Here is a 45,489-nt window from a genome sequence, read left to right as displayed (position 1 = left end):
ATCAGCCCGGGGTTGCCACCCCGCACCCCGCCAAGCTGAGTCAGCTTGACCACATTTGGTTTTTCGCCCCCCAACCCCCGCCGGGGGCTTCCCCCCTCCCGTCCCCCTGGGGGAGCCCCGCCTTCCTTTTTCAACCCCTCGGGCATCGTCCTGACTTTCCACACTCACCATCATCACAAGTCTCAGAAAATGAAAAAATCTTGAAGTGAACTTCAAATTACCCTTGACTGCCTTCTCATGGAAGGCGCAGCACCGCAAATCCGACCGAACTGCCGAGTCGGAGATTGACTGGAGGAGGGGACGTGGTAGAAGGAGTGAAAGCGTGCTGAGTCGGTCGGATTTGGTGTACTGAAACGTTCGCCTCAAAAAATGACGACATTCTTCGCAGCGGTTTCAGTGATTGCGGGCGTCTTTATGATTGCATCGATGTCGCGAGGAAGATTCCCGTGTTTTCTCGGCGGATGCGCAGCAATTCTGACAGGAGTATTTACCTTGGCACTACCCTACTTGGATGCCGTCCAGCCGATCGGATGGCTCTGGTTTTGCATTTGGATCGCATCCTTGCCGGCTTTGGTGGCCTGCGTTGTTTCGCTGATTATTCTCACAACCAAGGATAGGAAGCTTTTAGCCGTGACTGTCTTTGGTGTGATCGCGATGCTTTCCAACGTTTCTCCGACTCTGGCTTTCATTGATGCAGCTGCATCCGGAGTAGTGGACGCTGGAGACAAAACCAACGCGAATCGGGTAGGTGATGGGTTCTAACCATCACCCCCCACACCACCGGACATGCGGCTTTGCTTGTGCTTCGCTGCGGCCATGCGCTTTTCGCTTCGCACAAAGATGAGGTCGCTTCACTCCGTTGGGCGACCGGGCATTGCATCCGGAGCCCCTTGGTCGAAAAGCCAGCGTCGACTACCTCCACACGCTCCGAGTTCCTTTGGGCCAGTCTCCCATGTTTTTTGTGGTTCTTGGAGGCTTTGGTGAACTCCTCACAGCGATTCGCGGAGGCCTCGGCGAGGCCTCCCTACCGCGACTCCTTCGGCGGAGCTCCTTGACAGGTTTCGTAAGCTCAGTGACTGCAAGCCCGCTCCTTTCAAATAGAACTGGTCGGGACGATCACCGCCCCCAAGAAATCCAACTCGAGAAATGCCTGTAGAAGCCACCATTGGAAAAGCGCGTGCAGAGCTTGCTGCGGGTAATCACAGGAGGGCGAAAGAAATCGTTCACTCCAGTCTCGGCAACTACGGGTATTCTCCAAAGCTGTATCGGTTCTACGGTGAAATCCTTCTTTCCATGGGCGATGAGCTTCAGGCAGGACGCTACCTTTTCTACTCTGTCGACAATCCGAACACCGTTGAGCGCGAGGCAATCGACCTATTTCTGGAGCGGCATGGGGGTGAGAATTTCAAGGCCTTGCTTGCTGCAGGTCCGAAATTCCACGCTCAATCTCTCAGTGATTTTCCCTCTTTTGCTAGAAGGCGGCTTAGTGAACTGGGAGCGCCGGAGAATTTGGAACGGGCCATGAAGTCAGACAATCTCGGCTGGCTCTGGTTGTCCGGATGTCTTCTAGCAGCCTTGGTGATAATGGTTCTCGCGGTGATTGGAGCGTTCACAGTCATTCAACATCTCTTCTGACCAGAAGGTCGCATCGGGGAGGCGGGGAAGAAAGGCATCGGGGGAAGAAAGGCATCGAGTTTTTTCCTGCATTCCCCTAGGCTCGGGCCATGAATTTGTTTTCGCAAAGGGGATGGTTCCGTCGCTTAGGCCGGTCCTTCAAAGGTATCGTGGCGGGGCTGGTCCTGGCCCTCGTGGCGGTGGTGATGCTGGTGGCCAATGAGCGCAATGCGGTGCGCGACCTGCGGGCCAATAGTGAGCTGGGCCGGGAGGTGGTCTCCATCCCCAGCGAGACCATCGATGCCAGCAAGGAGGGACAACTGGTGCACCTCACTGGCCAAGCAAAGACCGGGGATCGGGTCGCCAATGAGGAGTTCGGGATCAGCGAGGAGGCGGTGCGTTTGCGTTGGCAGGCAGAAATTTTCCAATGGACGGAGCGGTCGAAGAGCCGCAGCGACATTGGGGAAGAAGAAACCGAGGGGAGCGGGGCAGGCTATGTTTACGAGAAAAAATGGCTGCCAGAAGCGGTCGACTCCAGCGAGTTTGTGCAGCCGGGCCACGAGAATCCCGGCCCGGCCCGGTTCCGCTCGGGCGCGGCGCAGGCCGAGACGGTAACGGTGGGAGCCTTTCGTCTGCCGCCCGCGTTGATTGCCAAAATCGCCAGCGAGGAGCCCTATGCCCTGGCCGAAATCCCGACCAGCTTGGCCGACGAGTCGGCCCGCTTGCACGAGGGTGCCTTCTACACCGGCGATCCGGAGGCCCCGGCCATCGGAGACGAGCGGGTGAGCTTTACACTGACGCGCCCGGGACCGGTCTCGGTGATGGCCGTGCAAGAGGGCGGGAGCTTCGTGCCCTTCCGCGCGAAAAACGGCAAGACGCGCTTTTTGCTGAGTGAAGGCACCTTGGGTGCGGAGGAGATGGTGCAGCAGGAGGAAAAAAAGGCGGCTGGACTCCGCTGGGGACTGCGGGTCACGGGTTTCATCCTAATGACCATCGGTCTCGGTCTGGTGCTCAAGCCTCTCTCCGTGCTGGCGGACCTCATTCCTCTTCTCGGGAATCTCGTCGGAGCGCTCACCGGCATCGTGGCCGCCCTTCTCGCGGGCTGCCTGTCGCTCCTCATCATAGCGCTCTCCTGGGTCACCTTTCGTCCCCTCATCGCGATACCACTCTTGCTGGGGGCGGGGGTCATCCTCTTTTTTGCGGTCAAAATACTTCGCCGGGGCCAAGCCACTCCCCCGCCCCAGCCAGTCCCGTGACGCGGGCTTGCCTCCCCTGCCGTTTTCGCTTTCACTGGGCCCGACATGAAATTGATCATTCCGTTCTTCTCCCTCTTTTTGGCGGTTTCCTGCATCAAGGCCGACGAAAAACAAGAGTCCAAAGAATCCACTCCTGCCACCGCCGAGACCCCGGTCCTGGCGGAGGGTGAACCCCATCCCGCGCTGAAAGATCCTTCGCTGGCGAAGGAAAAAGCTCCCGAGACCTTCGAGGTCGTCTTCGAGACCACCAAGGGTGAGTTCGAGGTGAAGGTCAACCGCGAGTGGTCTCCTCTCGGCGCGGACCGCTTTTACAATCTGGTTAAGATTGGCTACTTCGAGGACATCGCCTTCTTCCGCGTGATCGAGGGCTTCATGGCCCAGTTCGGCATCCATGGCGACCCGGCCGTGAACAAGGTCTGGCGCGATGCCAACATCAATGACGACGGTAAAGCGGTGGTCTCCAACACTCCCGGCCGCATCACCTTTGCCAAGACCGGCGCTCCCAATTCGCGCTCGGTGCAGTTTTTCATCAACTACGGCAACAATGGCAACCTCGACGGCATGGGCTTCACCCCCTTTGGCGAAGTGACCAAGGGCATGGACGTAGTGAAGTCCATCTACTCCGGCTATGGCGAAGGTGCGCCTCGTGGTCGCGGACCAGACCAAGGCATGTTCCAGGCCCAAGGCAACGCGCTCTTGAAAAAGAGCTTTCCGGAGATGGATTACATCAAATCCGCCAAGCTCAAGTAAACCGGGCCTGACAATTCACCCCAGAGAAAGGCGGGTTGACGAAACCCGCCTTTTTCTTTCTCAAAAATCCCACTAGTCTCCCTTCCATGCCCTTCGCGCTCCCTCTCATTGCCTTCATCGTGGCAGCTACCCCCTTCGGCCTCATCATTGGCCGTCTGGTCAAAGGAATCGACATCCGCGAGCATGGCTCGGGAAATATCGGCACCACCAATGTCTTTCGCGTGCTGGGAAAAGGCCCCGGCATCGTCTGCCTCATTCTCGACATTCTCAAGGGCTTCCTGCCCGTGGTGGCAGCCATTAACCTGCTTCAATTCGTAGGACGCGAGCCCGTGCCCCACGTGGCCTTTCTCGACTCCTTGGCCCAGGTTCGTCCCGCCTCCGAGCAATTTTTCGTGCAACTGATTCACATCGTCACCGCCCTCTTTGCCATTCTCGGCCACAATTACTCCCCTTGGCTCAAGTTCAAGGGCGGCAAGGGCATCGCCACCTCTGCCGGAGTGCTCCTCGCCCTCATGCCCGCCGCCGTAGCCCTGCTCATCCTCATCTTTCTCGCGGTCTTCCTCACCAGTCGATACGTCTCACTGGCCTCCATCACCGCCGCCGCCTGCCTGCCCCTCCTCACCTTCTGGGGCTCTTGGTATCACGGCCGCATCGCCGATGGCACTTGGAACAAGCCCCTCTTCATCTTCAGCATCGTGGTGGCCGTGCTGGCCATCTGGAAGCACCGCTCCAACATCGAACGCCTCCGCAACGGCACCGAAAACCGCTTCGGAAAAAAGAAGCAGCAGTCGAGCACTGAGAACTGAATCCCCCCTGGCAATACCTTTTCCGACATGAAAACCACCATCATCGGCGCGGGTTCCTGGGGCACCGCCCTCGGCATCCTCGCCGCCTCCAACGGCCATCAAGTCACCCTCCTGACCCGCGACCCTGAGCATGCCGAAACCATGGGAGCGACCCGCGCCAACGAGCGCTATCTCCCTGGGGTGGGCCTGCCAGAGCCCGTCACCGCCAGCGCCCAGCCGGCGGAAGCCCTGGCCGGGGCCGAGCTCGTCCTCTTCGTCATCCCCACCTCCGGCTACCGGGAAACCGCGCAGAAGCTGCGCGACCTGATGCCCCCGCAAGCCGTCCTCCTCACCTGCGCCAAGGGCATCGAGCGCGGGAGCGGCCTGCGCATGTCGCAAATCCTGAGCGAAATCTATCCCGGGCACGCCATCGCGGTGCTCTCCGGCCCTAATCATGCGGAGGAAATCGCCCGTGGTCTTCCCGCCTGCGCGGTCATCGGTGCGGCCGAGGAAGAGCTCGCCATCCGCTTGCAAGACCAGTTCTCCACCGACACCTTCCGCGCCTACACCTCCACCGATATTGCCGGGATCGAACTCGGTGGCGCCATCAAGAATGTCTACGCTCTCGCCGCCGGCATTGCCACCGGTCTCAAGCTCGGCGACAACGCCCTCGCCGCTCTCGCCACCCGCTCGCTGGCGGAAATGACCCGGCTGGGAATGGCCTTGGGCGGACAAGCGGAGACCTTCGCTGGGCTTTCTGGCGTGGGCGATCTCATCGCCACCTGCTTCTCCACCCACTCGCGGAATCACCAGGTCGGCCTCGCCCTCGCTGCCGGAGACACCGCCGAAGAGGCCGAGAAACGCCTCGGTATGGTCGCGGAAGGCGTCCCCAACACCCTCTCCATCTACGAGACTTCCCGGAAAATCGACGCCCGCACCCCCCTCGTCGATGCCATGCACGCCATTCTCTATCAAAATCAACCTGCCCCTGCCGTGCTCCACCAACTCCTCACCCGCGACCATCGTGCGGAAGCCGATTGATGCGTCCTTGCCATGACTCCCAAAAAAACTCGGCTTCTCCGCCTAATTAAGACCCTGCCCATGATTCTGGGTATCGCCCTCCTCACTGCCGGGCTGAACTCCACCTACCACAACCGGGGACGAGAAGCCACTTATCGCAAAGTCGTCGACCCCATCCTCGACACCTACCTCCTCAATCCCACCAGCTCAAAGCTTCCCGAAAAAGAACGCATTTCCCTCCACCTCAAAATTATCGAAGCCCGCACGCACGCCACTCCCACACACCCCTCCTGGCTCATTCGCACCCTGCTTCTTACCGGCCTCATCCTCATCATTATTGGAGGACCTCTCAACAAGACCGAATCCCCTTCCTAAGCTCTCCCGCCTCTCTCTACTTTCACTAATTTCTGAAAAAACGTTTGCTTAGGTGACAACTTTGTGAAAAGTTCTTCTTAAGCCATCCGGAACTTTCAATATGAACCGAAAATTACAACTCCCCGGCCGCGCCAATCTCTTGGCTCCCTTTGACCTCGTTCGCCCTCACTTGAAAAAAGTGGAGTCCCTTCTGAACGAGCAGGTCAAAGCCTTCGACCCCGGGGTCGCGCCCTATGTGGACTATGTTTGTAATGCCTCGGGCAAGCGCTTGCGACCGGCCCTCGCCGTGCTCACTGGCGGCGCCCTCGGCCCGGTCACCGACGACCATCGCAAGCTCGGCAGTATCCTGGAGCTCATTCACGTGGCCAGCTTGGTGCATGACGACATCATCGACGGGGCCGACATCCGGCGCAAGCTGGCCACCCCCAATGCCAAGTGGGGTGATGGCTTGGCCGTTCTTCTCGGGGACGCCCTCTTCTCGCACGCCCTCATGATGAGCACCGAGTTCGATGACCTGCATCTGAGCCGCGAGATCGCCAAAGCCGCCCGCGAAGTGTGCCAGGGCGAGATTCTCCAGACCCAGCGACGCTTCGACCTCACCATGTCGCGACAAGAGTATTTCCGCCTGCTGGAAATGAAAACGGGCGCACTCTTTGCCGCTGCCACCGGTCTCTCCGCCTACCTCAGCGGAGCGGACAAGGAGACCCAGGAAGACCTCTATCAATTCGGCCTCAAGCTCGGCACGGCCTATCAGCTCTACGACGATTGCCTGGACTTGGTGGGCGAAGAGGAAGAGTTCGGAAAAACCCTCCGCACCGACTTGGAAAAAGGCAAACTCACCCTGCCCATTCTCCGTTTGCTAGAAAAAGCCAATCCGGCCCAGCGGGAGAAGTTGCAACAACGCATCATCAATCAGGAGCCCCTCGACCTGAGCATCCTTTCCGGCATTGCCGACTACGAAGGAGCCATCGATTACTCCATCGAGACCGCCATCAAGCTCCTCGGCGACGCTCGCGATCCCCTGCACTTCCTCCCCGATAACCAGTATCGGGCCGCCCTCTTCACCCTCGCGGATTACCTCCTCGATCTCCTCCAAAAACTGCGCTGAACGCGATTTGCTTTAGTTCTCTTAACTATTTGGAACCCTCGATTCTCAGCAATGGGAACGGGGGTTTTTTTGTGCCAAGAGCGCCAAATGAGTGGAACGGCAGGATTTCCCTAGCGGAAAAGTTTAAAAAAAGAGAGCCGTTGAGTCATAACGTCATTATAGCACGATTTTCCCTTTCGCCTTCCGCCCAGGTATCAAGACTCGCTCTTGCCTCCTCGGAGGCCCAGCCATGCGATGTGTTCAATGTGGTTCTCTCAAAGACAAAGTCCTCGACTCCCGGATGTCGAAGGATGGCACCTCGATCCGTCGACGGCGCATGTGCTTGGAGTGCGAGTATCGCTACACCACTTACGAAACGATCGAGCGCACCGAGCTCCAAGTGGTGAAGAAAGATGGCACCCGCCAACCTCTCAATCGGGAAAAATTGACCCGCGGCTTGACCAAAGCCTGCGAAAAGCGGCCCGTCCCACTCAACCGCATCGACCGGGCGGTGGAGGAAATCCTCACCGAATTGCACCACGATCATCTCGCCGAAATTCCCTCGGAAGTGATCGGGGCCAAAGTGATGGACAAACTGCACCAAATCGACCCGGTCGCCTACGTGCGCTATGTCTCGGTCTACCGCGAATTCGACGATGTCGGCGAATTCATCGCCGAGATTCAGAATCTCTCCCAACGCGCCAAACGCGATCCGCTGCAGCGCGACCTCATTCCCGTCAACCCCAATCCCTCCTCCAAAGCCCGTTGACATGATTTGCCTCGTTGGAAATCGTCCCATCCTGCAAGTTGGCAATCACCAGATTGTCGGCTATGAGGTGGATTGGATCGAGACCGCTCTGCGCCGGGCCTCCCTGGCCGCCGACCGGGATGATTTCCCCTTCATTGAGGAGGTTCGCGATGGGGTCATTTATTATCTGGAGCACAAGTGCTCACTGCGCCTTCTGCCTATTGAAGATCTTTACGGCCGCATGCGCCACATGCTGGATAAGATTGGTTGCAGCGCCATCGCCCGCGAACTGCGCGTCTTGACTCCCCCCTTGACTCTCTCGCTGGCGCGCACGGCGCGAAAGATACCCGCCGGATTCGAGCTCGGCTTTTTCCAGGAGCTGCGCAAGCTGCTTGATGAAGTGCACCAGCTGGGGGCCGAAGAAGTGCGCTTTACCGAAATCCAAGAGGCCACCCTCTTGCTCGCCGGCACCCGGGACTGGGACTCCCGGTGCGAAAAAATGCAGCGCGAAGTTCTCGATTTTCTCGAAATGACAGCTCAGGGCAAAGAGACTGCTAACGGAAAGCTAGCCCTCAAACTAGAAGCGGCCTGAGACAAAAGTCTTAGGCCGCGCTACGCGGTCGAACTAGCAAAGGTCTCCAGAAGACTACTTGATCTTGTTCTTTAAGCCTTCATACTCTTCCTCCATCCGGGCCAACTCCTGGCGTTTAGCCTCGATGGCGGAGTGCAAGTCGGCAAGGCGCTGGAAGACTTCCACCGCAGTAGCATTTTTCGGCAAAGGCAAAGTCGGACCAGATTCCTTCATGGTTCTCAACCAGCCATTTACAGTTATCGGAGAGATTCCGAATTTGCGCACTGCGGCGGAGACACCTCCCCTTCCCTTCTCCTGATTGACTTGGTGGACATACCGTAGAATGTTGGCTTTTTCCTCGTCGGTATAGCGCTTTGCCGTCCTCTTTTTCAATTTGTTCGTCATGCTGCAGTCAGCATTTCACATTTTTTATTAACATCAAGAACTAAAATTAATACGACACGATTCGAATGATTTTGATACGAAAAAGGGAATACCGCTGCCAGAAGGATACAAATATTTTGTAGATCTTCATCCAAAAGGAAAGTCTGGAAATTAGCGAGAGAGTGGTCACTATTTCAGGTCATGAGTGACCAGACCCTGTTTGAGAAGATCGTCGCCAGAGAAATCCCTGCCGAAATCATCTACGAGGATGAACAGTGCTGCTGCTTCCGCGACATCAGCCCCCAGGCTCCCACCCACCTCCTGCTGGTGCCCAAGCGAGTGATCCCCCGCATTGCGGCTGCGACGGAGGGTGATGCAGCCATCCTGGGACACCTCTTTTCCCGCATTCCCGCCATTGCCGCTCAAGAAGGCTTTGCTGAAGACGGCTTCCGGGTCGTGGTCAATAGCGGCCCCCACGGCGGGGAGACGGTTCCCCATCTCCACATCCACCTTCTCGCCGGCCGACCTCTGCAATGGCCTCCCGGTTAATCTGTTAGATTGAGAAAGAAAGTTCCCGGCAGGGTTTTCTCGACTCCCCGAAGCCATTTGGAATAGGGTGATCCTTGATGATCATGGATCTCTCGACTCACAAACTGATGGCCGCTAACCGCGGGGAAATTGCTATCCGGATCTTTCGGGCTGCCAACGAGCTGGGCCTCCGCACGGTCTCCATCTATGCGGAGGAAGACCGCTTTTCCCGCCATCGCTTCAAAGCCGATGAGGCCTATCAGCTCGATACCAGCAAGGGCCCGGTGGGGGCCTACCTCGACTACGAGGGGATCGTCGCTCTCGCCAAGAGCAAAGGGGTGACCATGATCCACCCGGGCTATGGCTTCCTCTCCGAGAACCCCGCTTTCGCGAAAGCCTGTGCCCGGGAAGGCATCATTTTCATCGGCCCCAATAGCGATTTGTTGGGCTCCATGGGAGACAAGACGGCAGCCCGCGCCCAAGCCCTCGCGGCCGGAGTGCCCGTGCTCCCCGGCACCGAGTCCGCCATCGCCGATCCGGATGAAGCCATTTCCGTGGCTCAGGAAATTGGCTTTCCGCTCATCATCAAGGCAGCCTTCGGAGGAGGGGGCCGAGGCATGCGGATCGTGGAAAAACCCTCTGAGCTCCCGGCCCGGCTGGCGGAAGCCCAGGATGAAGCCCAGAATGCCTTCGGCAATCCAGCGGTCTTCCTCGAGCGCTACATCAAGCGAGCCAAACACATCGAAGTTCAGGTCCTGGGTGACCAGCACGGCAACGTGGTCCACCTCCACGAGCGCGATTGTTCGGTGCAGAGGCGCTACCAAAAAGTGGTCGAAATCGCCCCATCCATCGATCTACCCGGCGATCTCCGCCGGGATCTTTGCCAATCGGCAGCCACCCTGGCCAAGGCCATTGGCTACGACAATGCGGGCACCGTCGAGTATCTCTACGATATGGATAGTCAGGAATGGTTCTTCATTGAGATGAATCCCCGCATCCAGGTCGAGCACACCGTGACCGAGTGTGTGACGGGCATTGACCTCGTGCAGTCGCAGATTCTCGTCGCCCTGGGCCACGACCTCCATGGGGAAGAGATTGCCATCCCGGCCCAGGAGGAGATCCCCTGCCATGGCTATGCCATCCAGTGCCGCATCACCACCGAGGATCCTGAGAAAAACTTTGCCCCCGACTACGGACGCATCGTCAACTATCGCTCGGCGGCCGGTTTTGGCGTGCGGCTGGATGCGGGCTCGGGCGACGCCGGCTCGGTCATCACTCCTTTCTACGACTCCATGCTGGTCAAGCTCACCACCACGGGCCGGACCTTTCACCGGGCCTGCCGCCGCATGGACCGGGCCCTGCGCGAATTCCGCATCCGCGGAGTAAAAACCAACATTCCCTTTCTGGAGAACATCATCAATGATCCGCTCTTTCTGGCTGGCGGGGCCCACACCAAGCTGATTGACGAAAAGCCCGAGCTCTTCCGCTTCACGCCCCGGCGGGACCGGGCCACCAAGTTGCTCAACTATCTGGCCGACCGCACCATCAATGGCAATGCGGAGGCCAAGAACTGGCGCCCGGCGCAACCCTTTGCCCGTCCGCGCATCCCCCACCCTTCGCGGGAAGCCTCCCCTGCCCCCGGCTCCCGCACCCTCCTTTTGGAAAAAGGGCCGGAAGCCTTCGCACAATGGATCCAGCAAGAGAAGCGCCTGCTCATCACCGATACCTCTCTGCGCGACGCCCACCAAAGCCTCATCGCCACCCGCATGCGGACCTACGACATGCTCGCCATTGCGGAATCCGTGGCCCGGCGCACCCCCAATCTGTTCTCACTCGAAATGTGGGGCGGGGCGACCTTCGACACCGCGATGCGCTTCCTCAAGGAAGATCCCTGGGAGCGACTCCGCGAGCTGCGCGACCGGGTGCCCAATATCTGCTTCCAGATGCTTTTCCGTGGTTCCAACGCGGTCGGCTATTCCAATTATCCTGACAACGTGGTGGCCGGCTTTGTCAAACATGCCGCCGACTCCGGGATGGATATCTTCCGTATCTTCGACTCCCTCAACTACCTCCCGAATATGAAAGTCGCGATGGAAGCCGCCCGGGAGCACGGCCAGGTCCTCTGCGAAGCGGCGGTCTGCTACACCGGAGACATCACCGATCCCGACCGGGCCAAATACTCGCTGCAATACTACGTCGACAAAGCCCGGGAACTGGAAAAAATGGGGGCCCACATCCTTTGCATCAAGGACATGGCCGGTCTTTGCCACCCCGCCGCCGCCCGCAAGCTCTTTGCCACCCTGAAGGAGGAAATCGGCATCCCCCTCCACTTCCACACCCACGACACTTCGGGCATCAATTCCTCCTCCGTGCTAGCAGCCGCCGAGGCCGGGGTGGACATTGCCGACCTCGCCATCGCTTCCCTCTCCGGCTCGACCAGCCAGCCCAATCTCAACTCAGTGTGCGCGGCGCTGCGAGGCCATGAGCGCGATCCGGGGCTGGATTTGCAAACTCTCAACGAGTTTTCTGATTATTGGGAGGAAGTGCTCACCCACTACACGCCATTCAACTCCGCCCCCCGGGCAGGCACGGCAGAGGTCTATCTGCACGAGATGCCAGGTGGACAATACACCAACTTGAAGGAGCAAGCCCACGCCATGGGGCTGGGCCACCGCTGGCAGGAGATCGCCCACACCTACGCCGACGTCAACCGGCTTTTCGGTGACATCATCAAGGTCACTCCTAGTAGTAAAGTGGTCGGCGACCTCACCATGCTGCTCGTCACCCGGAACCTGCAAACCGATGACCTCCTGACGCAAACGGATAAAATCGACTTTCCTGAAAGCGTTATCGACATGCTCATGGGCGGTCTCGGCCAGCCCGACGGCGGTTGGCCCCGCGAAGTGCAAAAAGCCATCCTCGGCAACCGCACCCCCTACACCGTCCGTCCCGGAGAACTGGCCGCGCCCGTCGACCTCGAGGAGACCCGGACCCAGCTCAGCGAGCAGCTGGGCCGCGAGGCTAACGAGGACGATCTCTACTCCCACCTGATGTATCCGCAGGTATTCGCCGCCTATCAACAGAGCCTGGCAGACTATGATCGACTGACCGTGCTCCCCACCCCGGCCTTCTTTTACGGCATGGCCATCGGGGAAGAAATCCATGTCGACATCGCCCCCGGCAAGACCCTCTTTATCAAACTCCTCTCCATCAGCGAGCCCGACGACGAAGGTCGTCGCACCGTCTTTTACGAGCTTAACGGCATGCCTCGCGAGACCACGGTGGTCGACCAAGCGCTCGGCAAGGAGGTGGTGGCCAATCGCAAGGCAGAGGACGGCAATGGCCGCCACATCGCCGCTCCCCTCCCCGGCATGATCAGCGAGGTGGCGGTGGCGGAAGGAGACTCCGTGGCCGAGGGCGACAAACTGGTCGTCCTCGAGGCCATGAAAATGCTCACCACGGTCTCCGCGCCTCAAGCCGGATTGGTTAAAGAGATCGTCCTCTCCAAGGGCAAACAGGCTGACACCAACGACCTGCTGATTGTCCTGGAATAGGGGGACCATCTTCCAGCAGTCATCGGGAGGCCTCCCCAGCCTCCCCACCTTTTAGCGAATCTCTCCGTGCCTCCCGGATTGGCGGTTCTCCTTTCGCTAAGAAAAATCCAGCTCTCCCTGGGAAACGGTGGAGAGCGCGGGAGGCTTGCGAAAAAGCACGATGCGATTGGTGTTTGTTCCCTTCGACAAGTTATCCACCCCCCAGCAATTAGCGGTTTTGGTAAAGCTTTGTTGATTCACAAGAACGAGCTCCACCGCCAGTCCGGCCGCGCGACCGGCAGGAATGGCATGGTCTTCGAGCAGAATCGCCCCCTTCTTCACCTCCCCCACTTCGAAGGCGAGGTGACCGCCGGGCTTGAGAACCCGCACCAACTCCCGAAGCACTTTTTCCATCGCCGCTTGCCAATCACTCACACGCCGGAATCTTGAAATCGGCACCTTGCTCGCATTGATGCCATTGAACCAGCACCGCAGCCAATTGTCTCCCTGATAGTCAACCACATCCAAGAACGGAGGCGAGGTCACGATCAGGTCCACGCTGGCGGTGGCCAGTTCCGGAGTGCGGGAGGCATTCCCCGTGAACAGCCGGGCCGATTGCCCTCGCTGGAGAAAGTCCCCATCTTCCTCGTGATTGACATGCTTGAGCAGAAGGCGGCTCTTCTTGGCCAGAATAGCGGGAATATCCCGTGGTTCCGGCACCTGATGGCGCTTGGCATTGATCTTTCGCTGCGCGATGAGCGAAGCCGCTTGATTGGGAGGCAGGGTGTAGACCGAAAAAAAGCCGACGGAATGTCCGGTGAGGCGATTGGTAGCCACCATGCGCAGCCAGTGATCAACGGCATCTTGCTCCTCGCCCTTCTCGCGAAAATACCGCTGCAGCGCCCGCAACCCGGTCAAGGTCTTGGGATGAAAAAACACCGTCAGGTCTTCTTTCCATCCCCGCGATCGGCCCTCAAAGGAGAGTTCGCTAAGCCGCTTCTGAACCTCCGCAAGGCGAGGAGGTCGCAAGCGCGGTGCCAGCAGGAGCCGGGACAAGGGATTGACATCACACCCCACCGCCTCGCGCCCGAGGAGGGCCGCCTCCAAAACGCTGGTGCCCCGCCCCATGAAGGGGTCATAAACCGTCCCCCCCGCTGTAGTGAGCCTGGTGATGAAAAAGCGCGGCAGCTGGGGCTTGAAGCAGGCGCGATAGGATATCTCGTGTAGAGAATGGGCCGCCCGTTGCCGCGCCGTCCAGAACTCGTTGACGAAATAAGGAACACTCGCCCCCGCGAACGAACGGTGAAAACAACGGCTTGGCTGCCCGAATTCGCTGAATTGCGCGAGTTCGTCGCCAAGGGAAGAAACGCTCATCACTTCACCGCGTTCAGCGCATCCTTCAGCTTGTCGAGGGCCTCTTGACGAAAGCTCTGGGAAACCTCCACCGCAGGGCGGTGAAAGGTGGTGAAGGCGCTCTCGGGCAGACTTTGCTTGGCAGCACTGCGGCCGACCGTTTCAAAAAAGGAGCGCAGGCGACGATTGACATCGGTCTCACTCATCCGTCCCCCGGCAGCCTTCACTTTTTCATGGAAGTCCATGATGGCGCTCACCACGCTGAGGCTGCGGTTTGCGGCGAGCACATCCTTTATCGACTGTCCTCCGCCCACCTGGGCATCGAGATTCAGCCCCTCTTCCCCCGCCTCCAGCTCGGCCACCGCAAAGAGAAAGCGGGAAACGGCATCATAATCGCTGATGATCTGGTGGGAAGCCACAAAGCGCCCGAGCTCGGTGCCATCCCATTCCTGGTCGATATCAACCCGGGCGACCTGGGGACGGGCCCGCGTGGGGCGCGCCTCCTCCTCCCAGCCATCGCGCTTCTCGGGCTGCTCCACGGTCACCACTCCAAGCACTTCTCCTTCCGCAGTCAGCAAGGGAGCCCCGATAGCCTCGGTGAGAACGTTGGTCGAGACGTCGTAAGTCTCCTCTGAGACCCGCCGCAAGCGCCCGTCTTCTTGCTTGGTCGTGCCCCCGGTGCGGCTCACCACCGAGAGCATGCTCCCCGGCTCCAGGGAGACCCCTTCGGCGACCTCCAGAAAGGTAGAGACCGGAGTCGTGATCGCCACCCGGGCCAGATTGCGTGCTCCCACCACCTGGATGTCACCAAAGCTCTCCAGAGTGTTGCCTTCGGCATCGACCACCTGGAGGTTGGGATTGTTGTCAAAAACATGGGCCGCAGTGTAAAGGTAAGTGGCGATGCCATCCTGGGCAAAAAAGCCGGTGGCATTCACCCGATCGCCAGAGAGAGAGACGAGCGCTTTTTCCACCCGTCCCGAAAGGCTTTGCAGCTTCTTTTCCTGCTCTTCGCGCTCCAGACGCCGCTGCTGATAGGCGGACAACTCGCGTCCACTTTCCTCCTCCCCGGCGTCCTCTGTCGGGTTGAGAAAGGCCGCTAGCTCGGCTGCCCGCTGGGCCACCTCTTCCTCACTGCGCAAAAAAAAACGCTCTTTCCACTCTGCCGGGGCAGTCTCGCTATCCAGCACCGCAAAGCCGTCGGCGTGCTTCAGCTGCACCTCCGTTTCCGTCACCTTGGCAATGACCACTTGGTTGAGAGTGTTGCCATTCACTTCCAGCGTGGCAATCTCCTCGCCTTCCGCCGCCTCGCGGACCTTGACCTCATACTTCTTCTGGTAGTCCTCGTATTCCTTGCGCAGCTCGCGCAGCTGCTCTTCGGTCTCTTCCTGCTTGTTCTGCAACTCCTCGAGTTCCTTGGCCTTTTGCTCGGCTTCCTGAGCCTGCTTCTCGAGAGCCTCGAAGTCCTGCAGCTTGGCATCATACTCCTCCATTTGCTGCTCGGCGTCTTTCAATTTGTCCTGCAGCTGGGCATTTTCATCCTCCAAGAACAACAAATCCTCTTCCGAAGGAGCATTGGAGTCTTCCAGACAGCTCGACAGGGAGAAGCTGAAAATCGTGCCAACGAGAATGGGGTAAATAGGTTTCATGATGGAAAGATTTCTACCGCAGCCCGCCCACTGGCCAAGGCCAAAATGGGCCAACGCAAAAAAATGCAGAAAAGAGTCACTTTCCTCTTGTCAAAGACCCGCTGCCCGCGTAAATCCTCGCCCCCCGCCGAGACGGCCCGTTAGCTCAGTTGGTAGAGCAGAGGATTGAAAATCCTTGTGTCCCTGGTTCGATTCCGGGACGGGCCACCACTCTCGGCCTTTTTTGTGCCCGCATCTTTTTGGTTCCGCCCTTCCCTTTCGGCAGATTAGGCTCTGCCTCATGAAGTCCGGCAAACTGATTCATGACCTGCCCGAAGGAGAAAAACCCCGCGAGAAGTTGCTCCGCCTCGGTCCGGGAGCTCTCGGAGACGATGAGCTGCTCGCCATCTTTCTGCGCACCGGCGTGCCGGGCGAAAACGCCATCGCCATTGGCCGTCGTCTCCTCGACAACCACGGAGGCCTCCCCGGGCTCGCCCGCACCGAGACCCCCATCCTGGCCAAAGAACACGGCCTGGGCCCCGCCAAAGCTTGCCAGCTCTCCGCAGCCTTCGAGCTGGGAGTGCGCCTCGCGCGCCGCACCATCGACCGGGTGGAACTGAACAGCCCGGAACTCATCTACCGCCACATGGCCCCGCAGATGCAAAACCTGCGCACCGAATCCCTCCGCGTGGTGGTCCTCGATTCCCGCCTGCGCTGCCAAGCGGTACACGAGGTCTCCACCGGGAGCAGCAACCAAACCGTGGCTATTGTGCGGGACGTCCTCAGACCGGTCCTGCTCAACCAAGCCGTGCAATTCGCGGTCGTGCACAATCATCCCTCGGGCGATCCCACTCCCAGCCGGGCGGACGTCCAATTCACCCGCAACCTCAAGGAAGCCTCCGAACTCCTGGAACTCAGCTTGACCGACCACGTCATCATTGGCCAACCCTCCAGCCAGTTCGCCCCCTACTACTCCTTTGTCGAGAACGACCTCATCTAAACACAAAAAAAGGGCCCCAAAGGGAGCCCTGAAGATTGTTACCAAGAGTGGAGAGAGCGCTTAGTGAGCAGCCACCTCGGATTTTTGGGGCGTATTGCGTTCAAGCGCTGCAGCCGATTGCTCGGCGGCCCAAGAGTCGAAGGAGCTCTGCCGCACCACCTCCATAGTTCCCCGCATGTTGGCGTGCTGGTCGCCGCAAAGTTGGGCGCAGACCACATAGGTCTCAAGCTGCTTGGTGGGAGTGAACCACATGGGAATGTCCTGCCCGGGAATGGCGTCTTGCTGCACCCGCATCGGGACGATGGCGTAGTTGTGAATCACATCGGTCGAAGTCACCATCACGATGGAGGGCTTGTCGACGGGCACCTTCAATACCGAGGTGGTGAAATCATCCCACCCGTTCGGGTCATCGGGATCAATGCAAGGGTCACCCACATTGGAAGCGAGGTGCAGGTCGATGCGACCGAATTTGCCATCCGCACCCGGGTAGTGGTAATTCCAGGCGAACTGGTAACCGATGGCACGCACACGCACCGGGTCCTTCGCTTGAATGGACTCATAGTCATCAGTGCGCTCGCGCCAGAGAGGGAAGGCAAAGCCCAACAGGAGGACAGCCTCAATCACAACCACCCCGACCTCAAGGTGGGTGGACACGTGATTACGGACCCCCGTGTAATCGGCCTTGGGATTGCGGCGGGCGGCAAAACGCCAGAGAGTGAAGAGGAAAAAGAGAGTCCAGCCCACAAAAAGGGCCAACATGAACCAGTGGATCACAGCGATCATGTGATCGACGCCCCCTCCGTGAATGGAGAAATTATCCGTTACGCCGAGAAATTCTTTCATATATTAGTGAGTGCTTTGTGGATTGAAATCGTCTTGAAACCGCGGGTCGAGGTTCTCCTGCTCCCGGCGGGCCATGCGGAACATCACCACCGCCACCATGGCCAGGACGGCCACGATCACGACGAGGAGGAAAAGGATGGCCAAGCCGGCCGCGTTGCCGCCGACAGCGTGAAAAGCCTTGGCACAAGTGGTGCACGCGAGAGTCAAGTTCATTGCGAGAGGAGTTACAGAATCAGGTCTTTCGCCTTGCGGTAAAAGCGAATGCCATAGACGGGAAGAGCGATGGTAGCGAGAACCATCATCACCCCCAGAGCGGTCACCATCCACCCGCTGTCACGGGGGGCAAAGCCGAAGCTCCAGACCGCCACCCCCGCACAGAGCAGGGTGGCAAAGGTGATGAATACCAGATGAAATCCTCGCAGTGACATGAGTTTTTAATCTTCAGGGGTGTTGGTTGGGTCGTAGAAACCGGTCTTGTCACTGGTGGTGCCTTGGCCATACTCAATCGGGTCTTCGAAAGCCCAACCGGTCAAGCCCATCAGGCAAATACCGAAGACAATCGCCATGGCATAGAGGAAGTAAACCAACTTCTTCTCGTGGTTCAAGTGCATGAAGATCAACATCACCAGGGAGGCCTTGAAGGTCGCGATGAGCAAACCGATGATGGCATCGACATGGTCGAAACCGCGGCCGCCGAAGTCGAGAGCTTCAACCGTCGCCACCGCAACTGTAATGACAGTGAAGAAGAAGAGAGTGAGCCCGATGAGCAAATAGAGCTTCTGAGCCTTTTTTATTTCTGCAGGAGAATCAGCCATGGTGTGTTACATCAAGTAGAGGATTGGGAAGAGGAAGATCCAGACGAGGTCAACGAAGTGCCAGAAAAGGCCGCCGACTTCAACCCGGTTGGCGAGGTGCTCGGGATTGTTGAGGTAAATCTTCTTACCGAAGAAGAGGAAGTGACCGAGAACGATGATTCCGCCAATGACGTGAAGACCGTGGAGGGCGGTGATCAAGAAGTAGATGGCGTAGTAGTTGTTCCAACGCGGAGTAAACTTGGACTCCAGGTTTACTTCTTCCCGTGGAATAACCAGCTCGGGGAAATGCTTGGAATAGTCCGCAGTATGGCTGGGGCCGGTGAAACCGCTGAACGCGCCCATCACCTCTTTGCCTTCGCCCATGTTCACCAGCTCTTGCCAAGTGATGCGGTAGCGCTCGGTATCGGTCGGGAACTGCTTGGGCTGGCCATTCTTGTCGGTGCCATGCTCCTTGAGCAGCTCCTCCTCCAATTTGGCGATCTTGGCAGAATGCTGTTCCCAGAGGGCCTTCACTTCAGGATTGTTCTGCATGAGCCAGGTTTTCTCGATGGCCTCGGCAGGGTCGATTCCTTTCTCTTCAGCCCGCTGGGCAACGAAACGGAAGTCGATGGCGTCGGCAGCCATCTCGATGGCGCTGTGCTTGCTATCCAATTCCCCTTGCATGAGCGTGCCATCATTGAAGGAAAGTGCATCCGCACTTTCCCGCACGCGGCGTGGTGGGAAATAGAAGGTCTTGGCGGGCTCGAGTTCGAAGCTCACCGAGGACGAGCTCTCCACAATGAATTTGTCGAACTCTTCATCCGGGGCCAACTGATCGCGCAGCAGATAGGTGGGATTGTTCCGCTCTTCCGCAGGGAGGTTCTTGCGCAACTTGGCCCACGCATCCCGATTCTGGGCGGTCTTGATCTTGGCATTGTGCGCCTTGGCAGCGAGGTGGGTTTCGCTGAGTTTGTCCAGCAGGGTCAGCGAGAGAAGCTCACCCTTCTTAGCCAGAATCTCTTCGGATTCCTCGTGGGACTTGCGACCGACGAAATCGGCACTGAGGGTGAATTGGCTGCCCTGATTCTGGGCCTGGGTCATGATGTCCCGGATGAAGGGATCGTAGAAGTTCTCGAGATCCACGGTCAACCGGCTGCCCTTGAAGACAATTTTGTTGGTCTCGAAGGGATCGGAAACTTTACCGCCCTTCTTATTCTCACTCCCATGGGCTTCTGCCTCACCGCTGGCGGCAGTGAGATAAAACCCTTTCTCAGCAAACTCATTGACCGCCTGACCTTCGTCATGGCTATCTTGGCTTTTCCCGTCTTCGGGATGGTAGTGGTGCAAATGCCCCTCGCCATCGATGGTGAATTTGTGGGTGTGGCCTTCCACGACCACGAAGTCCTTCATGCGCACGGCCTGGTGATTCCACTTGGCGTCATATTCGAAGGCCTTCAGGACCATGAAGATTGCCGCACACAGCAGGGTGATCACCATATAGACCTGGAACTGCCGCCACTTGCGCATCTTGAGCGATGCCCAGGCAAAGACGACCGTCACCGAAGAAGCGATCAGAATGAAGGTGTTGATCAATCCGGGCACGATGGGAAGGGTCCGCTCCGGCCAAGGGAAGTCAGCATATACACGCAGGAAGACATAACCCGAGAAGAGGCCACCAAAGAGCATCACTTCCGAGGCCAGGAACAGCCAGATGCCGACTTTGGCATTGTAAAGGCCGGTATCCTTGCGAGGGGTAACGTTGTAGGGAATTTCCATGATATCAGGTGAAAAGCAGTGAGTTAGGCCACAGGAGTCTTGGAATCGCAGTCGATCTGTTCGTCGTCCGCAGAAGTCGCAACTTTAACAGGTTCATTCCATTGCGGGAGGAAGTCATCACCGCAATCAGGGCGGGAATATTCGTAAGGGCCCCGGTAGACCGCAGGTTCGAAGGTGAAGTTGCCATGTCCGGGAGGGGTGGGAGTTGCCCATTCCAAAGTGGTGGCATCCCAAGGGTTGTCATTCTCCACTTTGCGTCCGCGGAACCAGGCCACGAAGACGTTGATGATGAAAGGCACTTGGGCCAGTGCGAGCCAGAAGGCCGCATTTGACATGAGAATATTGAGCGGGAGGTATTGCTCGACGGTATTGCCGAAGACGTTGGCGCTTTCGCTCGCCTGGGCCAAGTAAGCATCTCCCCCGTTATACCAACGACGGTGGAATCCAGCCATCCCCTGCACCAGCATGGGGAAGAAGAGGAGGTTGATGAAAATCAGGGACGGCCAAAAGTGGAGGTGACCCAGGAGATTGTTCATGTAACGACCCGTGATCTTGGGATACCAATGGTAAACACCGGCAAAGAGTCCGAAGAGAATACCGGGAGCCACCACGTAGTGGAAGTGACCGATCACGTAGTAGGTGTCGTGCAAGTGCAGGCCCACCAGGTTGAAGGCCAGCGGCAGACCCGTGAGACCACCAATCCCGAACATGGGGATGAAGGCGGTGGCCCAAAGCATGGGCACATTGAAGCGGATGGAGCCACCCCACATCGAGATGATGAGCGAGGTGAGCAAAATCACGGAAGGAATCGAAATCAGAACCGTGGTGGTCTGGAAGAAAGTCGAAATGACCGGTCCCATGCCTGTGAGATACATGTGGTGAGCCCACACGATGAAGCTGAGGAAACCGAGAATCATCACCGACCAGACCATGGGACGGTATCCCCAAAGAGGCTTACGGGTGTTGCAGGGAATGATTTCGGCGACACAGGCAACGGCCGGCAGAAGGAGAACATACACCTCCGGGTGTCCGAGGAACCAGAACAAGTGCTGGTAAAGAAGCGGGCTACCACTACCGGCCAGCTCGAGGGCCCCATTTCCGGTGACGAGACCGGAGGGCATGAAGAAGGAAGAGCCGAAGATGCGGTCGCTGAACTGCATGAGGGCAGCAGCTTCCAAAGGCGGGAAAGCCAGGAGAAGAAGGAAACCGGTCACCAACATGGCCCAGACGAAGAAGGGCAAACGCATCCAGGTGAGACCTTTGGCTCGCAGGTTGATGATGGTCGTGATGAAGTTTACGGAACCCAAGAGCGAAGAGGAAATCAGGAACACCATGGCCAGGAGCCACCAGGTCTGTCCCGTCATCCATTGGTTGGGGGCGGTCGATTGTTGGATCCCTGCCAGCGGCGAGTAGTTGGTCCAACCGGATTGCGCGGCGCCGGTATCGAGGAAGAAGGAAGCCATCATCATCGCTCCACCCACGAAGTAGAGCCAGAAGCTCATCATGTTCAAACGGGGGAAGGCCATGTCAGGGGCACCAATCTGGAGCGGAGTCACGTAGTTGCCGAAAGCTCCGAATCCGAGAGGAACCACCCCGAGGAAGACCATGATGGTGCCGTGCATGGCACCGAACATGTTGTAGGTCTCCCCTTTCACCATGCCATCCTGCAACCAACGGGCTTTCCAATCTTCCGAGAAGAGGAAGCTCATCCAGGCGGGAAGCGGCTCGTGCGGGTAGGCAATGGACCAACGCATCACCATCATCAGGAAGAATCCGATGAGGAGGAAGGTCAAGGAGGCGAGACCATATTGAATTCCAATCGTCTTGTGATCCGTCGAGAAGAAATACTTCTGCAAGAAGTTGGGGTTGTGATCATCGTGGTGATGATCATCGTGACCATGATGGTCTGCGGTTGGTGCTGCTGCGCTCATCGTGGGAATCTCAATAGAATGGGGTTAGTTGCCACCGGCACTGCCGACGGGCTCGTAGGTTTCAAAATCAATAACGGTTGTCGGATCGACCGAATCTCCGGCGACCATTTTCATGTGACTGCTTTGCAGTTCGCTCGCGGTGACCGGGCTACCCGCGCCACGCTCTTCGTAGAGGGCAATGAGCTCCTCAGCTTGCACCACGGAAACGATGTCGCCCACTTCGTTGAGGCCACTGCGGAGATAAGTCATCAGAGTAGCCAACTCCTTGGCGGAAAGCGGACCTTGTGCCGGCATGACGCTGTTCCAAGTCTTGCCAGCCACCTCGATGGGACCGGTCAAACCATTGAGAATGATCAGACCCAGAGCCTCGGTGTTCTCGCCCGTGACCCACTCGGAACCCGCGAGAGGCGGGTAGTTGGCACCATCGCCAGCACCATCGGCCCCGTGACAACCGGCGCATTTGCCGTAAGTCTTGGCACCCTGGCTGATGAAGAAAGGAAGAATCTCCCCTTCGGTGGGAGGGCCGTCGTCTTTAGCCGCCGCCGGGATCCACTCATTGGCCCACATACTGTCCTGGCCGTAGTCGAATAAGCGGCCACCGCTGGCGAGAACAACGCCTCCGACCAGCAGGGCCAGGCCTGCAAAGAGGAAGAGCCAAAGAGGAACGGGTTCCATGCCGTTCTCGTGGAGACGGCGCTCGCGGATGGTGGCGGCGGTGGCACCTTCGAAGACCGCATGGGTCTCGCCCACATTTGTATCTTCGTCGAGATCGGGCCGGAGCCGCGCGTTGGGGTCTTGGTCAGACATGGTTCAGGAGAAAAAGTGCTTAGTATTCGCGGGGATTGAGGGACTTGGGAATAACATTGTCTTTCCGCATGGAAAGGAGGTAATCGGCCAAGGCTTTGGCGTCAGACTTGGGCTTGTCGGCACTCCCCTCGAAGAGGAAGGAAACGGAAGGACAAACCGACTGGTAGTCGTAATTGCGCGGGTTGTAGAGGTGCTCGAGCAACCACTGCTTGGCGGTGATTCCTTCGGCTTGACCCCGCTTGGCAGCGCGAATGGCCACATTGCTCAAATCGGGTCCAACTCGGGACTGGCCGATGTAGGCGAATTTCTCCCCGGCAAAGTCGTAGGGATTAGTCTCCCGGCGGCTATCCTCGATGCCATTGGAGGGGTCGGCCGGAATGCCCGCCCAATCCTCCCGATACATGTCGGTTCCGGCGAAGCTGGGTCGAATCAACTGGGTGTGACAGAGGGCACAACCGTTGGCGGCATAGATGCCGGCCCCATCGGTGCGACCACTGCGCTTGAACTCGTAGACTCCCTCGAAGCCATCGACGTTTTCATCGAATCGAACGGGCTCGAGATTTGCCATTTTGCCGTAGGGAATTGCGACTGCAAGAACCCAGGGAAGACCGAAGGCCACGGTGAGGCCGCCTAGAAATGCTTTGAACTTCATTTATGCCTTAGCTGCTTGGATTTCTTCGATGTCTCCTTCCGGGCCGTGGGGAGAAACGGTGTGGTGCCCATGGTCGAGCAAGGTGGGATGGGTGCTGCGACGACCCAGTCGCGCCCACATGAGAAGGAGGTGGGAAAGGAAAATGATGTTGGCAAGCGAAATGAAGAGCCATGCCATGGTTGTGCCCACCGCGTAGGCCCGGCCAAAGGTGGCCGCGTCCGCCCAAGGAGCATCGGCATCATTTTGCGCTCCCCCTTGGAACCAGCCACCAATCACAGAGAAGAGAACCACGGCCGCTACTCCATAAAGGGAGAGGTAAAAATGGCTGGTGATGAATCGCTTGGACAACCACTCGCGACGGGTGACCCGAGGCACGACAAAGTAGATGAGGCCGAAGGCACACATGCTGAAGAAGCCATAGAGCGCGAGAATATCGAGACCGTATCCAGTGAGGCTGAATTGGGTCGCGGCAAGAATCCCGCTCATATTGAGCACCAGGCCGAGGAAGCCGAGAATGAGCATGCCAACCATTCCACCAATCGTGAAGCGAAGGGAGGGGCTGTGGGAAGCGGCTCCACTTTCATCGTCGAGGATGGTGCGGAGAATGTTCACCGCAACGGCCAAGGCAGGAATGAGGAAAAGAACGGTCGCGGCAGCGCCGACGTAAGGCAAGAAGCGCGGAATGGGAGCTCCAGCCAACTTCTGGAAGCCCGCCCATGGAGCGATGACCATCAGGGACCAGAAGCCGAACATGGCGAGGTGGTAGCTGTGCACGGGGCGCCCGGTCACCTTGGGAGCGAGGTAGTAAGCGGAAGCAATGCCCACGGGAGCAAAGAAAAGGAAGACCAAACCGGAACGATACCACTCCGAGACGGCGGCCTTCATAAGAGGATGGCCGTCAAAGACGAAGACGAAGAGGTGTGAGCTCAGGAAAATCCAGGGAAAAGCGATGAGAGCGGCAAGGAGATACCACTGTGAGACATAGACGTGTCCGGCTTCGCGGACCTGGAACTGAATCACCGACCAGATGGTGATGCAGAGGTAAGCGACAAAGAATACCGGCCAGAGGAAGGTCGGGAAGGCCATCCACGTGACCCCACTGCTCGCGCCACCGAGGATCCCGATGAGCCCGAAGGTCACCGCGAAGTTCCAGACGTGACCGGCAAGGAGAATAAGAATGCCATTGCGACACTCCTTCCGGCAGAGGCGGGACATAAGCCAAATGATGGCCCCGAAGGCCGCCTGGCAGGCCCAGCCGTAGATAAAGACGTTCTCATGGGCGAGAGAAAGACGACCGGTGGTCGCCCAAGCCGCATCACCAAGAAAGTCGGGCGAATGGCTTTTGAAGGAGGCGGCAAATCCAAGCAAGACCGTGACGAGCAACCAGAGGGCTCCGCTCGTGAAGAAAAACATCACGGGGTGCCGCAAAGAGCGGTCGATATCGGCACGCAACTTGGCGTCCTTGGGATCGGAATTCTGGGCAGTGGCAGACATGACTTATTGGTCGGAAGATTCTGTGGTTTCGGTCTCTTCGTCAGCAGAAGAATCCTCTTCCGCGTTCTGGTTGGCAGGGGCGACTTTCTGGGCTTCAGTTTTGACCGCTGCGGGCTTGCTGGCAGCGAGTTTGGCTCCCACTTGCGCGAAAATGCGTGAAGGGGGCACTTGGGCCGTCTCTTCTCCTTCGACGAAGGCGAGCTTCTCAGCCTGGGCCGCATCGACTGCTTCGCGAACAGCCTGACGGCGCGCGGCACCGGCTTCATCGGCTGCGGTGGCGTCGTCACTATTGCTCATGGGAGCAAAAATGAGAGCGATGATTCCGAAGAGCAGGAAGGCTCCCAGGGTCACCCAAAAGGCGGTGAAACGCTTTAATGGAGTATCGGTCGGGGCGGACATTAGTTGTGAACGTTAGCAGATTCGAGGATTCGAGGGTCGCGATTCGGATAGAGCGCGGCCGAGGTCAAGTTACGCAGGAAGAAGAAGACAAAGCCGCATCCGACGATGACGAAGGCAATGAGGTCACCGATCCAGGCAAAGGGCATCCAGAGCTGCGGTTCATGGTCAATGATGTTTCCAACGGAAGGACCACGCTCGGGGATGATCATGTGATAGACATCGAGGAAGTGCATTCCCAAGAGGTAAAAACCAATCACGAGCATGAAAGTGTGGCTCTTTTTCCAATCCGAACGCAACAGCATGAGGAAGGGAGCGCCGAAGTGACCGAAAACGAGGACATAGCTGAGGATGTTCCAATTTTCAGTATTCCGCAGGATGAAGTAGCGGGCCTCTTCGGTGACGTTGGCATACCAGTAGAGGAAGAACTGGGAGAAGGAAATGTAAGCCCAGAAGATAGTGAAGGCGAAGATGAGCTTACCCATCAGGTGGTCATGCTCCTTGGTGACAACCTTCTTCAGGAATCCCGCCTTACGCAGCAGGATGCTGGTGATGAGGATGACAACCATGGAATTGAGAGCCGAGCCAGCGAAGACGTAGACCCCCCACATGGTGGAGAACCAGGTGAAGTCGAGTCCCATGACCCAATCGACCGCGATAAAGGTCAGAGTGACGGCGAAGACCGCGATTCCCCAAGAAGACATGGCGCGCGCTGCAAACAGGCGCTTGGTGCCGGGAGCGGGACAAGTGTCCTGGTCCACGGAGAGCTTGCGCAGCTTCCAGATGACAAAACCGAGGCCAAGGAAAAAGACCACGAAGCGGAGGTGCCAGAAACCGAGGCTGAGATACCAGCTCTTGTCCACCAGCATGCCATCGTGAACGGCTTGGCGGGCTTTGAGACCGGCAACGGCGGTTTGCTCCGGCAGGTTGTGCTCCTGGGCATACTCGATCGCCGTCTTGTGCTCGGTCATCCACTCAAAGAGGAATGCCTGCACAGGCGGGAACAGCAAAGGAAGGGCAAAAACAAAGATGAAGGGGAAAACAAAGCCCACGTTCTCCATCAAGCGGCGGACGGAAGTCCCCCACCCTGAGTTGGACACGTTATGCAAAAGAGTCCAAAAGCAGCCACCAAGAGCGATGGTGAAGAAATAGAAGGTCGCAAAGAGCCAGGAGAAGCTGTAATTGCCTCGCATGGTTTCTGGTCCCAGCCAGAGGAAAATCGCGCTTGCGATGAGTCCTACGGCAGCCACTCCGCCCGTAACGAGCATCGGGAGTTGCACTTTACTTTTTGGCAATTGTTCGCCGTCAACCGGTATATCGGCGGATGTTACTCGATGTCCCATTACTGTCCCTCCTCTTTCTGAGCCAATTCTTCTTTAGAAACTTCACGCGCTTCTTGCAGCGCCCGCACAAAGGCCACGATGGCCCAACGGTCTTCGACCGGAATATTCATGCCATAGGCACCCATTTGGCCTTTGCCTTTGGAGATGACCTCGAACAGGCGGCCATCGGGATAATTTTCGGCATCAAAGCCAGCGGCTCCGGTATCGTGCAGGTTCCGCACGGTGGAGAGTCCGAGTTGCTTGACGACACCCTCGCCGTCACCGGATTCGCCATGGCAGATGGCGCAGTAAATTCCGTAGCGTTCTTCACCGCGAGCGAGGAAGGCAGCCGCGTTGTCAGCGGTCAGAGCCAACTCCTCGGGCATGCCGGTGCCGTAGTAGCCTTCCAAGTGGCCGGTGTAGTAGTAACCCGTGCGGCCTTCGCCGAATTCAACGGAGAACTCGCCATTATCCCCGGAATTGGGGATGGTGCCAGGCGCGGGTAATCGGGCACCCCGGCCGTCGGCGAAAAAGTCGCTGGCCTGCTGGCCCTTCAACTTGTCCTGCTCATCCATATCGGGAAAGAGGCGGAAAGGAGGACGCTCGAACTTGGTGCCGGGAATCCCGAAGATTCCCACGACCGCCAAGGCGACGAACGCGTAAACTATGAAGAAATATTTGAGCATGATGTGCGCTTAGTTTTCGTCTTCAACGAGTTCAATATTGGCTCCGCCAATTTCATTCAGGAGATTTTTGGTGCCCTCAGCCGAGAACTTGGGGTCGCGGGCTTCGATGGAGATGAAGAAACCATCGTCAGTCGCGCGGGCGAATTGCTTGCTGGCGAACAGGGGGTGATTCAAGCGCGGAAGCTGCATGAGACCCAGAAGTCCGAAGAGGGTGGTGAAACCGGAGAAAAGAACCGTCAACTCGAACATCACCGGGAAGAACGCCGGAATGGTGAAAAAGTTGGCGGGCTTGCCCTGCACCACGGTGGGGTAGATCTCTACCTGGGTGACATAGGCCAGCGTGATGGCGGTCAGGAATCCCGTCAATCCGCCGAAGAAGACGAAGTAGGGAAGAACTGAACGCTTGATTCCCATGGCATCATCCAAACCGTGGATGGGATAGGGAGAGTGGCAGTCCCACTTCTCGAAACCCGCGTCGCGGACTTTTTCCGCTGCCTTGTAGAGTTTCGAGGCACTCTCGAACTCTGCCAAGTAACCGTAAACTCGTTTAACCGTGGTGCTCATCAGACTTTTGCCTCCCCATTTTCGATTTCCATTTGATAGGCCGGAATCACTTCCACGCCTTCGTCAACATGCTCTTCTTTATCCTCGAAGTGCGGGTCGCTTTCTTCCTTGGTCCACTTCACCTCGGCGATGTTGATGCAGGGCAGGAAGCGGAGGAAGAGAAGGAAGAGAGTGAGGAACATGCCGATGGTGCCAACGAAGAGGAAAATATCCTGGCCGCTGGGGTAATAGTATTTCCAATCACCGGGCAACCACATGCGGGAAAGAGTGGTGACGATAATCACGAAGCGCTCGAACCACATGCCGATGTTCACCGCCATACAAACAGCCATCACAACCCAGAGGTTCTCACGGCACTTTTTCCACCAGAAGAGCTGGGGAGAAATCACGTTGCAGGCCATCATGGTGAAGTAGGCCCAGTTGTAAGGTCCCGCGATACGGAATTTGAAAGCCTCCATCTCATACTTGGCCGCTCCGTAAAAGGCCATGAAGAGCTCCATGAGGTAGGCGTAGCCCACGATAGATCCGGTGAGGAGAATGATCTTCGCCATGTTGTCCACGTGCTTCATGGTGATGAGGTCATTGAGGCCGTAGATGTAGCGGGCGGGAATCATGATGGTGAGCACCATCGCGAAGCCACCGAAAATGGCGCCAGCCACGAAGTAGGGCGGGAAAATGGTGGTGTGCCAGCCGGGAACCACCGAGGTCGCGAAGTCGAAGGAGACCACGGAGTGCACCGAAAGCACCAGCGGAGTGGAAAGAGCGGCCAGGAGGAGATAAGCCATCTCGTAGTGAGACCAGTGGCGGTTGGAGCCGCGCCAGCCGAGGCTAAAGATTCCGTAGAGGAGCTTGCGCACCTTACCCGTCGCCCGGTCGCGGATGGTGGCCAAATCGGGCACCATGCCGAGATACCAGAAGATCAAGGATATGGTGAAGTAAGTGGAGACCGCAAACACGTCCCAGAGGAGAGGCGACTTGAAGTTCTGCCAAATGGCATTGGGATTGGGAATGGGCGCCAGGAACCAGGCCATCCAGACCCGGCCCACGTGGAAGGCGGGGAAAATACCCGCGCAGCAGACCGCAAAAATGGTCATTGCTTCCGCCGCCCGGTTAATGGAAGTCCGCCAGTTTTGACGGGTCAGGAAGAGAATGGCGGAAATCAGCGTTCCCGCGTGACCGATACCAATCCAGAAAACGAAGTTCACGATGGGCCAACCCCACATCGCGCGGTTGGTATTCCCCCACACCCCGACCCCGGTGGAGACCAGGTGGAAAAGACCACCCCCGACCCCGAGGGCGGCAATGATGGCGCTGGGAATGAAGAGCAACCACCACAGCGCAGGCTGGGGATTCTCCACCACTCCACAGATTCGCTCCGTGATCCAATTGTAGGATCGCTTGTTGAGGATCAACTTCTCGCGTTCGAGCACGGGCAACTTGGGCCCCTCTCTTTTCGCTGAAGATTCTTTACTGACTGTTGCTTCCGCCATGCTGCCCTTTAGTGAATGTTAATGGTGGCCCGGCCGATGCTTTTCGCGTCGGGCATCTTGTCGTTGGGGTTCTTCACCCGTGCCAGGTAACTGGTGCGAGGCAGGGTGCCGATGTAGTTCAAAAGGTCGTAATTCCGCTTGGAATTCTTGGCCCGCACCATCGATGACTTGTCGCCATCGAGCTTGTTGCCGAAGGTGATGGCGTTGGCGGAGCATGCCGACTGGCAAGCGACCTTGACCGAATCAACCTTGATGCGGAGATCTTCGTTGGAAACGGAAGCTTGTTCGCTGGTGGAAGCCACGCCGAGGGCCTTCTTGCGAGTGATCTGCTTGCGCTTGATCTTGGCGTCCTCGAGGCGTTGCACACAGTAGGTGCACTTCTCCATGACCCCCCGCATCCGCACGGACACGTTCGGGTTGCGCTGGAGGTGACGGGAATCACCCACTTGCTTCTCGCCCAGAGGTCCTTTGTAAAGGTTCTTGGGCACGAGAGGATTGCGCTTGTTGTAGTCGAAGAAGTTGAAGCGACGGGCCTTATACGGGCAGTTGTTCGCGCAATAACGAGTGCCGATACAGCGGTTGTAAGCCATGGCATTGAGGCCTTCCTCAGTGTGGACGGTCGCATTGACGGGACAAACCGTTTCGCATGGAGCCAATTCGCACTGCACACAGGCGACCGGCTGAGGAATCATTTCCGGATTGTCTTCATTGCCATCGGGAGCGGCGGCATAGTAGCGGTCCATGCGGATCCAGTGCATTTCGCGGCCTTTGGCCACTTGCTCCTTACCGACTACCGGAATGTTGTTCTCAGCCTGACAGGCAACCAGACAGGCGTTGCAGCCCGTGCAGACATTGAGGTCAATCGCCATCGCCCACTGGTGAATCTTATCCGACATCAAGGGCTGGCCCTTGTCGTCGTTCGGCTTGTAGATGGACTTGTTGGGGGGCATGTGGGAGTCCATGCCCTGCTTCTTGACCTTCTTGAGCTGCTCCTTGTAATCGGCTTCGTGACCGTGGAATTCCACCGGATTGGTGGAGATTTCGCGGGCCAGCGCGCGGCCATACATGGCGTGGTGCTCCTGAGTCAAGGCGACCGGGTAGCGCCCGGTGTTGTTGGCGACTTTCGCGCCGCGAGCGAGGAAGGACGTTTCCGCCGTGCGCAAAGGATAGACGTTGAAGCCACTATTGACCCCGACGAGACCGACGGTGGGCTTGGACTTGCTGAACTTGAGGGCCGAGAAGCGGTCGTCGTCGGCAGCCTGACCGTAACCCACCGGCAAAACGATGGTGTTTTCAGCCAAACCAAAGGAAACGAGGACGGGAATCTTGAGGGTCTTGTCTCCCAAGGTCACATCGACCATGTGGGCGCGGGCCTTCTCCCCTTCCCCAATTTCGGGCCGGGGGGCATTCTTGGTCATGACGCCCGCGACATTGTTGACGGGCTCCAGCTCGACCAGCTTGTCGGAAATACCGAGAGCTTTGGCGGTCTTGGGTGAAACGTAAGCAACGTTGTCCCAAGTGAGCTTGGAAATTGGGTCGGGCGCTTCTTGCAACCAGGAATTGTCGATATAGCGGCCATCCCAAACCGAGGCATCGGAAGCGAAGATAACATCGAGAGAATCCTGAGTCGGTGCGGAAGCGTTGACCGCTTCACCCAAATCGGGGGAAACATTGCCCAACGTCGCTTCTTCGTAGCTGGCCTCGGCGAAGCCCATTTGCAGCGCTTGGCTCCAAGTGGAAAGCTCTTTACCGAAGGCGGCATCGAAAGTTTTGCGGACTTCATCGTAGCCAGCGGAAGGCGTTTTCTCATCGCCCAGCTTCAGCTCACCTTCGTTGAGGAAGGCATTGAGCAACTCCAACTCCCCTACTCCGTCGTAGAGTGGCAGGATGAGAGGTTGCAAGAGAGCATGATGACCCGTGGCCGTTTTGCTGTCCCCCCAGCTCTCAAGATAGTGGGCGGCGGGAAGGTGCCAAGTCGCGGCGTAGGCGGTGGCGTCCGTGCGCAAGCCCCAATGAAGGGAGGTCTTGGCCTTGGCCAGCAGCGCTTTGAAATCGAGATCGGCGGGAGTGTCGTAAACGGGATTCGCCGGAGTCAGCAAGACCACGGTCTCAATCGCCCCGGAATCGAGGTCCTGAGCGAGTTTGGCCAAATCGCCATACCCCTGACCCCCGGTCTGCACCAGCTTGACGGGCTTGTCCGCACCGAGGTTGCGAAGACGCTTGTTGATGGCGGCCACCAATTGATGAAGCGCCACCGAGTGGCGGGAGCCCGCGAGAACGGCGGATTTCCCTTCGTGGGCTTGCAGATCGGCGGCACAGGCTTTCACCCACTGCTTTTCTTCGTCGGAAAGTCCGGCGGGTTCGCTCACCCCGGCCACGCCAAGGGCAGCCGCAACGGCAGCGGCCATCTTGATGATTTGGCTGGGTGCGGTGCGGAGACGGTGATCCGCGATACCGCCAGTGAGAGAGTAAGCGGCTTCGACCTGATAAAGACGATTCATCTTTTTCGGGTCGATTTCGTGAGCGTAGAGCTTGTCCTTGTCGTGGGAACCACCCTGACGGCGATCAAAGAAGGGCTTCACCGCTCCCACATGGTCGAGCTCGGTGAAATCGCAATCAAAGGAAAGAATCCGATCAGCCTTGGAAAAATCGACCACCGCTTTGACACCCTCACCGAGAGCCTGCTGCGGGTTTCCGCTTTCCAGTGCTTCATAGCGGTAGACTTGAGCACCCGCGAACTTCTTCTTCAGTTCACCCACCAAGCGATTGCGGGTCGGGCTGTCGTCTTCGCCGAAGACAAAACCAATTTTACCAGGATTCTTGGCCAACTCGACGAGAGCGGCATCGAATTCCTGACGGGACGATTTTTTGCCGTTCTTGAGGACATCCTTGGAACGGAAGGGATCGTAGAGATTGAGAATGGAGGCCTGCACGAAGGCATCGGTGCCATCGGAATCAGGACATTCAGTATTGGGCTCCAGCTTGGTGGGGCGACCCTCGAAGGTGGTCACCACCAAAGGCACCGCGCCCGAAGGACGGGGCATGGCGGAGGCATAATAAAGAGCCTTGCCCGGGATGACCCACTCGGGAGCCTCGGTGTAAGGCACGATGTAGGTTTCCGGACGGCGGCAAGAAGCGAGACCGAGACCAGCCAGCGCGGAGGAGGCCCCCATCAGCTTGACGAAATTCCGGCGGGAAAGCTCGCGCTCTTCCTCGGTCAGCTCGCCGCTCTTCTCGGGGAATTCGCGATCGAGGTAATCCTGGAACAAGGGACTGCCTTCCAGCTCGCCGGGACTGCGCCAAACTCGCGTAGCGAGCTCGTCAGCCGGCACTTCGGGATGATTCCAAACACGTTTACTCATCTCAGACGAAATCTTTTTTTATCGGTGACAGGTGGCACAACTCTCCTTGGGCTTCACATTCCAGTGAGCAGCGAGGAATTTTCCGAATTCCGTCTGAGTCTCAATGGCATTGCCCTCCGCATCCTTAATAGGATTGGCCTTCAAATACTTCTCCACGTCGTAGTCGAGATTGGTCACCTCCTCAATCGGGCGAAGGTGCTCCTCGGGGGCGCGGTGACAATCCAAACACCAACCCATGGTCAGCGACTGGTCATGATGAACCACCTTCATCTCATCAACGTCTCCGTGACAGCTCTGACAAGAAACACCACGATTCACGTGTGCCGAGTGGTTGAAGAAAACATAGTCAGGAGCCTTGTGGACCCGCACCCATTCCAAGGGTTGCTTGGGCGCTCCGGTTTCCTGACCCGACCGATCCACTCCCATGGCCGCGTAGAGCGGATCCAGCATGGGGCTATCGGACTTGACCTTATTAGGACCGTGACAATTCCAACAGACGTTCGCAGAAGGAACGTTCGCCTGCGCGCCATGCTCCACAAAACTGTGACAATAGCGACAGTCGAGCCCCAACTGATTCACGTGAATATCGTGACTGTAAGGGATGGGTTGGGTGGGTTGGTAGCCGACCCTTTGAGACGACGGCCCAGCATAGACCGCGAAGATGAATGTCACTCCGAAGCCGATTGCCCCCAGGCAAATCGCAAGCTTGAGTGGTGTAAAATTGGACCAACGAGGAAAGAAGTTCGCCATGGGCGGGGTGAGGTTAGGAGATTGTGAAAAGTTTCACAAGCCAACTTTGTGAAAAATTTCACAAAGTCCGCGGCAGCCCGAAAACCGGATGATTTGGCGCGCTGCGGGGACGGTCTAAATCCCTTTCAGACCTTCGCGCAACAGCTTTTTGAAACAAATTGTGACACTGAGAACGAGTCTCAATAACGCCTCCAAATCTCGCCCTACTCAGCCCCCTCTTCAAACCACTTCAAGGCGGCTTCGAAATGGCTGTTATTGATTGAGTGCCCCCCGGAGAAGACCTCGTCGCGGACCGCCCGGATTCCCATATCCCCCACCCCATCGACCAGCTCTTCGCGGTCATCATCGTCGACCAAGTTGTCTGCATCGCCCGAGCTGATGAACGCTTTGGTGGTCTTGAAGGCCGACTTGCGGGCTCCGGACTCGTCGAGCGACTCCTTTCCGAAGGCCTGATTGCACCCGCTGAGGAAAATACCGGTCACTTGACAGCCAGCCTCGCCGAGGTGGCCCAAGCGGAAAAAGCTGCCCTTGGCTCCACTGGAGTGCCCGCCGCAAGCGTGCTTCCAAGAGAGGAAGTCGGGCCAGATGCTGGCCAGCTCGGCGATAACGAAGGCATGGAAGGCGGCATCTCCCTCCTGAATTTTGATGGTTGTTTCGCGGGGATTGCCATGCTCGGTATCGGCGGCAATGACGATCCAGCCTCGCCGGATGGCCTCGCCACAGGCACTGAAACGGCTTAGATTGCCGCTCAAGCGCTCTTTCTCGTTATTGATTCCTCCCACTGGCCAGAAGACCTTCTGCGGTTGGGCCGGATCAAAGTTCTCGGGCAGATGAACTTTCACCTTGGCTTGGGTCGGGGGCAGCTTGTTGTCCCGCAGCTCTCTTTGCACTTCTTCGGGGAGCCCGGTGGTCACTTCGACCGCCTTGCCGGGCGTCAACTTTTGACCAAAAAGGGTGAGACTGGCAGACTGCGCTTCTTCCCGTTTGGAGGCCACAAATTCCCGATCCCCTTCGCTAAGCTGACTCAGAGCGATACGGACCTCACGCCCGCCGACCTCGACCCACACCGCCTCCTCACCTTCAGCGCGGAGATACTCCCCTTCCAAAGTGCGCCCATCCACCGCCGTCCAGGTGCGCGCTTCCAAGCTCGTGGTCAAGGCGAGAGCTCCCAGCAAGATTCCAGTCAATCGTCTCATGCCTCTCCCTTACGCACGGGGAAGCCCGTTCCTTTGGCCTCCATTCCTAAAAAGTGGCCGTTGCAGAGAAAAGGCCAAGACTCTGACGCAAAATGCCTTTATTCGCTCGCCTTCTCCCGACCTCTCGCGCCAATGCCCCGGATGAGGACATAGAAGACCGGGGTGAAGATGAGACCGAAAAGCGTCACTCCCAGCATTCCGGAAAAAACGGTGGTCCCAAGCACCTGCCGCATCTCGAAGCCCGGCCCGTGCGCGATGACCAGAGGCACCACGCCCAGAATGAAGGCGAATGAAGTCATCAGGATGGGGCGCAAGCGCAGTTTGCAAGCCTCCACCGCCGCAGCGAAGCGGTCCTTCCCCTCGTCCTCCAACTGACGGGCAAACTCGACAATGAGAATGGCGTTCTTGGCCGCCAGACCGATGAGGACCACGAAGCCAATCTGGGTCAGGATATTGTTGTCCATCCCGCGCAGGAGAACCCCGGTGATCCCCCCTACGATGCACATGGGCACAATCATAATCACCGACAGAGGCAACCCCCAGCTCTCATATTGGGCGGAAAGAAGAAGAAAGACGAAGACCACGGCGAGCGCGAAGACCAGACCGGCGGTGTTTCCGGCCGCCCGTTCCTGGTAGGAAATATCGACCCACTCGAAGCTGTAGCCTGGTGGCAAGTCGGCGGCCAGTTGCTCCACGGCCAGGAGCGCCTCCCCCGAGCTGAAACCGGGCGCGGCCTGGCCCGCAACCTCGGCGGAGGGGTAGAGATTGTGCCGGACCACCCGGTCGGGTCCGGTGATGCGCTCCATCTCCAGGAGGGAGCCCAAGGGCACAATCGCGCCAGTCTCGCTGCGAGTCGTCAGCAAGCGCACATCATCGGCATCATCGCGATAGCTCTCCTCCGCCTGCGCAATGACCCGGTAGGTGCGGCCAAACTGATTGAAATCATTCACGTAGGAAGAGCCCAGGAAGGTCTGCAGAGTCTGGAAAATATTGGACATCGGCACTTGCAGGGTCTTGGCCTTCTCCCGGTCGATATCGGCGTAGAACTGCGGTGTGGTGGCGCTGAAGGTGGTGTAGGCAAAGCCCACCGCCGGATCCTGATTGAGCTTGCCGACCAATTCTCCTGCCACGGCCTGGAGCTCGTCGTAAGTGCCCCCGCGCTGGTCCTGCAGCATGAGCTTAAAGCCGCCGCCGGTTCCGATTCCCCGCACCGGTGGAGGGGCGATCACGACATTGGTGGACTCGGTGACCTGCGCGAGCGCGGCCTGCAGATCCGCCGAGATCTCGCTGGCCGTTCTGCCATGATGCGAGCGCTCTTCAAAGGAATCGAGAATGACGAAGATTGCGCCGGCATTGGGTGCGATGGCCCGGGTAGCCCCGGAGAATCCCGCGATTTCCACCGTATGGGCGATGCCATCAATCTCGCGGGCGAGTTCGGCAGCTTCCATCACCACCTCGCGGGTCCGGGTCAGGGAAGCGGCGTCGGGCAATTGCACGGAAAGAATCAGATAGCCCTGATCCTGATCAGGAATGAAGCCGCCGGGCACCTTCTGGAAAACCCAGCCCCCCGCCGCGAGGAGGGCGGCATAGAGCAGGAGAAAGAGCAGGGACAGTCGCGTGATGCGCCGGATAAAGCCGCCGTAGCCCCGCGACAGGGAGTTGAAGAGCTTGTTGAAGAGGCGGAAAAACCAACCGAACAGGAAATCAAGCAGGCGTTGGAACCCGTCTTTCTTGGCCTCCGGACCGCGCAGAAGGAGAGCGCACATGGCGGGACTCAAGGTCAGGGAGACGAAAGCCGAGAAGAGCGTGGCCGCTGCAATGGTGATCGCGAATTGCTTGTAGAACTGCCCGGAAATGCCGGTGATGAATGCGGTGGGAATGAAGACCGCACTGAGCACAAGGGCGATGGCGACCAGAGCACCACTCACTTCTTTCATCGCGATTTGAGTGGCCTCGATAGGCCCCTTGCCTTCTTCCAAATGCCGCTCCACCCCTTCCACCACCACGATGGCATCATCGACCACAATCCCGATGGCGAGAACCATGCCGAAAAGCGTGAGGTTATTGAGCGAGAAATCCAGGCCCGCCATCACGGCCATGGCCCCGATGAGCGACACCGGAATGGCCAGCAAGGGAATGAGGGAAGCCCGCCAGTTTTGCAGGAAAACCAGCACCACCAGCACCACGAGGATGATGGCCTCGATAAGGGTGTGGTAGACGGAATTAATCGACTCCTCCACAAAGATGGTGGGATTGTAAACGATGGTGTGTCCGAGCCCGGCGGGAAAGTCCTTGGAGAGCCGCTCCAGGGTCTCCTTGACCTCTTCCGCCGTCTCCAGGGCATTGGAACCCGGCTTCTGGGTCACCCCGATGCCGATGGCAGGCTGACCATCGAGATAACTCTCCCGGCCATAGTCCTGCGAGCCCAGCTCGATGCGGGCCACGTCATTGAGGTGGACGATCTGCCCTTCGCTCCCGGTCTTGACGATGATTTCGCCAAATTCCTCAGCCGTTTTCAAGCGGCCTTGGGCGAGAACGTTCATTTGGAACGCATTGGTGCCCTGCATGGGTTGCTGGCCAATGGTGCCGGCGGCCACCTGCACGTTCTGCTCCCCGAGGGCATTGAGCACATCGGTGGTGGTGAGCTGGCGGGCGGCCAACTTTTGCGGATCCAGCCAGACCCGCATGCTGTATTCCGCCGCCCCAAAGACCGTGACGTTCCCCACCCCATTGAGCCTCAGCAGCTCGTCCCGGACGCGGAGAAAGCCATAGTTCCCCACGAAAAGTTGGTCCAGCTTGCCATCCTCGGAGATGAGGTGGGCCACTAGGAGCAGATCGGGGCTGGCCTTCTCGGTCACCACCCCGGAGCGCCGCACGATTTCCGGTAATTTGGCCTCGGCGCGCGCCACCCGGTTCTGCACCAGCACCTGCGCCTGGTCCACGTCCGTGCCTTGGGCAAAGGTGATGGTGAGAGAGACCGCGCCATTACTCGTGCTCTGCGAAGTCATGTAGAGCATGTTCTCGACACCGTTGATCTCCTGCTCGAGGGGCGCAGCCACGGTATCGGCCAAGACATCCGGACTCGCGCCGGGATAGGAGGCGGTGACCTGGATGGTGGGCGGAGCAATCTCGGGATACTGGGCCACCGGGAGACCAAAATAAGAGATCGCACCCACGATCATGACCACGATGGAGAGAACCATCGCAAAAATGGGGCGGGTGATGAAAAACTGGGGAAACTTCATGACAATAGTTGGGAATGAACCTCGCCTGAGGACTTAGTGGGACTCGGCTTCCCCGGATTCCGCGGGGGCCCTTTCGGCCTGCACCGGTGCTCCGGGGCGGGCTTGGGTGATTCCGGAAACGATGACCCGGGTCTCCGTGTCGAGCTCCCCTTCCACCACCCGCATCTCACCTTGCAAGGGGCCCAGGGTCACGGGAGTGACTTCCACCACCTCGCCCTCTCCCACCGTGAGCAAGGAGGTGAAGCTCTGTTGGGTCTGCACCGCGATCTCCGGAACCAGCATTGCGGTGTATTCCCCGCGGCCGGGCAGACGCACGCGGGCGAACATCCCCGGGGTCAGAAAACCATCGTCATTGTCGAAAACGGCCCGGGCTCGCATCGTGGCAGTGCCGGTGTCGAAGGCGTTGTTAACGAAGTCGATGCGGCCCACTCGGGGAAAACCTTCGTCATCTCCCAGCCCCATCTGGATTTCCAGCCCCCCTTCCCGCGCAGACTCCCGTTTGCCCGCCAGGTTAAGCCGCATGTATTTCAGCACCGAGGCTTCATCGGCCTCGATGCGGCAATAGATGGGATCCACCGTCACGATGGTCGTGAGGAGAGTGGACTGGGCGGTCCCTCCGCTGATCAGGTTGCCAGCAGAGACAAAGCGGTCGGCGGTGCGTCCGGTGATGGGCGAGCGGACCTCGGTGTATTCCAGGTTCAGCTGGGCAATGCGCACCCGGGCCCGCTGCGCCTGCACGCGGGCCTCCGCACCCGCAAAGGTGCCCTTGCGCACCTCGACGTCCTCGGCCGCGATGGCATTGCGCTCCAGGAGGGCCTGGCCACGCTGGTAGTTGGAGCGCGCCAGATCCCGCTCGGTCTCCGCTTGGGCCAAGTCCGCCTGCGCCGCGGCCAACTCCGCCTCGAAGGGCTCGCGGTCAATGGTGAAGAGCAAGTCCCCTTCTTCCACCAACTGGCCGTCGGTAAAATTGACCCGCTCCAAGAGACCACTGACCCGGGCCCGCACTTCCACCTCGTTCACCGCCTCCAGCCGCCCGGTGTATTCATCCCAAGCGGTGATCTCTTTTTGCACGGGATGGACGAATTGGACCACCGCAGGAGGACGTTGGGGCGCGGCAGGAGCTTCTTCCTCCTGATGGCAGGAAGGCAAAAAACAGAGGAAGAGGGAGGAAATCAGAAGGGGCGATCTCATGGCAACAGTTGTGGATGTTAAGAATAAAGGAAAGAGAATGAAGGACTACCAGCGCCCGCCCAAGGAGCGGATGAGGGTGACGGTATTGACGAAATGGACCCCACGCAGCACGGCTTGCTGGCGGCGGGCATTGAGGGCGGTGCGCTCGGCATCGAGCACGCTCAGATAGTTGGCAATTCCGCCCTCATACTGCGCGTTGGCAATCTCGCGAGCCCGCTCCGCCGCCGAAGTGGAGCGCTCCAGGGCCTCAGTCTGTCCCGCGTAAAACTTGCGGGCGGCGAGGGCGGTTTCGACCTCGGCAATGGCCTCCAAGACAGTCTGCTGGTAATTCTCCAGCACCTCCTCGTAGCGAGCCTGGGCCTGTTGCAAATTGGCCTCCAAACGCCCTCCCTGCATAATGGGAAGATAAACTTCGGGGCTGATGGCCCAAAAGCGGGCTCCATTGGTGAACAAATGCTCGATATCAAGAGACTGGAGACCGAAGTTTCCACTCAGAGAGAGGGAAGGATAGAACGCGCTCACCGCCACCCCCACGCGGGCATTTTCAGCCGCCAGCAGACGTTCCGCCCGGCGCAGGTCGGGTCGTGCCCGCAGCAGCTCGGAGGGCACTCCGGCGGGCACCGCAGGCGGGCCACCCTGCAGGGGCGCGCTGGCCAGGCGGAAGGAGCTGGCCGGTTGACCCGCCAGGACGGCCAGTGCGGCCTCTTGTCCCGCCCGCTGGCTTTTGAGCGCTTCGAGGTCCGCCTCACTCGAGGCCAGCAAGTTGCGCGCTTGCGCGACGTCGAGTTCACTGACCACCCCCAGTTCATTGCGATCCTTGGCCAGCTGGAGAGAGCCCTTGCGCGTCTCCACCCCCTCGGCCACGATGGCAATTTCCTCGTCCAGGGCACGCAGGGTGAAGTAGCGGGAAGCTGCCTCCGCCTCGAGCGAGAGACGCAGGGCATTGAGGTCTTCAGCCGCGCCCCGGGCATCCGCCTCCGCCGCCTCGACCTGACGCCGGATGCGTCCGTAGAGGTCCAGCTCCCAATCGAGAGTGAGAGGCAGCGTGTAGGCATTCGAGGTCACACTCGGCTGGAGCATTTCCTCCGAGGTGCGCTGGCGGGAAAAATTCGGCGCGGTTCCCACCTGGGCCCGTCCACCGGCCCGGGTGACCCCGATGAGCGCTCTCGCCTGCTCCAGGCGCTTGAGACCGGCCTTCAGGTCGTGATTCTGGCTCCGCACCTGCGCGATGAGCCGGTTCAGCTCACTTTCCCCGAAGACCGTCCACCAGTTCTCGCGCCGGGCGGCGGGGCGGCCATTCTTACTCTCTTCCCAACGAAAATGCCCGGACACTGAGGCCTCCGGTGCGCGATACTCCGGACCCACGGTGGCACAAGCAACGAGCAAGGAAAAGGCAGCTCCCACCCCGGCGGGAATGACCGGAAAGCGCGTTCTAGGAAAAAGTAAAAAATTCATCACGAAATTTTTCAATTCAAGTCTTATCGCTCCTGCACCGAAACGCCAAGAGGCAAGTTTGCACCGCCGGGTTTACTTTTCCCTCACCAACAAGTAAACCCTAAAGTTTACTTTTTACAAAAGAGCGGAAACATGGCAGAGAAGAGGGCCATGGCTGTCACTTTGCGTGAGAAGAAACGGGCCGCCATCATCGAGGCGGCCATTTACGAGTTCAATGCGGCGGGCTTCAATGCCGCGACCATGAACGGGATCGCGGCGCGGGCCCAGGTCTCGAAACGCACCATTTACAATCACTTCGACAACAAGGAAGCCCTCTTCCACACCATTGCCGAGCGGGTCTGTGAAGTGGTGGAACAAGCAGCCGAGGTCACCTACGATCGCAGTCGTCCGGTGGAGGCCCAGTTGACCGAACTGGCTTGCCGTCAGCTTGACCTGCTGGCTTCGGAGGAATTTCTCACCATGGCCCGGGTCACCCTGCCGACCCGCATCCGCAATCCCGAGCTGGCCCCCACGCAATTTGCCAAGCTCCGCCTCGGAACCAACGGCGTGGGCCGCTGGATGAGCGAAGCGCAAGAGGCTGGAGCCCTCCAGTTTTCCGATCCCCGGGCTGCGGGTCGCCGCTTCATCGCCATGCTGCTGGAGTTCGCCTTCTGGCCCGTGCTCACCCACCTCACGCCCCCCCCAGACGAGGAAGAACGCGCTGCCATCATCGCTGAAACGGTGGACCTCTTCCTCAACGGTTGTCAGAGGGAGAAAGCTTCCGAAGCAACAGGAAATACCCGGCCGCCAACAGCCAGGCAGCACCATTGAAGAGGGCAATCATCCGATCTCCCATACTTTCCCAAGGGAAGGGAGTCTGCCCTTGGGCAAAGGCGAAAGCAAGGGGGAGAAGGAGAAACAACACCAGCGTCCCCCACCCCAGCCAACGCAGATCGCTCTTTTTCCAGAAGGAAATCCCAAGCGCTACCCCCCAGCAGATCGCAAAAACCGGCAAGGGAAGGTCCGGGGCCAGCTGACAAGCCAGCAGGCCCCCCGCGATCGCAAAAGGGAGGCCGCCCACCACCGCCGGGGTCAGCACGCTGAGAAAGCCCGTCCACCGCGAATCCGCTTCCTGCTCGCAACGTCGCTGCAGCAGGATGAGAACACCACTGGCAATCGAAAGCGAAATCAACAAGCCAGCCCCCGCAAAGGCACACTTGATGAACAAAGACTGGAAGGTGCCAAAGTGAAGATTCACAATCGCTTCCAACAAGGAAGAGGCGAGATGTGAGGTCGGAGTCTGCTGATGGAGAACCGTCAGCTCCCTATCGAAGCTCACCCCGTATTCACCTAAGAAGCTCACCCGCTGGGTCGCGCCCTGAATGGCGATGGCTTGCCCCTTTTCGCTGCCTTCCTCCTCGGGTTCATTGACAAAGACGAACTCGGGCTCGACCCCCTCAGGCCAAAGAGCCTGCGCCTTGGCCAAGGCTTCATCCAAGGGCAACCCCTCGCCCGCGACCTCACGCTCAGGCAAGATCACCCGCACGGGAAAGAGAGCTTCATTCAGCTTTTCGCTCTCCCCATCGAAGAAAAGACTGATCGCGGGAGCTGCCAAAAGAAGCCCCAAAGTCAGCGTGGCCCCTGTCAGAGCGTAGGAAATTTGCAGCGGAAAGGTGATTGCGGAGGTGAAACGATGAAAGCTTTTCCAGCGGCTCTTCTTCCGCCAGGACAATTTGCGGCCATCGAGATCCCCCCTCAGCGAACGCCATTGATAGACCAGCCCGGTCAAAATGACGGCAAAGAAAAGAGCCGCAATCAATCCCGCCACCTCTTGGCCCAGCGGGAGAAACTCGAAGTAATGCAAATCGACCAGGAAATGAAAATAGTCCTTCTCGTGCGGAATCGCCTCCTGGATTTGGCCAGTTTCGGGATTGAGCCACAGATGAATACGCTCGTGATTTCCTGTTTCCGCCCACACGTCAGTGACCGGTCGACTCGGGCGCGCAAGACCGAAAATCACATGGTGAATGCCCGGATACATCTCCTCCAGCTCGGCGTGGGCCTCATTGAGCGAGACAGGCCGGGTGGGCGATCCCCCTGCCTGCGGATGAGTCCAATTGACTGATTCGGGCACGAAAAAAGCGAAAGAGCCCGCCAAAAAAATCACGAAGAGAGGCAAACCCAGGGCAATTCCCAAAAGGGAATGCAACTGCCAAAAGCGATTGCGTTTTTGTGCCTTCATAGAATCAGAAGAAGTGCCGTGCTCCCCAGGCCCACCGCCAGAAGACCGGACAGATAGCGTCCCCGCTGGTCCACCGTATAGGCCAGGGTCAGCAAAGTGGCCCACAGGGGCAGAGTGAAGAGACCCGCCAAGACGATGAAACCCGGATCGATCTTCATGAGCGGGCTGACCGCCAGCATCATGAAGGACTCGGCGGCGAAAAGGGAAAGCAACCCGATGACGAGGGCTCCCCACTTTCCGCGCACCTTGGGAGGATGAGACGACCGGGCCATGGCCTTAGAAGGTCAGGGTCGCGCTCAGATTGACCGAGCGATCCTGGCCAAGAAACGCATTGGTCGAGCCATAGGAGGGCGAGAACTCATGGGTCTGCACATACTGCTTGTCCAGCAGGTTGGTGACATTGAGCTGAAAGTCCCAGTCCTGCCACTGGTAACCCACCATGGCATCGAGCAGAGTATGCGACTTGGTGCGAACTGCATCGAGCCCATCATAACTCTCCCCGGTGTAGCGCACCCCCAGCCCGGTGCGGAATCCGGTGCCCGCCGGACGATAGGAAACCCAAGCCGAGGCCTGGTTCTCCGGCACCCCCGCCAACTGCGGCGAGCCAGCCCGATCGTTGTTTGCGGTATCGAGATAGGTGTAGGAAGCCTGCAGATAGAAGTCCCCGCAACGCTGGCGCAAAGCCAACTCCGCGCCATCGACCTCGACACTGGATTGCTCCACATCAGGCCCTCCACTACCGATCACCCGATTGTCTTCTTCGATTTGAAAGTAGGAAGCGGTAATGAGGGTGTCACTATTGGGCATCCACTTCACCCCCAGCTCATGCTGACTCCCGGTCTTGGGATCCAGCGGCTCGTTGGTGGCGGTATTCACGCCCTGGGGCTCGAAGGACTCCGCATAGGAGTAGTAAGGCGAAATTCCGTAAGGCAACTGATACATAATGCCGCCATCGAAGCTCCATTGTTCGATTTCGATGGTTTCGGTCTTGTTGCTCTCTTGCTCGTAATCGTCGAAACGAACCCCTCCGGAAAGAATGAGGTTGTTCCAACGAATTTGGTCGTGAAGGAAGAGTCCCACCATCTTCTCAGTCACTTGGAGGTTGTCGCTCAGCGCTGGAAGAGAAGCCGAGGCACCATAGCTGGGATTGGTGAGATCAATGATTCCAGAATAAATGTAAGGAACGCCAAACCCAGGGATTCCACCAATAGGCAAAGTATGACGATCCCGGTCGGCGTAGGTATAATCGACTCCAAACTGAAGATTGTGATCGACCACCCCCGTGGCGAAATCGGCCTTCAAAATCGCATTTCCGGCAAAGACGTCGGTCTCGTGGTCCGCACCGTAAAGAATGCGGTGATAGGTGCCAGCGGGAAGTGGAGGCATACCCAAGGCATTACTTAAGAGCGCACCAATTCCGGGAGGAACCAAGGTGTGTTCGACGTATTCCGCTTCGGAAGCCACATAGCGGGCGTTGGCACTGAAAGAGAAAATGTCGTTGAACTCGTGATCGAAGAGCACGTTCACGCTCGCCTGCTTGGTGTCGTAGCGGTCCATGGAAGGCTCCCCGCCGTAAGTGTCATTATCGAGGGTGAAGCCGGGAATTTGTGTCGCTTCGATAGGGAAGAACATCAGCGAAGGCGTGCTGTTGTTTTCCTGCAGATTCAACAACAAGGACAGTCGGGTTTGCTCGCTGGGCTGCCAAGTGAATGACGGCATGAGAAAGCGGGAATCATCCTCGACATAATCGATGTAGGTATCGGCATCGCGGTAGTAGCCCACCAGTCGAAAGAAGAAGGTCTCCGCCTCATCGAGGGCGCTGTTGTAGTCGAGGCCCACCTCGTAGCGGTCATGACTTCCGTATCCCGCCATGATCTCGTTCTCGACTCCCGCTCCTGCAATTTTAGAGGAGGTATTGACGGTTCCGCCGACCGTCCCTTGTCCAAAGAGCACCGAAGCAGGGCCTTTGACCACATCGATCTGCTCGACGGCAAAAGCCTCCTGCGGCGTGTTGTTGTAGAAGTTGAACTGATGCCGCAAGCCGTCCTTATAATTGGTCGAGTTCAGACCCCGCACGCGCACAAAGTCTTGCCGGGTATCGAGTCCGTAGTAGCCACTTTGCACCCCTGAGGCGTAGTTCAGCGTCTCCTCCAGATTACGAGCCCCGCGCTCCTCGAACTGCTCGCGGGTGACCGTCTCGACGGCACGGGGAGTCTCGAAGAGATTGCCAGAAAGCTTGGTCGTGGCCGCCACCCGGGTATCCACCTCCGGATCACTGGCGGGGGCTTGCTCACTCACCACCGTCGTTGCCCCAAGGTCTTGGGGTTCCTCATAAAAATCTTGCGCGGAGAGGGTAGCGGTCAACGCTGAGCCAAATAAGGCGGATCGGCTGAAAGCACGGCTAGAGCTGAAAAAGAACATGGCCGACAGCCTCCCCATCCGCCCAAAAATCGCTGCCGTTCTTTTGTCGAATTTTAGCGCTCAATTGACATCTCCGAGGGCGATTTTTCCTCAATCGTTGCCCTTTCAGGAGTCCTTATTGAGAACGACTCTACTTGATTAGGACATGAAACTTCTGACTACGAGGAGAGACTGAGGTGGACCCCAAAGTTCGGCCAGTTGAGGGCTCAGCTAAACGATGGTGATGAGGGAAAATTGATTACTTGTTCTGGGGTTCTTTGGCAA

Annotated in this window: 40 protein-coding genes and 1 tRNA gene; 15 read left to right on the top strand and 26 right to left on the bottom strand. The window is 58.3% G+C overall.

What is annotated here, in order from left to right:
- Nucleotides 1-369 precede the first annotated feature (369 nt).
- From JIN78_RS12720 to JIN78_RS12675, 10 genes are all read left to right on the top strand, one after another.
- Nucleotides 370-762, top strand: coding sequence for a hypothetical protein (locus tag JIN78_RS12720; protein WP_200392357.1), 393 nt, complete (start codon nucleotides 370-372; stop codon nucleotides 760-762).
- Nucleotides 763-1,146: 384 nt separating this feature from the next.
- Nucleotides 1,147-1,635, top strand: coding sequence for a DUF6584 family protein (locus JIN78_RS12715; protein WP_200392356.1), 489 nt, complete (start codon nucleotides 1,147-1,149; stop codon nucleotides 1,633-1,635).
- Between the two features lie 89 nt (nucleotides 1,636-1,724).
- Nucleotides 1,725-2,870, top strand: a complete 1,146-nt coding sequence (locus tag JIN78_RS12710; protein WP_200392355.1) for a TMEM43 family protein — start codon at nucleotides 1,725-1,727, stop codon at nucleotides 2,868-2,870.
- 45 nt (nucleotides 2,871-2,915) lie between these two features.
- Nucleotides 2,916-3,620: a peptidylprolyl isomerase gene (locus tag JIN78_RS12705; RefSeq protein ID WP_200392354.1), complete on the top strand. Its 705-nt coding sequence runs from the start codon at nucleotides 2,916-2,918 to the stop codon at nucleotides 3,618-3,620.
- A gap of 86 nt (nucleotides 3,621-3,706) precedes the next feature.
- Nucleotides 3,707-4,426 carry a glycerol-3-phosphate 1-O-acyltransferase PlsY gene (plsY, locus tag JIN78_RS12700; RefSeq protein ID WP_200392353.1) on the top strand — a complete coding sequence of 240 codons (720 nt, stop codon included), beginning with the start codon at nucleotides 3,707-3,709 and terminating at the stop codon, nucleotides 4,424-4,426.
- A 27-nt stretch (nucleotides 4,427-4,453) separates the two neighbouring features.
- Nucleotides 4,454-5,446, top strand: coding sequence for an NAD(P)H-dependent glycerol-3-phosphate dehydrogenase (locus JIN78_RS12695; RefSeq protein WP_200392352.1), 993 nt, complete (start codon nucleotides 4,454-4,456; stop codon nucleotides 5,444-5,446).
- Nucleotides 5,447-5,506: 60 nt separating this feature from the next.
- Entirely contained in the window at nucleotides 5,507-5,800 is a 294-nt protein-coding gene (locus JIN78_RS12690) for a hypothetical protein (protein WP_200392351.1), read from the top strand.
- Nucleotides 5,801-5,900: 100 nt separating this feature from the next.
- Entirely contained in the window at nucleotides 5,901-6,908 is a 1,008-nt protein-coding gene (locus JIN78_RS12685) for a polyprenyl synthetase family protein (RefSeq protein WP_200392350.1), read from the top strand.
- A 229-nt stretch (nucleotides 6,909-7,137) separates the two neighbouring features.
- Entirely contained in the window at nucleotides 7,138-7,656 is a 519-nt protein-coding gene (nrdR, locus tag JIN78_RS12680; protein WP_200392349.1) for a transcriptional regulator NrdR, read from the top strand.
- A gap of 1 nt (nucleotide 7,657) precedes the next feature.
- On the top strand, nucleotides 7,658-8,227 hold the full coding sequence (locus tag JIN78_RS12675) for a hypothetical protein (RefSeq protein WP_200392348.1): 570 nt from the start codon (nucleotides 7,658-7,660) through the stop codon (nucleotides 8,225-8,227).
- A 54-nt stretch (nucleotides 8,228-8,281) separates the two neighbouring features.
- Here the strand turns inward: JIN78_RS12675 and JIN78_RS12670 are convergent, their stop codons facing one another.
- On the bottom strand, nucleotides 8,282-8,611 hold the full coding sequence (locus tag JIN78_RS12670) for a hypothetical protein (protein ID WP_200392347.1): 330 nt from the start codon (nucleotides 8,609-8,611) through the stop codon (nucleotides 8,282-8,284).
- A gap of 180 nt (nucleotides 8,612-8,791) precedes the next feature.
- On the opposite strand from JIN78_RS12670, the gene JIN78_RS12665 reads away from it, so the two are divergent.
- Both JIN78_RS12665 and JIN78_RS12660 read left to right on the top strand, forming a co-directional pair.
- Nucleotides 8,792-9,139 carry a histidine triad nucleotide-binding protein gene (locus JIN78_RS12665; RefSeq protein WP_200392346.1) on the top strand — a complete coding sequence of 116 codons (348 nt, stop codon included), beginning with the start codon at nucleotides 8,792-8,794 and terminating at the stop codon, nucleotides 9,137-9,139.
- A gap of 83 nt (nucleotides 9,140-9,222) precedes the next feature.
- Nucleotides 9,223-12,672: a pyruvate carboxylase gene (locus JIN78_RS12660; protein WP_234037978.1), complete on the top strand. Its 3,450-nt coding sequence runs from the start codon at nucleotides 9,223-9,225 to the stop codon at nucleotides 12,670-12,672.
- A 96-nt stretch (nucleotides 12,673-12,768) separates the two neighbouring features.
- Here the strand turns inward: JIN78_RS12660 and JIN78_RS12655 are convergent, their stop codons facing one another.
- Nucleotides 12,769-14,025, bottom strand: coding sequence for a DNA methyltransferase (locus JIN78_RS12655; RefSeq protein WP_200392344.1), 1,257 nt, complete (start codon nucleotides 14,023-14,025; stop codon nucleotides 12,769-12,771).
- A complete protein-coding gene (locus tag JIN78_RS12650) occupies nucleotides 14,025-15,650 on the bottom strand; it encodes a S1 family peptidase (protein WP_200392343.1) in 1,626 nt (541 codons plus the stop codon). Before JIN78_RS12650 ends, JIN78_RS12655 begins: the two co-directional genes overlap by 1 nt.
- Nucleotides 15,651-15,784: 134 nt before the next feature.
- Between JIN78_RS12650 and JIN78_RS12645 the strand changes: the two genes are divergently transcribed.
- Both JIN78_RS12645 and radC read left to right on the top strand, forming a co-directional pair.
- Nucleotides 15,785-15,860: transfer RNA gene (locus JIN78_RS12645), tRNA-Phe, on the top strand.
- 70 nt (nucleotides 15,861-15,930) lie between these two features.
- Nucleotides 15,931-16,629 carry a RadC family protein gene (radC, locus tag JIN78_RS12640; protein ID WP_200392342.1) on the top strand — a complete coding sequence of 233 codons (699 nt, stop codon included), beginning with the start codon at nucleotides 15,931-15,933 and terminating at the stop codon, nucleotides 16,627-16,629.
- A gap of 60 nt (nucleotides 16,630-16,689) precedes the next feature.
- Here the strand turns inward: radC and JIN78_RS12635 are convergent, their stop codons facing one another.
- From JIN78_RS12635 to JIN78_RS12540, 20 genes are all read right to left on the bottom strand, one after another.
- Nucleotides 16,690-17,472 (bottom strand): cytochrome c oxidase subunit II, encoded by a 783-nt coding sequence (locus JIN78_RS12635; protein ID WP_200392341.1) that lies wholly within the window; start codon nucleotides 17,470-17,472, stop codon nucleotides 16,690-16,692.
- Nucleotides 17,473-17,475: 3 nt separating this feature from the next.
- Nucleotides 17,476-17,685: a hypothetical protein gene (locus tag JIN78_RS12630; RefSeq protein ID WP_200392340.1), complete on the bottom strand. Its 210-nt coding sequence runs from the start codon at nucleotides 17,683-17,685 to the stop codon at nucleotides 17,476-17,478.
- A gap of 11 nt (nucleotides 17,686-17,696) precedes the next feature.
- Nucleotides 17,697-17,900 (bottom strand): hypothetical protein, encoded by a 204-nt coding sequence (locus tag JIN78_RS12625; RefSeq protein WP_200392339.1) that lies wholly within the window; start codon nucleotides 17,898-17,900, stop codon nucleotides 17,697-17,699.
- A gap of 6 nt (nucleotides 17,901-17,906) precedes the next feature.
- Nucleotides 17,907-18,287, bottom strand: a complete 381-nt coding sequence (locus JIN78_RS12620) for a cytochrome C oxidase subunit IV family protein (protein WP_200392338.1) — start codon at nucleotides 18,285-18,287, stop codon at nucleotides 17,907-17,909.
- A 6-nt stretch (nucleotides 18,288-18,293) separates the two neighbouring features.
- Nucleotides 18,294-20,042, bottom strand: a complete 1,749-nt coding sequence (locus JIN78_RS12615; protein WP_200392337.1) for a cytochrome c oxidase subunit 3 — start codon at nucleotides 20,040-20,042, stop codon at nucleotides 18,294-18,296.
- Between the two features lie 23 nt (nucleotides 20,043-20,065).
- On the bottom strand, nucleotides 20,066-21,973 hold the full coding sequence (locus tag JIN78_RS12610) for a cytochrome c oxidase subunit I (protein WP_200392336.1): 1,908 nt from the start codon (nucleotides 21,971-21,973) through the stop codon (nucleotides 20,066-20,068).
- A 24-nt stretch (nucleotides 21,974-21,997) separates the two neighbouring features.
- Nucleotides 21,998-22,780: a c-type cytochrome gene (locus JIN78_RS12605; RefSeq protein WP_200392335.1), complete on the bottom strand. Its 783-nt coding sequence runs from the start codon at nucleotides 22,778-22,780 to the stop codon at nucleotides 21,998-22,000.
- A gap of 19 nt (nucleotides 22,781-22,799) precedes the next feature.
- A complete protein-coding gene (locus JIN78_RS12600) occupies nucleotides 22,800-23,432 on the bottom strand; it encodes a cytochrome c family protein (RefSeq protein WP_200392334.1) in 633 nt (210 codons plus the stop codon).
- Nucleotides 23,433-24,926, bottom strand: coding sequence for a cbb3-type cytochrome c oxidase subunit I (locus JIN78_RS12595; protein ID WP_200392333.1), 1,494 nt, complete (start codon nucleotides 24,924-24,926; stop codon nucleotides 23,433-23,435). It lies immediately after the preceding gene.
- A 3-nt stretch (nucleotides 24,927-24,929) separates the two neighbouring features.
- A complete protein-coding gene (locus tag JIN78_RS12590) occupies nucleotides 24,930-25,325 on the bottom strand; it encodes a hypothetical protein (protein WP_200392332.1) in 396 nt (131 codons plus the stop codon).
- Complete coding sequence (locus JIN78_RS12585; RefSeq protein WP_200392331.1) at nucleotides 25,325-26,602, bottom strand: hypothetical protein; 1,278 nt, start codon at nucleotides 26,600-26,602, stop codon at nucleotides 25,325-25,327. Before JIN78_RS12585 ends, JIN78_RS12590 begins: the two co-directional genes overlap by 1 nt.
- 62 nt (nucleotides 26,603-26,664) lie before the next feature.
- On the bottom strand, nucleotides 26,665-27,330 hold the full coding sequence (locus JIN78_RS12580; RefSeq protein WP_200392330.1) for a c-type cytochrome: 666 nt from the start codon (nucleotides 27,328-27,330) through the stop codon (nucleotides 26,665-26,667).
- 9 nt (nucleotides 27,331-27,339) lie between these two features.
- The gene (locus tag JIN78_RS12575; protein WP_200392329.1) at nucleotides 27,340-27,894 is read right to left on the bottom strand and encodes a DUF3341 domain-containing protein; all 555 of its coding nucleotides are present in this window, start codon (nucleotides 27,892-27,894) and stop codon (nucleotides 27,340-27,342) included.
- Nucleotides 27,894-29,384, bottom strand: coding sequence for an NrfD/PsrC family molybdoenzyme membrane anchor subunit (nrfD, locus tag JIN78_RS12570; RefSeq protein WP_200392328.1), 1,491 nt, complete (start codon nucleotides 29,382-29,384; stop codon nucleotides 27,894-27,896). Before nrfD ends, JIN78_RS12575 begins: the two co-directional genes overlap by 1 nt.
- A gap of 8 nt (nucleotides 29,385-29,392) precedes the next feature.
- Nucleotides 29,393-32,746 carry a TAT-variant-translocated molybdopterin oxidoreductase gene (locus JIN78_RS12565; RefSeq protein WP_200392327.1) on the bottom strand — a complete coding sequence of 1,118 codons (3,354 nt, stop codon included), beginning with the start codon at nucleotides 32,744-32,746 and terminating at the stop codon, nucleotides 29,393-29,395.
- Nucleotides 32,747-32,764: 18 nt separating this feature from the next.
- Nucleotides 32,765-33,496 (bottom strand): cytochrome c3 family protein, encoded by a 732-nt coding sequence (locus JIN78_RS12560; protein WP_200392326.1) that lies wholly within the window; start codon nucleotides 33,494-33,496, stop codon nucleotides 32,765-32,767.
- Between the two features lie 203 nt (nucleotides 33,497-33,699).
- Nucleotides 33,700-34,692 (bottom strand): hypothetical protein, encoded by a 993-nt coding sequence (locus JIN78_RS12555; protein WP_200392325.1) that lies wholly within the window; start codon nucleotides 34,690-34,692, stop codon nucleotides 33,700-33,702.
- A 98-nt stretch (nucleotides 34,693-34,790) separates the two neighbouring features.
- Entirely contained in the window at nucleotides 34,791-37,937 is a 3,147-nt protein-coding gene (locus JIN78_RS12550; RefSeq protein ID WP_200392324.1) for an efflux RND transporter permease subunit, read from the bottom strand.
- Between the two features lie 33 nt (nucleotides 37,938-37,970).
- Entirely contained in the window at nucleotides 37,971-39,128 is a 1,158-nt protein-coding gene (locus JIN78_RS12545) for an efflux RND transporter periplasmic adaptor subunit (protein ID WP_200392323.1), read from the bottom strand.
- Between the two features lie 45 nt (nucleotides 39,129-39,173).
- Nucleotides 39,174-40,583, bottom strand: coding sequence for an efflux transporter outer membrane subunit (locus JIN78_RS12540; protein WP_200392322.1), 1,410 nt, complete (start codon nucleotides 40,581-40,583; stop codon nucleotides 39,174-39,176).
- Nucleotides 40,584-40,733: 150 nt separating this feature from the next.
- On the opposite strand from JIN78_RS12540, the gene JIN78_RS12535 reads away from it, so the two are divergent.
- Nucleotides 40,734-41,393, top strand: a complete 660-nt coding sequence (locus tag JIN78_RS12535; RefSeq protein ID WP_200392321.1) for a TetR/AcrR family transcriptional regulator — start codon at nucleotides 40,734-40,736, stop codon at nucleotides 41,391-41,393.
- Here JIN78_RS12535 and JIN78_RS12530 read toward each other — a convergent pair.
- From JIN78_RS12530 to JIN78_RS12520, 3 genes are read right to left on the bottom strand one after another with little or no spacing between them, the layout of a single operon-like run.
- Complete coding sequence (locus JIN78_RS12530; RefSeq protein ID WP_200392320.1) at nucleotides 41,317-42,804, bottom strand: PepSY-associated TM helix domain-containing protein; 1,488 nt, start codon at nucleotides 42,802-42,804, stop codon at nucleotides 41,317-41,319. The two genes, JIN78_RS12535 and JIN78_RS12530, sit on opposite strands and share 77 nt — an antisense overlap.
- A complete protein-coding gene (locus tag JIN78_RS12525; RefSeq protein ID WP_200392319.1) occupies nucleotides 42,801-43,076 on the bottom strand; it encodes a hypothetical protein in 276 nt (91 codons plus the stop codon). Before JIN78_RS12525 ends, JIN78_RS12530 begins: the two co-directional genes overlap by 4 nt.
- A 4-nt stretch (nucleotides 43,077-43,080) precedes the next feature.
- On the bottom strand, nucleotides 43,081-45,168 hold the full coding sequence (locus JIN78_RS12520) for a TonB-dependent siderophore receptor (RefSeq protein WP_200392318.1): 2,088 nt from the start codon (nucleotides 45,166-45,168) through the stop codon (nucleotides 43,081-43,083).
- Between the last annotated feature and the right edge of the window lie 321 nt (nucleotides 45,169-45,489).

Source organism: Roseibacillus ishigakijimensis, assembly GCF_016595415.1.
GTDB classification, from domain to species: Bacteria; Verrucomicrobiota; Verrucomicrobiia; order Verrucomicrobiales; family Akkermansiaceae; genus Roseibacillus; species Roseibacillus ishigakijimensis.
The sequence above is the reverse complement of the archived record's forward strand: the minus strand, read 5'-3'. Positions and strand labels throughout refer to the sequence as shown.

Bases quoted from the DNA above. Each gene is read 5' to 3' on its own strand.
- plsY (WP_200392353.1), top strand. From the start codon at position 3,707: ATGCCCTTCGCGCTCCCTCTCATTGCCTTCATCGTGGCAGCTACCCCC.
- JIN78_RS12630 (WP_200392340.1), bottom strand. From the start codon at position 17,685: ATGAACTTGACTCTCGCGTGCACCACTTGTGCCAAGGCTTTTCACGCT.
- JIN78_RS12660 (WP_234037978.1), top strand. From the start codon at position 9,223: ATGGATCTCTCGACTCACAAACTGATGGCCGCTAACCGCGGGGAAATT.
- JIN78_RS12695 (WP_200392352.1), top strand. From the start codon at position 4,454: ATGAAAACCACCATCATCGGCGCGGGTTCCTGGGGCACCGCCCTCGGC.
- JIN78_RS12635 (WP_200392341.1), bottom strand. From the start codon at position 17,472: ATGAAAGAATTTCTCGGCGTAACGGATAATTTCTCCATTCACGGAGGG.
- JIN78_RS12715 (WP_200392356.1), top strand. From the start codon at position 1,147: ATGCCTGTAGAAGCCACCATTGGAAAAGCGCGTGCAGAGCTTGCTGCG.
- JIN78_RS12600 (WP_200392334.1), bottom strand. From the start codon at position 23,432: ATGAAGTTCAAAGCATTTCTAGGCGGCCTCACCGTGGCCTTCGGTCTT.
- JIN78_RS12555 (WP_200392325.1), bottom strand. From the start codon at position 34,692: ATGAGACGATTGACTGGAATCTTGCTGGGAGCTCTCGCCTTGACCACG.
- JIN78_RS12530 (WP_200392320.1), bottom strand. From the start codon at position 42,804: ATGAAGGCACAAAAACGCAATCGCTTTTGGCAGTTGCATTCCCTTTTG.
- JIN78_RS12540 (WP_200392322.1), bottom strand. From the start codon at position 40,583: ATGAATTTTTTACTTTTTCCTAGAACGCGCTTTCCGGTCATTCCCGCC.
- JIN78_RS12710 (WP_200392355.1), top strand. From the start codon at position 1,725: ATGAATTTGTTTTCGCAAAGGGGATGGTTCCGTCGCTTAGGCCGGTCC.
- JIN78_RS12550 (WP_200392324.1), bottom strand. From the start codon at position 37,937: ATGAAGTTTCCCCAGTTTTTCATCACCCGCCCCATTTTTGCGATGGTT.
- JIN78_RS12610 (WP_200392336.1), bottom strand. From the start codon at position 21,973: ATGAGCGCAGCAGCACCAACCGCAGACCATCATGGTCACGATGATCAT.
- JIN78_RS12720 (WP_200392357.1), top strand. From the start codon at position 370: ATGACGACATTCTTCGCAGCGGTTTCAGTGATTGCGGGCGTCTTTATG.
- JIN78_RS12625 (WP_200392339.1), bottom strand. From the start codon at position 17,900: ATGTCACTGCGAGGATTTCATCTGGTATTCATCACCTTTGCCACCCTG.
- JIN78_RS12560 (WP_200392326.1), bottom strand. From the start codon at position 33,496: ATGGCGAACTTCTTTCCTCGTTGGTCCAATTTTACACCACTCAAGCTT.
- JIN78_RS12595 (WP_200392333.1), bottom strand. From the start codon at position 24,926: ATGTCTGCCACTGCCCAGAATTCCGATCCCAAGGACGCCAAGTTGCGT.
- JIN78_RS12565 (WP_200392327.1), bottom strand. From the start codon at position 32,746: ATGAGTAAACGTGTTTGGAATCATCCCGAAGTGCCGGCTGACGAGCTC.
- JIN78_RS12575 (WP_200392329.1), bottom strand. From the start codon at position 27,894: ATGAGCACCACGGTTAAACGAGTTTACGGTTACTTGGCAGAGTTCGAG.
- JIN78_RS12590 (WP_200392332.1), bottom strand. From the start codon at position 25,325: ATGTCCGCCCCGACCGATACTCCATTAAAGCGTTTCACCGCCTTTTGG.
- JIN78_RS12670 (WP_200392347.1), bottom strand. From the start codon at position 8,611: ATGACGAACAAATTGAAAAAGAGGACGGCAAAGCGCTATACCGACGAG.
- JIN78_RS12620 (WP_200392338.1), bottom strand. From the start codon at position 18,287: ATGGCTGATTCTCCTGCAGAAATAAAAAAGGCTCAGAAGCTCTATTTG.
- nrdR (WP_200392349.1), top strand. From the start codon at position 7,138: ATGCGATGTGTTCAATGTGGTTCTCTCAAAGACAAAGTCCTCGACTCC.
- JIN78_RS12675 (WP_200392348.1), top strand. From the start codon at position 7,658: ATGATTTGCCTCGTTGGAAATCGTCCCATCCTGCAAGTTGGCAATCAC.
- JIN78_RS12665 (WP_200392346.1), top strand. From the start codon at position 8,792: ATGAGTGACCAGACCCTGTTTGAGAAGATCGTCGCCAGAGAAATCCCT.
- JIN78_RS12545 (WP_200392323.1), bottom strand. From the start codon at position 39,128: ATGAGATCGCCCCTTCTGATTTCCTCCCTCTTCCTCTGTTTTTTGCCT.
- radC (WP_200392342.1), top strand. From the start codon at position 15,931: ATGAAGTCCGGCAAACTGATTCATGACCTGCCCGAAGGAGAAAAACCC.
- JIN78_RS12525 (WP_200392319.1), bottom strand. From the start codon at position 43,076: ATGGCCCGGTCGTCTCATCCTCCCAAGGTGCGCGGAAAGTGGGGAGCC.
- nrfD (WP_200392328.1), bottom strand. From the start codon at position 29,384: ATGGCGGAAGCAACAGTCAGTAAAGAATCTTCAGCGAAAAGAGAGGGG.
- JIN78_RS12685 (WP_200392350.1), top strand. From the start codon at position 5,901: ATGAACCGAAAATTACAACTCCCCGGCCGCGCCAATCTCTTGGCTCCC.
- JIN78_RS12690 (WP_200392351.1), top strand. From the start codon at position 5,507: ATGATTCTGGGTATCGCCCTCCTCACTGCCGGGCTGAACTCCACCTAC.
- JIN78_RS12615 (WP_200392337.1), bottom strand. From the start codon at position 20,042: ATGGAAATTCCCTACAACGTTACCCCTCGCAAGGATACCGGCCTTTAC.
- JIN78_RS12535 (WP_200392321.1), top strand. From the start codon at position 40,734: ATGGCTGTCACTTTGCGTGAGAAGAAACGGGCCGCCATCATCGAGGCG.
- JIN78_RS12580 (WP_200392330.1), bottom strand. From the start codon at position 27,330: ATGCTCAAATATTTCTTCATAGTTTACGCGTTCGTCGCCTTGGCGGTC.
- JIN78_RS12605 (WP_200392335.1), bottom strand. From the start codon at position 22,780: ATGTCTGACCAAGACCCCAACGCGCGGCTCCGGCCCGATCTCGACGAA.
- JIN78_RS12650 (WP_200392343.1), bottom strand. From the start codon at position 15,650: ATGAAACCTATTTACCCCATTCTCGTTGGCACGATTTTCAGCTTCTCC.
- JIN78_RS12705 (WP_200392354.1), top strand. From the start codon at position 2,916: ATGAAATTGATCATTCCGTTCTTCTCCCTCTTTTTGGCGGTTTCCTGC.
- JIN78_RS12655 (WP_200392344.1), bottom strand. From the start codon at position 14,025: ATGAGCGTTTCTTCCCTTGGCGACGAACTCGCGCAATTCAGCGAATTC.